General features: G+C 69.4%; 51 protein-coding genes (2 of these 51 running past the window's edge). 36 read left to right on the top strand and 15 right to left on the bottom strand.

Translation table 11 applies throughout. The features are described from left to right. The 24 genes from nrtL to AB0N66_RS30440 form a co-directional block, all read left to right on the top strand. Positions 1 to 582, top strand: partial view of an ArgS-related anticodon-binding protein NrtL gene (gene nrtL / locus AB0N66_RS30555; RefSeq protein WP_365441037.1) — the 3' portion only. 438 nt of this gene lie to the left of the window's left edge; only the last 582 of its 1020 coding nucleotides appear in the window; its start codon lies beyond the left edge, outside the window; it ends in the stop codon at positions 580 to 582. 46 nt (positions 583 to 628) lie between these two features. Continuing rightward, positions 629 to 2020, top strand: coding sequence for a diaminopimelate decarboxylase (lysA, locus tag AB0N66_RS30550; RefSeq protein ID WP_365441035.1), 1392 nt, complete (start codon positions 629 to 631; stop codon positions 2018 to 2020). Between the two features lie 165 nt (positions 2021 to 2185). After that, a complete protein-coding gene (locus AB0N66_RS30545; protein WP_365441033.1) occupies positions 2186 to 3487 on the top strand; it encodes a homoserine dehydrogenase in 1302 nt (433 codons plus the stop codon). Between the two features lie 6 nt (positions 3488 to 3493). Beyond that, positions 3494 to 4552, top strand: a complete 1059-nt coding sequence (gene thrC, locus AB0N66_RS30540) for a threonine synthase (RefSeq protein ID WP_365441031.1) — start codon at positions 3494 to 3496, stop codon at positions 4550 to 4552. 408 nt (positions 4553 to 4960) lie between these two features. Next, positions 4961 to 5890: a homoserine kinase gene (gene thrB, locus AB0N66_RS30535; protein ID WP_365441029.1), complete on the top strand. Its 930-nt coding sequence runs from the start codon at positions 4961 to 4963 to the stop codon at positions 5888 to 5890. 388 nt (positions 5891 to 6278) lie between these two features. Next, entirely contained in the window at positions 6279 to 8330 is a 2052-nt protein-coding gene (gene rho, locus AB0N66_RS30530) for a transcription termination factor Rho (RefSeq protein WP_365441027.1), read from the top strand. Positions 8331 to 8733: 403 nt separating this feature from the next. Continuing rightward, the gene (locus AB0N66_RS30525; RefSeq protein ID WP_365441025.1) at positions 8734 to 9873 is read left to right on the top strand and encodes an LCP family protein; all 1140 of its coding nucleotides are present in this window, start codon (positions 8734 to 8736) and stop codon (positions 9871 to 9873) included. 242 nt (positions 9874 to 10115) lie between these two features. Next, positions 10116 to 10337 (top strand): 50S ribosomal protein L31, encoded by a 222-nt coding sequence (gene rpmE / locus AB0N66_RS30520; protein WP_365441023.1) that lies wholly within the window; start codon positions 10116 to 10118, stop codon positions 10335 to 10337. 135 nt (positions 10338 to 10472) lie between these two features. Continuing rightward, on the top strand, positions 10473 to 11549 hold the full coding sequence (prfA, locus tag AB0N66_RS30515; protein WP_365441021.1) for a peptide chain release factor 1: 1077 nt from the start codon (positions 10473 to 10475) through the stop codon (positions 11547 to 11549). A gap of 58 nt (positions 11550 to 11607) precedes the next feature. Continuing rightward, positions 11608 to 12453 carry a peptide chain release factor N(5)-glutamine methyltransferase gene (prmC, locus tag AB0N66_RS30510; protein ID WP_365441019.1) on the top strand — a complete coding sequence of 282 codons (846 nt, stop codon included), beginning with the start codon at positions 11608 to 11610 and terminating at the stop codon, positions 12451 to 12453. A 53-nt stretch (positions 12454 to 12506) separates the two neighbouring features. Continuing rightward, on the top strand, positions 12507 to 13154 hold the full coding sequence (locus AB0N66_RS30505; protein ID WP_365441017.1) for an L-threonylcarbamoyladenylate synthase: 648 nt from the start codon (positions 12507 to 12509) through the stop codon (positions 13152 to 13154). Next, positions 13151 to 13816 (top strand): protein-tyrosine-phosphatase, encoded by a 666-nt coding sequence (locus AB0N66_RS30500; protein WP_365441015.1) that lies wholly within the window; start codon positions 13151 to 13153, stop codon positions 13814 to 13816. Before AB0N66_RS30505 ends, AB0N66_RS30500 begins: the two co-directional genes overlap by 4 nt. A 110-nt stretch (positions 13817 to 13926) precedes the next feature. Then, positions 13927 to 15165, top strand: a complete 1239-nt coding sequence (gene glyA, locus AB0N66_RS30495) for a serine hydroxymethyltransferase (protein WP_365441013.1) — start codon at positions 13927 to 13929, stop codon at positions 15163 to 15165. 129 nt (positions 15166 to 15294) lie between these two features. Beyond that, positions 15295 to 16659, top strand: coding sequence for an MraY family glycosyltransferase (locus AB0N66_RS30490; protein WP_365441011.1), 1365 nt, complete (start codon positions 15295 to 15297; stop codon positions 16657 to 16659). Between the two features lie 298 nt (positions 16660 to 16957). Then, positions 16958 to 17395, top strand: a complete 438-nt coding sequence (locus AB0N66_RS30485) for a hypothetical protein (protein WP_365441009.1) — start codon at positions 16958 to 16960, stop codon at positions 17393 to 17395. Positions 17396 to 17605: 210 nt separating this feature from the next. Further along, positions 17606 to 18442: a F0F1 ATP synthase subunit A gene (gene atpB / locus AB0N66_RS30480; protein WP_365441158.1), complete on the top strand. Its 837-nt coding sequence runs from the start codon at positions 17606 to 17608 to the stop codon at positions 18440 to 18442. A gap of 77 nt (positions 18443 to 18519) precedes the next feature. Beyond that, positions 18520 to 18756: an ATP synthase subunit C gene (locus AB0N66_RS30475; RefSeq protein WP_033285402.1), complete on the top strand. Its 237-nt coding sequence runs from the start codon at positions 18520 to 18522 to the stop codon at positions 18754 to 18756. A gap of 41 nt (positions 18757 to 18797) precedes the next feature. Next, positions 18798 to 19343, top strand: coding sequence for a F0F1 ATP synthase subunit B (locus AB0N66_RS30470; protein WP_365441007.1), 546 nt, complete (start codon positions 18798 to 18800; stop codon positions 19341 to 19343). Continuing rightward, positions 19340 to 20161 carry a F0F1 ATP synthase subunit delta gene (locus tag AB0N66_RS30465; RefSeq protein WP_365441005.1) on the top strand — a complete coding sequence of 274 codons (822 nt, stop codon included), beginning with the start codon at positions 19340 to 19342 and terminating at the stop codon, positions 20159 to 20161. The genes AB0N66_RS30470 and AB0N66_RS30465 overlap by 4 nt, the downstream gene beginning before the upstream one ends. A gap of 130 nt (positions 20162 to 20291) precedes the next feature. Continuing rightward, the gene (atpA, locus tag AB0N66_RS30460) at positions 20292 to 21890 is read left to right on the top strand and encodes a F0F1 ATP synthase subunit alpha (protein WP_365441003.1); all 1599 of its coding nucleotides are present in this window, start codon (positions 20292 to 20294) and stop codon (positions 21888 to 21890) included. 21 nt (positions 21891 to 21911) lie between these two features. Beyond that, positions 21912 to 22826, top strand: coding sequence for a F0F1 ATP synthase subunit gamma (locus tag AB0N66_RS30455; protein ID WP_365441001.1), 915 nt, complete (start codon positions 21912 to 21914; stop codon positions 22824 to 22826). Beyond that, a complete protein-coding gene (gene atpD, locus AB0N66_RS30450; protein WP_365440999.1) occupies positions 22826 to 24262 on the top strand; it encodes a F0F1 ATP synthase subunit beta in 1437 nt (478 codons plus the stop codon). The genes AB0N66_RS30455 and atpD overlap by 1 nt, the downstream gene beginning before the upstream one ends. 142 nt (positions 24263 to 24404) lie before the next feature. Next, positions 24405 to 24779, top strand: coding sequence for a F0F1 ATP synthase subunit epsilon (locus AB0N66_RS30445; RefSeq protein WP_365440997.1), 375 nt, complete (start codon positions 24405 to 24407; stop codon positions 24777 to 24779). A 138-nt stretch (positions 24780 to 24917) separates the two neighbouring features. Further along, positions 24918 to 25364, top strand: coding sequence for a DUF2550 domain-containing protein (locus tag AB0N66_RS30440; protein ID WP_365440995.1), 447 nt, complete (start codon positions 24918 to 24920; stop codon positions 25362 to 25364). Between the two features lie 17 nt (positions 25365 to 25381). Here the strand turns inward: AB0N66_RS30440 and AB0N66_RS30435 are convergent, their stop codons facing one another. The 3 genes from AB0N66_RS30435 to AB0N66_RS30425 form a co-directional block, all read right to left on the bottom strand. Further along, positions 25382 to 27223 carry a glycoside hydrolase family 18 chitinase gene (locus AB0N66_RS30435; RefSeq protein ID WP_365440993.1) on the bottom strand — a complete coding sequence of 614 codons (1842 nt, stop codon included), beginning with the start codon at positions 27221 to 27223 and terminating at the stop codon, positions 25382 to 25384. A gap of 104 nt (positions 27224 to 27327) precedes the next feature. Next, entirely contained in the window at positions 27328 to 27969 is a 642-nt protein-coding gene (locus AB0N66_RS30430) for a response regulator transcription factor (RefSeq protein WP_365440991.1), read from the bottom strand. Further along, positions 27966 to 29216: a histidine kinase gene (locus AB0N66_RS30425; protein WP_365440989.1), complete on the bottom strand. Its 1251-nt coding sequence runs from the start codon at positions 29214 to 29216 to the stop codon at positions 27966 to 27968. Before AB0N66_RS30425 ends, AB0N66_RS30430 begins: the two co-directional genes overlap by 4 nt. Before the next feature lie 152 nt (positions 29217 to 29368). On the opposite strand from AB0N66_RS30425, the gene AB0N66_RS30420 reads away from it, so the two are divergent. Next, positions 29369 to 30007 (top strand): hypothetical protein, encoded by a 639-nt coding sequence (locus tag AB0N66_RS30420; RefSeq protein WP_365440987.1) that lies wholly within the window; start codon positions 29369 to 29371, stop codon positions 30005 to 30007. Here the strand turns inward: AB0N66_RS30420 and AB0N66_RS30415 are convergent. Beyond that, the gene (locus tag AB0N66_RS30415; protein WP_365440985.1) at positions 29924 to 30496 is read right to left on the bottom strand and encodes a cob(I)yrinic acid a,c-diamide adenosyltransferase; all 573 of its coding nucleotides are present in this window, start codon (positions 30494 to 30496) and stop codon (positions 29924 to 29926) included. The genes AB0N66_RS30420 and AB0N66_RS30415 overlap by 84 nt on opposite strands. A gap of 378 nt (positions 30497 to 30874) precedes the next feature. On the opposite strand from AB0N66_RS30415, the gene AB0N66_RS30410 reads away from it, so the two are divergent. From AB0N66_RS30410 to AB0N66_RS30400, 3 genes are all read left to right on the top strand, one after another. Continuing rightward, the gene (locus AB0N66_RS30410) at positions 30875 to 31723 is read left to right on the top strand and encodes a 3-hydroxyacyl-CoA dehydrogenase family protein (RefSeq protein ID WP_365440983.1); all 849 of its coding nucleotides are present in this window, start codon (positions 30875 to 30877) and stop codon (positions 31721 to 31723) included. A gap of 176 nt (positions 31724 to 31899) precedes the next feature. Next, positions 31900 to 32223, top strand: a complete 324-nt coding sequence (locus AB0N66_RS30405; RefSeq protein WP_020136551.1) for an STAS domain-containing protein — start codon at positions 31900 to 31902, stop codon at positions 32221 to 32223. A gap of 281 nt (positions 32224 to 32504) precedes the next feature. Continuing rightward, entirely contained in the window at positions 32505 to 35024 is a 2520-nt protein-coding gene (locus AB0N66_RS30400) for an ATP-binding protein (protein ID WP_365440980.1), read from the top strand. A gap of 65 nt (positions 35025 to 35089) precedes the next feature. Here the strand turns inward: AB0N66_RS30400 and nucS are convergent, their stop codons facing one another. After that, a complete protein-coding gene (gene nucS / locus AB0N66_RS30395) occupies positions 35090 to 35761 on the bottom strand; it encodes an endonuclease NucS (RefSeq protein ID WP_365440978.1) in 672 nt (223 codons plus the stop codon). Positions 35762 to 36004: 243 nt separating this feature from the next. Here nucS and AB0N66_RS30390 point away from each other — a divergent pair, with 243 nt between their 5' ends. Then, positions 36005 to 36397 carry an SCO5389 family protein gene (locus tag AB0N66_RS30390; protein ID WP_266454190.1) on the top strand — a complete coding sequence of 131 codons (393 nt, stop codon included), beginning with the start codon at positions 36005 to 36007 and terminating at the stop codon, positions 36395 to 36397. A 160-nt stretch (positions 36398 to 36557) separates the two neighbouring features. Here the strand turns inward: AB0N66_RS30390 and AB0N66_RS30385 are convergent, their stop codons facing one another. Further along, complete coding sequence (locus AB0N66_RS30385) at positions 36558 to 37586, bottom strand: LLM class flavin-dependent oxidoreductase (protein WP_365440975.1); 1029 nt, start codon at positions 37584 to 37586, stop codon at positions 36558 to 36560. A gap of 222 nt (positions 37587 to 37808) precedes the next feature. Between AB0N66_RS30385 and AB0N66_RS30380 the strand changes: the two genes are divergently transcribed. Further along, positions 37809 to 38141: an ATP/GTP-binding protein gene (locus AB0N66_RS30380; RefSeq protein WP_365440973.1), complete on the top strand. Its 333-nt coding sequence runs from the start codon at positions 37809 to 37811 to the stop codon at positions 38139 to 38141. A 78-nt stretch (positions 38142 to 38219) separates the two neighbouring features. Here AB0N66_RS30380 and AB0N66_RS30375 read toward each other — a convergent pair whose 3' ends face one another. The 3 genes from AB0N66_RS30375 to AB0N66_RS30365 all read right to left on the bottom strand — a co-directional run bounded on the left by AB0N66_RS30375 (position 38220) and on the right by AB0N66_RS30365 (position 41499). After that, on the bottom strand, positions 38220 to 39059 hold the full coding sequence (locus AB0N66_RS30375) for an ABC transporter permease (RefSeq protein ID WP_365440971.1): 840 nt from the start codon (positions 39057 to 39059) through the stop codon (positions 38220 to 38222). Beyond that, positions 39056 to 40306: an ABC transporter ATP-binding protein gene (locus tag AB0N66_RS30370; RefSeq protein ID WP_365440969.1), complete on the bottom strand. Its 1251-nt coding sequence runs from the start codon at positions 40304 to 40306 to the stop codon at positions 39056 to 39058. Before AB0N66_RS30370 ends, AB0N66_RS30375 begins: the two co-directional genes overlap by 4 nt. Before the next feature lie 302 nt (positions 40307 to 40608). Then, entirely contained in the window at positions 40609 to 41499 is an 891-nt protein-coding gene (locus tag AB0N66_RS30365; RefSeq protein WP_365440967.1) for a hypothetical protein, read from the bottom strand. Positions 41500 to 41794: 295 nt separating this feature from the next. Here AB0N66_RS30365 and AB0N66_RS30360 point away from each other — a divergent pair, with 295 nt between their 5' ends. Then, complete coding sequence (locus AB0N66_RS30360) at positions 41795 to 42709, top strand: hypothetical protein (RefSeq protein ID WP_365440965.1); 915 nt, start codon at positions 41795 to 41797, stop codon at positions 42707 to 42709. Here AB0N66_RS30360 and AB0N66_RS30355 read toward each other — a convergent pair. The 5 genes from AB0N66_RS30355 to mce form a co-directional block, all read right to left on the bottom strand. Continuing rightward, positions 42690 to 43460: an ABC transporter permease gene (locus AB0N66_RS30355; RefSeq protein ID WP_365440963.1), complete on the bottom strand. Its 771-nt coding sequence runs from the start codon at positions 43458 to 43460 to the stop codon at positions 42690 to 42692. The genes AB0N66_RS30360 and AB0N66_RS30355 overlap by 20 nt on opposite strands. 2 nt (positions 43461 to 43462) lie before the next feature. Then, entirely contained in the window at positions 43463 to 44464 is a 1002-nt protein-coding gene (locus AB0N66_RS30350) for an ABC transporter ATP-binding protein (protein ID WP_365440961.1), read from the bottom strand. Between the two features lie 182 nt (positions 44465 to 44646). Then, the gene (locus AB0N66_RS30345) at positions 44647 to 45579 is read right to left on the bottom strand and encodes a cellulose-binding protein (RefSeq protein WP_365440959.1); all 933 of its coding nucleotides are present in this window, start codon (positions 45577 to 45579) and stop codon (positions 44647 to 44649) included. A 183-nt stretch (positions 45580 to 45762) separates the two neighbouring features. Next, entirely contained in the window at positions 45763 to 49578 is a 3816-nt protein-coding gene (gene scy, locus AB0N66_RS30340) for a polarized growth protein Scy (RefSeq protein WP_365440957.1), read from the bottom strand. Between the two features lie 241 nt (positions 49579 to 49819). Further along, complete coding sequence (gene mce, locus AB0N66_RS30335) at positions 49820 to 50260, bottom strand: methylmalonyl-CoA epimerase (RefSeq protein ID WP_365440955.1); 441 nt, start codon at positions 50258 to 50260, stop codon at positions 49820 to 49822. A gap of 145 nt (positions 50261 to 50405) precedes the next feature. Between mce and AB0N66_RS30330 the strand changes: the two genes are divergently transcribed. From AB0N66_RS30330 to AB0N66_RS30320, 3 genes are all read left to right on the top strand, one after another. Continuing rightward, a complete protein-coding gene (locus tag AB0N66_RS30330) occupies positions 50406 to 51608 on the top strand; it encodes an acetyl-CoA C-acetyltransferase (protein ID WP_365440953.1) in 1203 nt (400 codons plus the stop codon). Between the two features lie 40 nt (positions 51609 to 51648). After that, the gene (gene meaB, locus AB0N66_RS30325) at positions 51649 to 52605 is read left to right on the top strand and encodes a methylmalonyl Co-A mutase-associated GTPase MeaB (protein WP_365440951.1); all 957 of its coding nucleotides are present in this window, start codon (positions 51649 to 51651) and stop codon (positions 52603 to 52605) included. A 310-nt stretch (positions 52606 to 52915) separates the two neighbouring features. Next, positions 52916 to 54166, top strand: a complete 1251-nt coding sequence (locus AB0N66_RS30320; RefSeq protein WP_365440949.1) for an MFS transporter — start codon at positions 52916 to 52918, stop codon at positions 54164 to 54166. 20 nt (positions 54167 to 54186) lie between these two features. Here AB0N66_RS30320 and AB0N66_RS30315 read toward each other — a convergent pair whose 3' ends face one another. Then, positions 54187 to 54867, bottom strand: coding sequence for a PepSY domain-containing protein (locus AB0N66_RS30315; protein ID WP_365440947.1), 681 nt, complete (start codon positions 54865 to 54867; stop codon positions 54187 to 54189). A gap of 135 nt (positions 54868 to 55002) precedes the next feature. On the opposite strand from AB0N66_RS30315, the gene AB0N66_RS30310 reads away from it, so the two are divergent. Next, the gene (locus AB0N66_RS30310) at positions 55003 to 55665 is read left to right on the top strand and encodes a response regulator transcription factor (protein ID WP_365440945.1); all 663 of its coding nucleotides are present in this window, start codon (positions 55003 to 55005) and stop codon (positions 55663 to 55665) included. Beyond that, positions 55662 to 56856: the 5' portion of a HAMP domain-containing sensor histidine kinase gene (locus AB0N66_RS30305; RefSeq protein ID WP_365440943.1), read on the top strand. The gene runs 212 nt beyond the window's last position; 1195 of the gene's 1407 nt are visible here — the first part of the coding sequence; the start codon lies at positions 55662 to 55664; its stop codon lies beyond the right edge, outside the window. Before AB0N66_RS30310 ends, AB0N66_RS30305 begins: the two co-directional genes overlap by 4 nt.

Raw genomic sequence — 56856 nt, 5'->3', positions numbered from 1 at the left:
GTCGTCGCCGACACGCTCGTACGGATCATCGCCACCCAGGGCGGCCGCGCCGAGGTGCGGCACGCCGAGCCGGTCGGTCTCCGGCCCGTCCCCGCTCCCGAGGACCCCGCCCCCCTCGGCCCCGACGCCGCCCGCTGGGCCCTGCTCCACCCCGCACTCCACGACCGGCCCCGGATCACCGAGGACCACCTCGTCCAGCGCGAGACCAACCCCCTCTTCCGTATCCGGTACGCCCACGCCCGCACCCGGGCCCTCAGCCGCAACGCCGCGAGCCTGGGCATCGACAGCGCCGCCGGAGACGTATCCGAATCCCCGTCTCAAGCGCCGCAGCTCTTCACCGCCCTCGCCGAGTACCCCCGCGTCCTCAGCGCCGCCGCCACCCACCGCACCCCCGACCGGCTCGCCCGGCACCTCGTCACCGTCGCCGATGCGCTCCTTGACTTTCAGTACGCCGTGCTGCCGCTCGGTGCCGAGAAACCCTCGGCCGCCCACCGTGCCCGGCTCGCGCTCGCCGAAGCCGCCGGGGCGGTGCTGGCCGGCGGCCTGTCCCTGCTCGGCATCAGCGCACCCGACTACCTCTGACACCGCAGACGACACCGCAGATGACACAGCAGAAAGCCCACAGACAATGAGCCGTTCCGCACACCCCGCCGGGCCCCGTCACGCCGATGTTCTGACCGAAGGGCACTACACCCCCCCGCCCGCGGACCTCAACGCCCTCGACCCGAAGGTCTGGGCGCACACCGTCACCCGTAACGGAGACGGAGTCGTCAGCGTCGGCGGGATCGATGTGGCCACGCTCGCCGAGGAGTTCGGCACTCCCGCCTACTTCATCGACGAGGCCGACTTCCGGGCGCGGGCGCGCGCCTGGCGTACCGCCTTCGGGCATGACGCCGACGTCTTCTACGCCGGAAAGGCGTTCCTGTCCCGGGCCGTCGTGCGCTGGCTGGACGAGGAGGGGCTCAATCTGGATGTGTGCTCCGGTGGTGAGCTCGCCACCGCCCTCTCCGCCGGCATGCCCGCCGACCGCATCGCCTTCCACGGCAACAACAAGTCCACCGAAGAGATCACCAAGGCCGTCGAGAACGGTGTCGGACGTATCGTCCTCGACTCCTTCCAGGAGATCGTCCGCGTCGCCCACATCGCGCAGTCCCTCGGTAAGCGGCAGCCGGTGCAGATCCGGGTGACGGTGGGCGTGGAGGCGCACACGCACGAGTTCATCGCCACGGCGCACGAGGACCAGAAGTTCGGGATCCCGCTGGCCGGTGGCCAGGCCGCGGAGGCCGCGCGCCGTGCCCTCCAGCTCGACGGGCTCGAACTCATCGGCATCCACAGCCACATCGGCTCGCAGATCTTCGACACCTCCGGGTTCGAGGTGGCCGCCCACCGCGTCATCGGACTGCTCAAGCAGATCCGCGACGAGCACGGTGTCGAACTGCCCGAGATCGACCTCGGCGGCGGCCTCGGTATCGCGTACACCAGCGAGGACGACCCGCGCGAGCCGCACGAGATCGCCAAGGCACTGACCGAGATCGTCACCCGCGAGTGCGAGGCCGCCAAGCTGCGGACGCCGCGGATCTCCGTGGAGCCCGGGCGCGCCATCGTGGGTCCGACCGCCTTCACTCTCTACGAGGTCGGCACCATCAAGCCGCTCGACGGGCTTCGGACGTACGTCTCCGTGGACGGAGGCATGTCCGACAACATCCGGACGGCGCTGTACGACGCCGAGTACAGCGTCTCTCTCGTCTCGCGCTCGAGTGACGCCGAGCCCATGCTCGTCCGTGTCGTCGGCAAGCACTGTGAGAGCGGCGACATCGTGGTGCGGGACGCGTTCCTGCCCGCCGACCTGGCGCCCGGTGACCTCATCGCCGTCCCCGCCACCGGCGCCTACTGCCGCTCCATGGCCAGCAACTACAACCACGCACTCCGCCCGCCGGTCGTCGCCGTGCACGACGGCGAGGCCCGGGTGATCGTCCGCCGCGAAACGGAGGAGGATTTGCTCCGCCTCGACGTCGGCTGAGAGACGCCGGCCGACAGATGCCAGCTGAGAGACCGGTGGCGGAAGATCTTCGGTCTACCGCCCCGTAAAAATGAAATGGACGTCTCACGATCCGGACATGGGATAGAAAGTCCCGTCCGGTGAGTGAGACTGGTCCAACCGTGACGTAACAGGAAACGAGGTCGGATGATGCGTACGCGTCCGCTGAAGGTGGCGCTGCTGGGCTGTGGGGTAGTCGGCTCAGAGGTGGCGCGCATCATGACGACGCACGCCGACGATCTCGCCGCCAGGATCGGGGCCCCGGTGGAACTGGCAGGCGTCGCCGTACGCCGCCCCGCCAAGGTCCGTGAGGGCATCGACCCCACCCTCATCACCACCGACGCGACCGCGCTCGTCAAGCGTGGCGACATCGACGTCGTCGTCGAGGTCATCGGCGGTATCGAGCCCGCTCGTACGCTCATCACCACGGCCTTCGAGCACGGCGCCTCCGTCGTCTCCGCCAACAAGGCGCTGCTCGCCCAGGACGGTGCCGCGCTGCACGCCGCCGCCCAGGAGCAGGGCAAGGACCTCTATTACGAGGCCGCCGTCGCCGGCGCGATCCCGCTCATCCGGCCGCTGCGCGAGTCCCTCGCCGGCGACAAGATCAACCGCGTGATGGGCATCGTCAACGGCACCACCAACTTCATCCTCGACAAGATGGATTCGACGGGCGCCGGATATCAGGAGGCCCTCGACGAGGCCACCGCGCTCGGCTACGCCGAGGCCGACCCCACCGCCGACGTCGAGGGCTTCGACGCCGCGGCCAAGGCCGCGATCCTCGCCGGAATCTCCTTCCACACGCGCGTGCGCCTGGACGACGTGTACCGCGAGGGCATGACCGAGGTCACCTCCTCCGACTTCGCCTCGGCGAAGGCGATGGGCTGCACCATCAAGCTGCTCGCCATCTGCGAGCGGGCCGCCGACGGCGGGTCCGTCACCGCGCGCGTGCATCCGGCCATGATTCCGCTGAGCCATCCGCTCGCCTCCGTGCGCGGCGCGTACAACGCGGTCTTCGTCGAGTCGGACGCCGCCGGGCAGCTCATGTTCTACGGGCCGGGTGCCGGCGGCGCGCCGACCGCGTCCGCCGTGCTCGGCGACCTTGTCGCCGTCTGTCGCAACAAGCTCAACGGCTCGACCGGGCCCGGCGACTCGGCGTACGCCCAGTTGCCCGTCTCGTCCATGGGCGAGGTCGTGACGCGGTACCACATCAGTCTCGACGTGGCCGACAAACCGGGTGTTCTCGCTCAGGTGGCCACCGTCTTCGCCGAGCACGGTGTCTCCATCGATACCGTGCGCCAGCAGAGCCGACAGGACGGAGGCGGCGAGGCCTCTCTCGTCGTCGTGACCCATCGTGCGTCCGACGCGTCCTTGACCGGGACCGTCGAGGCGCTGCGCAGCCTCGACACCGTGCGGGGTGTCGCCAGCATCATGCGGGTTGAAGGAGAGTAACCAGCAATGACCCACCAGTGGCGCGGAATCATCGAGGAGTACCGGGGACGGCTGCCGGTATCCGACAGCACGCCGGTCGTGACGCTCCGGGAGGGCGGCACGCCGCTCGTGCCCGCGCAGGTGCTCTCCGAGCGCACCGGGTGCGAGGTCCACCTCAAGGTGGAGGGTGCCAACCCGACCGGGTCCTTCAAGGACCGCGGTATGACCATGGCCATCTCGAAGGCCAAGGAGGAAGGCGCGAAGGCGGTCATCTGCGCCTCCACCGGCAATACGTCCGCGAGCGCCGCCGCCTACGCCGTACGCGCCGGAATGGTCTGTGCCGTGCTCGTGCCGCGGGGCAAGATCGCGATCGGCAAGATGGGCCAGGCGCTCGTGCACGGCGCGAAGATCCTCCAGGTCGACGGCAACTTCGACGACTGCCTCACTCTCGCGCGGTCGCTGTCCGAGAACTACCCGGTGGCGCTGGTCAATTCGGTGAACCCGGTGCGCATCGAGGGCCAGAAGACCGGCGCGTTCGAGATCGTGGACATGCTCGGCGACGCGCCCGACATCCACGTCCTGCCGGTGGGCAACGCGGGCAACATCACCGCGTACTGGAAGGGGTACAAGGAGTACGCCGCCGACGGCATCGCCGCGCGGACCCCGCGCATGTGGGGTTTCCAGGCCTCCGGTTCCGCCCCGATCGTGCGCGGCGAGGTCGTCAAGGACCCGTCGACCATCGCCACCGCGATCCGTATCGGCAACCCGGCGTCCTGGCAGTTCGCGCTGGCCGCCCGGGACGAGTCGGGCGGGTTCATCGACGAGGTGACGGACCGTGAGATCCTGCGCGCCTACCGCCTGTTGGCCGCGCAGGAGGGCGTCTTCGTCGAGCCCGCGTCGGCCGCGTCCGTCGCCGGTCTGCTGAAGGCCGCCGAGCAGGGCAAGGTCGACCCGGGCCAGACGATCGTCTGCACGGTCACTGGAAACGGGCTCAAGGATCCGGACTGGGCCGTCGCCGGCGCACCGCAGCCGGTGACCGTCCCGGTGGACGCCGTCATGGCCGCTGAGCAGCTCGGCCTCGCGTAAACGGGCAACACCCGGCGGGACACCCGACAGGGGGTGCACGGGGGGCTTACGACACGCATCGTGCGCCTCCTGTGCGCCCTATGTCGCCACAGAACCTGTCTTCGATAGGCTGTACTGAACCCGCCCGCCGCATATGCCGCGGTGCCGCCCTTGTTGTGGCCTTCGGGTGTTGACGTACGCGTCAGGTTCGTAGCGCAAGCCGTCTCAACATCCGTACCGCCAGCCGCTCCAGATTCTTACCGCCAGTCGTTCCACAGCTGTATCGCCAGTCGCCCCACATCGGTATCGCAAGACGTCCCACGTTCGTATCGCACGTTTTCGAGAATCTCGTACATCACGCAGCACATCTCGTACATCAAGCAGCACAAGGTCTCGTACATCACGCAGCTCAAGGAGAGTCATCGAGCGATGGCCGGTCCAGCCTTCCGCGCCGCCGCCGTCCGGGTGCGCGTCCCCGCCACCAGCGCCAATCTCGGGCCGGGCTTCGATGCCTTCGGCCTGTCACTGGGGCTGTACGACGACGTGGTCGTCCGGGTGGCCGACGCCGGGCTGCACATCGACATCGCGGGTGAGGGCAGCGAGACGCTGCCGCGCGACGAGGGTCATCTCCTCGTACGTTCCCTGCGCACCGCCTTCGATCTGCTGGGCGGACAGCCGCGCGGCCTTGAGATCGTCTGCGCCAACCGCATTCCGCACGGCCGGGGCCTCGGTTCCTCGTCGGCCGCCATCTGCGCCGGCATCGTCGCCGCGCGGGCGGTGACCATAGGCGGGGACTCGAAACTCGACGACACGGCCCTGCTCGAACTCGCCACCGAGATCGAGGGACACCCCGACAACGTCGCGGCCTGTCTGCTCGGCGGATTCACGCTCTCCTGGATGGAGACCGGCGCGGCGCGGGCGATCAGGATGGACCCCGCCGATTCCATCGTTCCGGTGGTTTTCGTACCGGGAAAGCCGGTTCTCACCGAGACCGCGCGCGGTCTGCTTCCGCGCACGGTGCCGCATGTCGACGCCGCGACCAACGCGGGCCGTGCCGCCCTGCTCGTCGAGGCTCTCACCCGGCGTCCCGACCTGCTGCTGCCCGCCACCGAGGACCGGTTGCACCAGGACTACCGCGCCCCTGCCATGCCCGAGAGCATCGCGCTGGTGGAGCGGCTGCGGGGTGACGGCATCCCCGCGGTGATCTCCGGCGCGGGTCCCACGGTGCTGGCCCTCGCTGACGGGGCGTCGGCCGACAAAATCGCTGACCTCGCAGGTCAGGGGTGGGCTGCCAATCGTCTGGACCTCGACGCCACGGGAGCGAGCGTGTTGCCGCTCGCACCCTCCGGTGTCAATTAGAAGCGCGCGGTTACCGGATTTCGAGAGGGGGAATGTTTGTTGGATCCGGTAGTGTTAATCTCAAGTCTGCACCCGACCTCACCATGGCGAGGTGCTTCGCGTCCCCGTCCGGGACACCCATTCTTCCGGGAGCCTCCCAAACTGCTTTGTGCCATGCATTGGGTGCTATGTGCTGAGCAGTGTTGAGCACGCTCCGGAACCGGCGTGACCGAGCCGATGACACCGCAATTCAGTGCCACGGCTCCGGAACCGTCATCACCAGTTATTTCTTCCGCCGCGTTGGCGGACCACCGCCCCGGCACGGTCCGTACCAAAAGGACCAAATCCGGACAGCAAAACCGGTCGCCGTGCCAGACAGGCCGACGTCCGCTCCAGGGAAGGACCCTTCGTGAGCGACACCACCGATCTGATGGGCGCACGTGTCGAGGAGACCGCTGCCGCGCCCGCCACGGACGCCTCTGCCGCGCCTGCCTCCGGTGCAGGCTCCCGGCGGCGCCGCGGTACCGGCCTTGACGGCATGGTGCTTGCCGAGCTTCAGCAGGTCGCGTCAGGCCTCGGTATCAGGGGCACCGCGCGCATGCGCAAGAGCCAGCTGATCGAGGTCATCAAGGAGGCGCAGGCCGGGGGAGGTGGCGCGTCGGCGAAGGCCGATGCCACCGCCGAGACCAAGCCGAAGCGCCGGGCCACCTCGAAGGCCCGTACGGGCGTTGAGTCCGCCGCGGCCGAGGCCAAGGACGAGCAGCCCGTCGCCGAAAAGGCCGTGGCCCAGCAGCAGATCGACATTCCCGGCCAGCCCGCCAGCGATGATGCCCCCGCGGGCGAGCGTCGCCGTCGCCGGGCCGTTGCCGAGGCCGGCAGCCCCGAGACCATCACCGCCGAGGCGAAGAGCGAGCCGAAGACGGAGACCCTGGTCGAGGCCAAGGCCGACGCGGCTGACGGCGACGGCCGGCAGGGCCGTCGTGACCGTCGTGACCGCGACCGTGGTGGCCGTGACCGCGACCGCCGGGGTGCCAAGACCGACGAGCAGCAGAGCCAGGGCGGCCAGGCCCAGGGCGGCGGTCAGCAGCGCCAGGACCGTCAGCAGCAGAGCCAGGGCGGCGGCCGTCAGGACCGCCAGGACCGGCAGCAGCGCGACAACGGGCCGCAGCGCGACAGCGGCCCGCAGCGCGACAACGGCCCGCAGGACGACGACGAGTTCGGCGATGGCCGGCGCGGCCGGCGCGGTCGTTACCGCGACCGTCGTGGCCGTCGTGGCCGCGAGGACTTCGGCCCGAACGAGCCGCAGGTCGCCGACGACGACGTCCTGATCCCCGTCGCGGGCATCCTCGACATCCTCGACAACTACGCGTTCATCCGTACGTCCGGCTACCTGCCGGGTCCCAACGACGTGTACGTCTCCCTCGCCCAGGTCCGCAAGAACGGTCTGCGCAAGGGCGACCACGTCACGGGCGCGGTCCGCCAGCCCAAGGACGGCGAGCGCCGCGAGAAGTTCAACGCGCTGGTCCGCCTCGACTCCGCGAACGGCATGGCCGCCGAATCCGGCCGTGGCCGCCCGGAGTTCAACAAGCTGACGCCCCTTTACCCGCAGGACCGGCTCCGTCTGGAGACCGACCCGGGGGTGCTGACGACCCGCATCATCGACCTCGTCGCGCCGATCGGTAAGGGCCAGCGTGGTCTGATCGTGGCCCCGCCGAAGACCGGCAAGACCATGATCCTGCAGGCGGTCGCCAACGCGATCACCGTCAACAACCCCGAGTGCCACCTGATGGTCGTCCTGGTCGACGAGCGTCCGGAAGAGGTCACCGACATGCAGCGGTCGGTGAAGGGCGAGGTCATCTCCTCGACCTTCGACCGTCCGGCCGAGGACCACACCACGGTCGCCGAGCTCGCCATCGAGCGGGCCAAGCGTCTGGTGGAGCTGGGTCACGACGTCGTCGTACTGCTCGACTCGATCACGCGTCTGGGCCGTGCGTACAACCTCGCCGCCCCCGCCTCCGGCCGCATCCTGTCCGGTGGTGTCGACTCGACCGCGCTGTACCCGCCGAAGCGCTTCTTCGGTGCCGCGCGCAACATCGAGGACGGCGGTTCGCTGACCATCCTGGCCACCGCGCTCGTCGACACCGGCTCGCGCATGGACGAGGTGATCTTCGAGGAGTTCAAGGGCACCGGCAACATGGAGCTCAAGCTCGACCGGAAGCTCGCCGACAAGCGCATCTTCCCGGCGGTCGACGTCGACCCGTCGGGTACGCGTAAGGAAGAGATCCTCCTCAACCCGGAGGAGCTCGCCATCGTCTGGAAGCTGCGCCGGGTGCTGCACGCGCTCGACTCGCAGCAGGCCATCGAGCTCCTGCTGGACAAGATGAAGCAGACGAAGTCCAACGCCGAGTTCCTGATGCAGATCGCGAAGACGACGCCGGGCAACGGCAACGGCAACGACTGATCCGGACCCCGCGGAACCCGAGGGCCGCCCCCGTCACGCAGGTGACGGGGGCGGCCCTTTTTTGTCTGGCCCTCTTTCTCTGGCCTCCTTTGTCCGGCCCCTTTTGTCTGGCCCGGGCCGGTGACCAGCGAGATCTTTGCCACAAGTGCCGAGATCGGTGCCGATTTCGAACAACACGGCATCTTCGGCTGAAATCGCAGGTGAGCGGGGGTTTCCGCGGATTCACCGGTGACTCTCTGTACGCGTCGACCCACAGGATGGGCACAGTGCGTTGTGCAACCCTTGCCCGAGTTTCCCCGTCTGACCCTACGGAGTGACCATGGAGCGGTACACGTCGTCACGCCGGACCGGGCCTGAGCCTGAAAGCAGGGGGTAACCGACCCGAACAAGGACTGAGGAGCACATGCCTGCCGAGAGCACGCCGGAACCCGGCATACCCGGGGAGTCCGGCACCAGCGCCCCGCGCCACCGCGCGAAGGGCCGCCGCCGCAAGGCCCGCAGCAAGCGCCGCAAGGGCCTGCTGATCATGGCCTGGGTAGCGGCGGGCATCGTCGTGCTGGGCGGCACCGGCGCCGGATACCTGTACTTCAAGCTCAACGGCAACATCAAGAGCGTCGACATCAACCAGGTCCTCGGCACCGACCGGCCGGAGAAGGTCGACAACGGCTCCGAGAACATCCTGGTCCTGGGCTCCGACACCCGCTCCGGCACGAACGAGAAGCTGGGCGGCGGCACCGACGACGGCAGCGCCCGCTCGGACACGGCGATGGTCGTGCACGTGTACGAGGGCCACAAGTCGGCGAGCGTGGTCTCCATACCCCGCGACACCCTCGTCGAGCGCCCCTCCTGCACCGACGCCGGCGGCGTCACGCACGACGCGGCCTCCGACGTCATGTTCAACTCCGCGTACTCCACCGGCGGCGCCGCCTGTGCGGTGAAGACCGTCGAGTCAATGAGCGGGATCCGCATGGACCACTACATCGAGGTCGACTTCAGCGGCTTCCAGAAGCTCATCGACGACCTGGGCGGCGTGAAGATCACCACTACCCAGGACATCAACGACCCCGACAGCCACCTGAACCTGAAGGCCGGCACCCACACCCTCGACGGTGAGCAGGCGCTCGGCCTGGTCCGCACCCGGCACGGCGTCGGCGACGGCTCCGACCTCGGCCGGATCCAGCTCCAGCAGGCGTTCATCAAGGCCCTGATGAACCAGGTAAAGGGCATCGGCCTGCTGACCAGCCCGACCAAGCTGCTCGAACTCGCCGACACCGCCACCAGCGCCATCACCACCGACTCCGACCTGAAGTCCGTCAACGACCTGGTGTCCTTCGCGGGCGGCCTCAAGGGCATCAGCTCCTCGAAGATGACCATGGTGACGATGCCGGTCCAGTACGACAGCGCGAACGCCAACCGCGTGCTCATCGACGAGGCCAAGGACAAGCTGGTCTGGGACGCCCTGAAGAACGACCAGGTGATCCCGAAGTCGGCCACCGAGGGCACCGCCACGGGCACCGCGAAGGACGTCGTCAGCGCGGGCTGAGCGGCACCGGAAACCGCGGGCGGAGCGGCCGGAAACCACAGGTCGAGCGGCACCGGAAACCGCAGGTCGAGCGCCACCGGAAACCGCAAGCCGAGCGGCGCGGGAAACCGCCGGGAATAGATCACGTCGCCCCCCGGTTTTGGGGGATGCGGCCGGTCCTGGCAGACTGGTACGTCGGCTCCGGTTCACGCACCCGCAATCCGCGGCGGCGACCCGGCGCCCTCCCGAAACTAGGAGACACCTTGAAGCGCGACATCCACCCCGAGTACGTCGAGACGCAGGTCAGCTGCACCTGTGGCGCGTCGTTCACCACCCGTAGCACGATCTCCAGCGGCACCGTCCGTGCCGAGGTCTGCTCCGAGTGCCACCCGTTCTACACGGGCAAGCAGAAGATCCTCGACACCGGTGGCCGCGTGGCCCGCTTCGAGGCCCGCTTCGGCAAGGCTGCCGCTGCCACGAAGTAGCGACCTCACAGCGCCGGTCCTCGACGCCCCCTGCACGGGGGCGCCGGGACCGGCGCTTTGCGGTGCAGCCCCCATTCGTTTCACCTACGTCCCCGAGCCCGTGATGGAGCCGGGGGCAGCCCATTGGAGCCGGAGATGTTCGAGGCGGTCGAGGAACTGATCGGCGAGCACGCCGATCTGGAGACGAAGCTCGCTGACCCGTCGGTGCACGCCGACCAGGCCAACGCGCGCAAGCTCAACAAGCGCTACGCGGAGCTGACCCCGATCGTCGCGACGTACCGCTCCTGGAAGCAGACCGGGGACGACATCGAGACGGCGAAGGAGTTCGTGGCCGACGACCCGGACTTCGCCGCCGAGGTCAAGGAGCTGGAGAAGCAGCGCGAAGAGCTGACGGAGAAGCTCCGGCTGCTGCTGGTCCCGCGCGACCCTAACGACGACAAGGACGTCATCCTCGAGGTCAAGGCGGGCGCGGGCGGCGACGAGTCGGCCCTCTTCGCAGGCGACCTGCTGCGCATGTACCTGCGCTACGCCGAGCGCGTCGGCTGGAAGACCGAGATCATCGACGCCACCGAGTCCGAGCTCGGCGGCTACAAGGACGTCCAGGTCGCCGTGAAGACCAAGGGCGGCAACGGCGCGACCGAGCCCGGCCAGGGTGTCTGGGCGCGGCTGAAGTACGAGGGCGGGGTGCACCGCGTACAGCGCGTGCCGTCGACCGAGTCGCAGGGCCGCATCCACACCTCCGCCGCCGGTGTGCTCGTCACGCCCGAGGCCGAGGAGGTCGACGTCGAGATCCACGCCAACGACCTGCGTATCGACGTCTACCGCTCCTCGGGGCCCGGCGGTCAGTCCGTCAACACCACCGACTCCGCGGTGCGCATCACGCACATTCCCACCGGAGTCGTCGCTTCCTGTCAGAACGAGAAGAGCCAGCTGCAGAACAAGGAGCAGGCGATGCGTATTCTGCGCTCCAGGCTCCTCGCCGCGGCGCAGGAGGAAGCGGAACGGGAGGCCGCGGACGCCCGCCGCAGCCAGGTCCGCACCGTCGACCGCTCCGAGAAGATCCGTACGTACAACTTCCCGGAGAATCGCATCTCGGACCACCGGGTCGGCTTCAAGGCGTACAACTTGGATCAGGTCCTCGACGGTGACCTGGACGCGATGATCCAGGCCTGCGTCGACGCGGACTCGGCCGCGAAGCTCGCCGCCGCGTAGAACAGCCGTGTAAGGCCCCACCGACGTTCACGACAACAGCTCAGCCCGGAGGACCAGCGTGAACCTGCTGCTCGCGGAAGTGGCCCAGGCCACCCAGCGGCTGGCCGACGCCGGCGTGCCCTCGCCGCGTAACGACGCGGAGGAGCTCGCCTCCTTCGTGCACGGCGTGAAGCGGGGCGAGCTGCACACCGTCAAGGACACCGACTTCGACGCCCGGTACTGGGAGGTGATCGCGCGCCGCGAGGCCCGTGAGCCGCTCCAGCACATCACCGGACGCGCCTACTTCCGGTATCTGGAACTCCAGGTCGGGCCAGGGGTGTTCGTGCCGCGCCCGGAGACCGAGTCCGTCGTCGGCTGGGCCATAGACGCCGTACGCGCCATGGACGTCGTGGAGCCCCTGATCGTCGACCTGTGCACGGGCTCCGGCGCCATCGCGCTCGCCCTCGCGCAGGAGGTCCCGCGCTCCCGTGTGCACGCCGTTGAGCTGTCCGAGGACGCCCTCCAGTGGACGCGCAAGAACGTCGCGGGGTCCAGGGTCGACCTCCGCCAGGGAGACGCCCTGGAGGCCTTCCCCGACCTCGACGGCCATGTCGACCTGGTCGTCTCCAACCCGCCGTACATCCCGCTCACGGAATGGGAGTACGTCCAGCCGGAGGCCCGGGACTACGATCCCGAACTCGCCCTGTTCTCGGGGGAGGACGGCCTCGACCTGATCCGTGGCATCGAGCGCACCGCTCACCGTCTGCTGCGCCCCGGTGGCGTCGTCGTCGTCGAGCACGCCGACACCCAGGGCGGGCAGGTGCCGTGGATCTTCACCGAGGAGCGGGGCTGGGCCGACGCGGCCGACCACCCGGACCTCAACAAGCGGCCGCGGTTCGCGACCGCCCGCAAGGCGATGCCGTGAGCACGCGCATCGAGTTCCCCAGGCAGCAGTACGTGTACGAGGAGGCCCGCTAAATGGCACGGCGATACGACACCAATGACGCGACCGACCGCACCACCGGTCTGCGTGAAGCCGCGTCCGCCGTCCGCCGTGGCGAGCTGGTCGTCCTCCCGACGGACACGGTGTACGGCATCGGCGCCGACGCGTTCTCCTCGGAGGCCGTCGCCGATCTCCTCGACGCCAAGGGCCGGGGCCGCAACATGCCCACCCCTGTCCTCATCGGCTCCCCGAACACCCTGCACGGCCTGGTCACGGACTTCTCCGAGATGGCCTGGGAGCTGGTCGACGCGTTCTGGCCGGGTGCGCTCACCCTCGTCGCCAAGCACCAGCCGTCCCTCCAGTGGGACCTGGGGGACACCCGTGGCACCGTCGCCGTGCGCATGCCGCTGCACCCCGTCGCCATCGAACTGCTCACCGAGGTCGGCCCGATGGCCGTCTCCTCCGCCAACCTGACGGGCCATCCCTCGCCGGAGGACTGTGACGCCGCGCAGGAGATGCTCGGCGACTCCATCTCCGTCTACCTGGACGGCGGCCCGACCCCCGGCATCGTCCCCTCCTCGATCGTCGACGTGACCGGCAAGGTGCCCGTGCTGCTGCGCGAGGGGGCACTGTCGGCCGAGGAGCTCCGGAAGGTCGTCCCCGACCTCGAGGTGGCGAATTGACAGCCCCTGACGCGGGGCGTGGCATAGGCACGGGGATCACGGGGGCCAACGGTTCTCCCAGGGGGTCCTTCCGCATCCTCCACGTCAGCACCGGCAATGTGTGCCGCTCGCCGATCACCGAGCGGCTGACCCGCCATGCCCTCGCGGACCGGCTCGGCGACCCCCTGTGGGGCGGCCTGATCGTGGAGAGCGCGGGCACCTGGGGGCACGAGGGCGCGCCCATGGAGACCAACGCCGCCACGGTCCTCACCGACTACGGCGCGGACCCCTCCGGCTTCGTCGGCCGCGAACTCCTCGACGACCACGTCATCCGCGCCGACCTGGTCCTCACCGCCACCCGCGACCACCGCGCCCAGGTCATCTCCATGGGCCACTCGGCGGGCCTGCGCACCTTCACCTTGAAGGAGTTCACCCGGCTGGTACGGGCCATAGATCCGGCGACGCTCCCACCCTTGGAGGAGGGAGTGATCGAGCGCGCACGCGCCCTGGTACGGGCGGCTGCCGCGCTACGCGGGTGGCTTCTGGCCCCCACCGCGGAGGCGGACGAGGTCTTCGACCCCTACGGCGCCCCGCTGCCGTTCTTCCGGTCGATCGGGGACGAGATCAACGAGGCGCTGGATCCGGTGGTGACGGCGCTTACGGGGGTACGTGCCCGTACGTAGGTCCGCGGTGGGGGCCCTTTGCACCCGGCGGACGGTAACACCGGGCGACCCACCGTTCCCGGTTCTACATTGGACTTAGCGCACCCCCACGCCGAGGTCCGGAGTCCACCATGCCGGTCATACAAACGCTGGAAGCGGATGTTCTGCGTCGGCAGGACCCGGAGCTCGCCGAGATTCTGATCGGGGAGCTGGAGCGGCAGTCGACGACCTTGCAGTTGATCGCGGCCGAGAACTTCACGTCGCCGGCCGTGCTGGCCGCGCTCGGGTCGCCGCTGGCGAACAAGTACGCCGAGGGATATCCGGGCGCCCGCCACCACGGTGGCTGCGAGATCGTGGACGTCGCCGAGCGCGTCGCGGTGGACCGGGCGAAGGCGCTCTTCGGCGCCGAGCACGCCAACGTGCAGTCCCACTCGGGGAGTTCGGCGGTCCTCGCCGCGTACGCCGCCCTGCTGCGCCCCGGTGACACCGTCCTCGCGATGGGGCTGCCGTTCGGCGGTCACCTCACGCACGGGTCGCCCGCGAACTTCTCGGGAAGGTGGTTCGACTTCGTCGGGTACGGGGTCGATGCGGAGACCGGGCTCATCGACTACGAGCAGGTGCGCGCGCTGGCCCGTACGCACCGCCCGAAGGCCATCGTCTGCGGGTCCATCTCCTATCCCCGGCACATCGACTACGCGCTGTTCAGGGAGATCGCCGACGAAGTGGGCGCCCACCTCATCGCCGACGCCGCCCACCCCATCGGGCTCGTCGCCGGGGGAGCGGCGCCCAATCCGGTGCCGTACGCCGATGTGGTCTGTGCCACCACCCACAAGGTGCTCCGCGGCCCGCGCGGCGGCATGATCCTGTGCGGCGGCGAGCTGGCCGAGCGCGTCGACCGGGCCGTCTTCCCGTTCACGCAGGGCGGCGCCCAGATGCACACGATCGCCGCCAAGGCCGTCGCGTTCGGCGAGGCGGCGACCCCGGCCTTCACGGCGTACGCCCATCAGGTGGTCGCCAACGCCCGGGTGCTCGCCGCGGCGCTGGACGCGGAAGGGCTGACGATCACCACCGGCGGCACCGACACCCACCTGCTCACCGCCGACACCGCGCCCCTCGGCGTCGACGGGCGCACCGCCCGCGGACGTCTCGCCGCCGCCGGGATGGTCCTCGACACCTGCGCGCTGCCGCATGGGGACGTGCGTGGGCTGCGGCTGGGTACGGCGGCGCTGACCACGCAGGGGATGGGCGAGGCGGAGATGGCCCGGGTCGCCGTACTCTTCGCGGGTGTGCTGCGGGACGTGGCGGACGCGAAGACGGTTCGTGAAGAAGTACGGGAGCTGACCAGCGGATTTCCGCCGTATCCCGGCTGATCCGGGGTAGACGGAACCTGGTGCACAGCCACTCGTGCAACCATCGACGCTACCCGGCAGTCCCCATCCGTATGCATGCATCGCTAAGGTGTGGGGCTCAGATGGCCAGCGAGACCTGTGGGGAAGCCCGTGCGTGAATATCTGCTGACGCTCTGCGTCACGGCCGCGGTGACGTATCTGCTTACAGGGCCGGTACGGAAGTTCGCGATCGTGGCCGGAGTGGTGCCAAAGGTGCGGGCTCGTGACGTGCATAGGGAACCCACCCCGCGGCTCGGCGGTGTCGCGATGTTCTTCGGCATGTGCGCGGGCCTCCTGGTTGCGGACCACCTCACCAACCTCAGCGTGGTCTTCGACAGCTCCAGCGAACCACGGGCGCTGCTGAGCGGGGCCGCTCTGATCTGGCTGCTGGGCGTGCTCGACGACAAGTTCGGTGTGGACGCGCTCATCAAGCTTGGCGGGCAGATGATCGCGGCCGGAGTCATGGTGATGCAGGGCTTGACCATCCTCTGGCTGCCCGTGCCCGGTGTGGGGTCAGTGTCGATCACGCCGTGGCAGGGCAACCTCCTCACCGTGGCGCTCATCGTGATCACCATCAACGCGGTCAACTTCGTCGATGGGCTCGACGGGCTGGCCGCAGGCATGGTGTGCATCGCGGCGGGTGCGTTCTTCCTGTACGCGTACCGGCTGTGGTACGGCTACGGCATCGAGGCCGCCGCTCCCGGGACGCTGTTCTCAGCCCTACTCATCGGCATGTGCCTGGGGTTCCTACCGCACAACATGCACCCCGCCCGCATCTTCATGGGGGACACGGGATCCATGCTCATCGGGCTCGTCCTCGCCGCTGGGACGGTGTCCATCACCGGCCAGGTGGACCCGGACCGCCTGGCATTCAGCGCGGGTTCCGAGCGCAGCGCGGTCCACGCGATGGTGCCGGTCTACATGCCGATCATCCTGCCGTTGACCATCATTGCGATCCCGCTGGCCGACCTGGTGCTGGCGATCGTGCGCCGGACGTGGAACGGCCAGTCCCCTTTCGCCGCCGACCGCGGACACCTACACCACCGTCTGCTGGAGGTCGGCCACTCACACAGCCGTGCCGTCCTGATCATGTACTTCTGGTCGGCGGTGATCGCCTTCGGCGCCCTCGCCTTCTCGGTCAACGCGGCGTCCATGTGGATCGTGCTCGGGATCATGGGCCTCAGCGCGGTCGGTCTCGTGCTGCTCCTGCTGCCGCGCTTCACTCCGCGCACCCCGCGCTGGGCCGAGAGCTTCGTGCCGCCGCGCTATCGCCGTAGCAAGGTCATCGCCGCCTCGTACGAGGCGGAGGAGGCCGGGTCGGCCGTCGCGTACGAGGCGGGGGTTCTCGCCGAGGAGGACGGGGCTCAGGAGCACCGCAGTCCGGTTGCTGTCGGAGTCTCAGGAGTCAACGGGGCGACGGCAATTGGCGCTCGTTCGCGCTTCCTGGATCGGGGTAAGGCCGAGTCGTCGCGCTGACGCCAAGGTAAGAGTCTCGCAAGAGGTTTGCGCCCCTACGCGTCGGCAAACTGCCCCAATACCAGACAAGTTGGCTCGCTGAATGCACAGACGCGCACCTTCACTCTCATGTGTGACAGCGAGCACACCAACCAGGTAAAGACCTCATCAAATAGTTTGTGATACGGTTCACGAGAACCCGGGACGGAGCCGAAGGACCTGAGAGAGACGGTCCCTTGGCGTGAGGTTCTCTCTCAGCCCGGGATTACGCTCGTCCATGACGACACCCTGCCCCCCTTAAGCAAGCGGAGTTGCCGCCATGCCGTCCAATGACGCCCGGATTCTCCTTCAGGCCGCTGTGCCCACAGCTGCCGTCGGCGCGATTGCCGCCGTCGTCAGTGGTGTGGTCGCCGGTGGCAAGGGAGCAATTGGGGCAGTCGTCGCGACGCTGGTCGTGATCCTCTTCATGGGTATCGGGCTCTACGTTCTGCAGCGCACTGCCAAATCGCTTCCGCACTTGTTCCAGGCGATGGGTCTGATGCTCTATACGGCACAGATTCTTCTGCTGTTCATCTTTGTCGCCGCGTTCAAGAACACGACGTTGTTCAACCCCAAAGCCTTCGCGATCACGCTTGTCGCCACCACGCTCGCGTGGATCGGCGCACAGGCGCGTGCTTACATGAAGGCCAAGATCCTCTATGTCGAACCCGAGTCTTCGAAGGGCGACAAGCCCGAAAAGACGGGGCACTCGTCGTGAGGGGTAGGGCCGGGATAAGCGCGCGTAGGAAGCCCTGCTATCGTCCGGTGCCAACTGCGGCATCGCGGGCGCGGGCATCTGAGCTGACGCCTGCTCAAACGCGAGGCTTGATGCCCCACAGCCGCCCCCACATCCGTAACACCAGTCCAGTGCCGAACCGCGGCTGCGCGCCGCGCCGACACAACGAGGTTGCCGTACCTATGCGTCACGCTGAAGGAGCCCGCGGTGAGTGCTGACCCGACGCAGGTGCTCGCCTTTGAGACCGACTGTCACATCTTCGATGGCTGTGGCTTCCCCGCTCCCGGCCTGCACTCGTTCCTGTTCGAGCCCCTCGTGGGCGATGCGGACAGCAACGTCTATTTCAACAAGACGATGCTGTTGGCGCTGCTCGGCTCGGTGATCGTCGTCGGCTTCTTCTGGGCCGCCTTCCGTAAGCCGCAGGTCGTTCCGGGCAAGCTGCAGATGGTCGCCGAGTCGGGCTACGACTTCATCCGCCGCGGTGTCGTCTACGAAACGATCGGCAAGAAGGAAGGCGAGAAGTACGTACCGCTGGTCGTCTCGCTGTTCTTCTTCATCTGGATGATGAACCTCTGGTCGATCGTCCCGATCGCCCAGTTCCCGGTCACCTCGATCATCGCGTACCCCGCGGTCCTCGCGGCGATCGTCTACGTCCTGTGGGTCTCGCTGACCTTCAAGCGGCACGGATTCGTCGGTGCCTTTAAGAACTTCTCCGGCTACGACAAGTCACTCGGCGCGATCCTGCCGTTGATCGTCGTCCTCGAGTTGCTTTCGAACCTGATCGTCCGGCCGTTCACGCACGCGGTGCGACTCTTCGCGAACATGTTCGCGGGCCACACCCTGCTGCTGCTCTTCACGCTGGCCAGCTGGTACCTGCTCAACGGCATTGGGTTTGCCTACGCCGGTGTCTCTTTCATCATGGTCATCGTGATGACGGCCTTCGAGCTCTTCATCCAGGCCCTGCAGGCGTACGTCTTCGTGCTCTTGACCTGCACTTTCATCCAGGGCGCGCTCGCCGAGCACCACTGAGCAACCCCCCCCTGTAAAACCCCCTAAGCGTCCGGTGGCCAACCTCCGCCGGTCCGTACAGAGAAGGAAGAATCAGCATGGCTGCCACTGAGACCCTCGCCGCTGTCTCCGGCTCCCTCGGCTCCATCGGCTACGGCCTCGCCGCTATCGGTCCTGGCGTCGGCGTCGGCATCATCTTCGGTAACGGCACCCAGGCCCTTGCCCGTCAGCCCGAAGCTGCCGGCCTGATCCGCGCCAACCAGATCCTCGGCTTCGCCTTCTGTGAGGCGCTCGCCCTCATCGGTCTGGTCATGCCGTTCGTCTACGGCCAGTGATCTGCGGATCCACGACAGCCCACTAGACGAAAGGCACTGATATGAGCCAGCTGCTCATTGTCGCGGCTGAGGAGATGGAAAATCCCCTCGTTCCGCCGATCCCCGAGCTCGTCATCGGCCTGATCGCCTTCGTCATCGTCTTCGGCTTCCTCGCCAAGAAGCTTCTCCCGAACATCAACAAGGTTCTGGAGCAGCGTCGCGAGGCCATCGAGGGCGGTATCGAGAAGGCCGAGGCCGCTCAGACCGAGGCCCAGAGCGTGCTTGAGCAGTACAAGGCTCAGCTCGCCGAAGCCCGGCACGAGGCCGCGCGACTGCGCCAGGAGGCGCAGGAGCAGGGCGCCACGCTCATCGCCGAGATGCGCGCGGAAGGCCAGCGGCAGCGTGAGGAAATCATCGCCGCCGGTCACACGCAGATCGAGGCGGACCGCAAGGCCGCGGCTCAGGCGCTGCGTCAGGACGTCGGCCAGCTGGCCACCGACCTGGCCGGCAAGCTCGTCGGCGAGTCCCTCGAGGACCACGCCCGGCAGAGCCGCACCATCGACCGCTTCCTCGATGAGCTTGAGGAGAAGGCCGAGGCTGCTCGATGACAGCGCACGGAGCGAGCCGCGAGGCAACCGCTGCCGCACGTGAGCGTCTCGACGCGCTGACGGACAACACGTCCGTGGACGCGGCGCAGCTCGGCGACGAGCTGGCCGCGGTCACCGCGCTGCTGCACCGCGAGGTGTCGCTGCGCCGGGTTCTGACCGACCCGGCGCAGCCCGGAGAGGCGAAGGCCGAACTGGCCGGGCGCCTGTTCGGCAGCCAGGTCAGCGGGTCGACCGCCGATCTGGTGGCCGGTCTGGTGCGCTCGCGCTGGTCGCAGTCACGCGACCTCGTGGACGCCCTCGAAGAGCTGGCCGACCTCGCCGACCTCACGGCGGCGCAGCAGGCAGGCAAGCTCGACAACGTCGAGGACGAGCTGTTCCGGTTCGGCCGGATCGTCTCTTCGAACACCGAACTGCGCGCCGCGCTGACCGACCGCACCGCGACGACCGCGGCCAAGAGCGAGCTGCTGCACAGCCTGCTCGGCGGCCGGGCGGACGCGACCACCGAGCGTCTGGTGACGCGCCTTGTGACCGCACCTCGTGGACGTAGCCTGGAAGCGGGACTCGAGTCCCTCTCCAAGCTCGCCGCCGAGCGTCGTGACCGCTGGGTCGCCGTCGTCACCTCCGCGGTTCCGCTGAGCGACGGACAGAAGCAGCGCCTCGGCGCCGCTCTGGCCAAGCTCTACGGCCGTCAGATGCACCTCAACCTCGACGTGGACCCCGAGGTCCTCGGCGGGATCCAGGTGCAGGTCGGCGACGAGATCATCAACGGCTCCATCGCGGACCGTCTCGCGGACGCCAGCCGCCGCATGGCCGGCTAGCCCCAACTTCATACGCAGTACGTACCTACGGCCCTCGTTGGGCCGTGCAGAGGATTCACCTCTTTACAGGGGGGAGTCCCCATCCCCCCAAGTGAAACTTCGGGCCCAACAAGGAGAGCAGGGAACCCAGATGGCGGAGCTCACGATCCGGCCGGAGGAGATCCGGGACGCGCTGGAGAACTTCGTCCAGTCGTACAAGCCGGACGCGGCCTCGCGCGAGGAGGTCGGTACGGTCACCGTCGCCGGCGACGGTATTGCCAAGATCGAGGGCCTTCCCTCGGCGATGGCGAACGAACTGCTGAAGTTCGAGGACGGAACCCTCGGTCTCGCGCTGAACCTGGAAGAGCGCGAGATCGGTGCGGTCGTCCTCGGCGAGTTCAGCGGTATCGAGGAGGGCCAGCCGGTGCAGCGCACCGGTGAGGTGCTGTCCGTCGCCGTGGGCGAGGGCTACCTCGGCCGCGTCGTCGACCCGCTCGGCAACCCGATCGACGGCCTCGGCGAGATCGAGACCAGCGGACGCCGCGCCCTTGAGCTGCAGGCTCCGGGTGTCATGATCCGCAAGTCGGTGCACGAGCCGATGGAGACGGGCTACAAGGCCGTCGACGCGATGACCCCGATCGGCCGTGGCCAGCGTCAGCTGATCATCGGTGACCGCCAGACCGGCAAGACCGCGCTGGCCGTCGACACGATCATCAACCAGCGCGACAACTGGCGCTCGGGCGACACCAAGAAGCAGGTCCGCTGCATCTACGTCGCCATCGGTCAGAAGGGTTCGACCATCGCCTCCGTGCGTGGCGCCCTCGAAGAGGCCGGCGCGCTGGAGTACACGACCATCGTCGCCGCCCCGGCGTCCGACCCGGCCGGCTTCAAGTACCTTGCGCCGTACACCGGTTCGGCCATCGGCCAGCAGTGGATGTACGAGGGCAAGCACGTCCTCATCATCTTCGACGACCTCTCGAAGCAGGCCGACGCCTACCGCGCCGTGTCCCTGCTGCTCCGCCGTCCGCCGGGGCGCGAGGCCTACCCCGGTGACGTCTTCTACCTGCACTCCCGTCTGCTGGAGCGCTGCGCGAAGCTCTCCGACGAGCTGGGCGCCGGTTCGATGACGGGTCTGCCGATCGTCGAGACCAAGGCGAACGACGTGTCGGCGTTCATCCCGACCAACGTCATCTCCATCACCGACGGCCAGTGCTTCCTGGAGTCCGACCTGTTCAACGCCGGCCAGCGTCCGGCCCTGAACGTCGGTATCTCGGTCTCCCGCGTCGGTGGCTCCGCCCAGCACAAGGCGATGCGCCAGGTGTCCGGCCGACTGCGTCTCGACCTCGCCCAGTACCGTGAGCTCGAGGCGTTCGCCGCCTTCGGTTCCGACCTGGACGCCGCGTCGAAGTCGCAGCTGGAGCGCGGTCAGCGACTGGTCGAGCTGCTCAAGCAGCCGCAGTACCAGCCGATGCCGACCGAGGACCAGGTCGTCTCCGTGTGGGCCGGTACCACCGGCAAGATGGACGACGTACCGGTCTCCGACGTCCGCCGCTTCGAGACGGAGCTCCTGGAGCACCTGCACCGCAAGGAGCAGGGCCTCATGACCTCCATCAAGGAGGGCGCGAAGATGTCGGACGACACCATCAGCGCCATCGCGGACGCCATCGCGGACTTCAAGAAGCAGTTCGAGACCTCGGACGGCAAGCTTCTCGGCGACGACGCCCCGGCGGCCGTCAACGTGTCCAAGTGACGTAAGGAAGGGACCTGACTCATGGGAGCCCAGCTCCGGGTCTACAAGCGTCGCATCCGATCCGTCACCGCGACCAAGAAGATCACCAAGGCGATGGAGATGATCGCCGCCTCGCGCGTCGTCAAGGCGCAGCGCAAGGTGGCGGCCTCCGCGCCGTACGCGACCGAGCTCATCCGCGCGGTCACGGCGGTCGGCACCGGCTCGAACACCAAGCACCCGCTGACCACGGAGGCGGAGACGGCGACTCGTTCCGCGGTGCTGCTCCTCACGAGCGACCGCGGACTGGCCGGCGCCTTCAACTCCAACGCCATCAAGGCCGCCGAGAAGCTGACGGCGCGCCTCGAGGCGGAGGGCAAGGAGGTCGACACGTACATCGTCGGCCGCCGCGGTCTGGCCCACTACAACTTCCGCGAGCGCAAGGTCGCGGAGTCGTGGTCGGGCTTCACCGACGAGCCCACCTACGCGGACGCGAAGAAGGTCGCGGGTCCGTTGATCGAGGCCATCGAGAAGGAGACGGCTGAGGGCGGCGTGGACGAGATCCACATCGTCTACACCGAGTTCGTCTCGATGATGACGCAGAACGCGGTGGACGGCCGTCTGCTGCCGCTGCGCCTCGAAGAGGTCGCGGAGGAGGCGCCCAAGGGCGAGATCCTTCCGCTGTACGAGTTCGAGCCGTCGGCCGAGGACGTCCTTGACGCCCTGCTGCCGCGGTACGTCGAGAGCCGTATCTACAACGCGCTGCTCCAGTCGGCTGCCTCCAAGCACGCCGCCACGCGCCGCGCGATGAAGTCGGCGACCGACAACGCGGGAGACCTGATCACCATGCTCTCCCGTCTTGCCAACGCGGCCCGCCAGGCCGAAATCACCCAGGAAATCAGCGAGATCGTCGGTGGCTCCGCAGCCCTGGCCGACGCGACCGCGGGGAGTGACAAGTAATGACGACGACAGTTGAGACGGCCGTTGCCACGGGCCGCGTCGCCCGGGTAATCGGCCCGGTCGTCGACGTGGAATTCCCCGTCGACGCGATGCCGGAGATCTACAACGCCCTTCACGTCGAGGTGGCCGACCCGGCCAACGCCGGCGAGAAGAAGATCCTGACCCTGGAGGTCGCCCAGCACCTGGGTGACGGCCTGGTCCGCACCATCTCCATGCAGCCCACCGACGGTCTGGTCCGCCAGGCCGCGGTCACCGACACGGGCTCGGCGATCTCCGTCCCGGTCGGCGACTTCACCAAGGGCAAGGTGTTCAACACCCTCGGCGAGGTGCTGAACTCCGACGAGAAGTACACGGGCGAGCGCTGGACCATCCACCGCAAGGCCCCGCGCTTCGACGAGCTCGAGTCGAAGACCGAGATGTTCGAGACCGGCGTCAAGGTCATCGACCTTCTCACCCCGTACGTCAAGGGTGGAAAGATCGGTCTGTTCGGCGGTGCCGGTGTCGGCAAGACGGTGCTCATCCAGGAGATGATCTACCGCGTCGCCAACAACCACGACGGTGTCTCCGTGTTCGCCGGTGTCGGCGAGCGCACTCGTGAGGGCAACGACCTCATCGCGGAGATGTCGGAGTCGGGCGTCATCGACAAGACGGCGCTTGTCTTCGGTCAGATGGACGAGCCCCCGGGCACCCGTCTCCGGGTGGCCCTTGCCGGTCTGACCATGGCGGAGTACTTCCGCGATGTGCAGAAGCAGGACGTGCTGTTCTTCATCGACAACATCTTCCGCTTCACGCAGGCCGGTTCCGAGGTCTCGACCCTGCTCGGCCGGATGCCCTCCGCGGTGGGCTACCAGCCGAACCTGGCCGACGAGATGGGTCTCCTCCAGGAGCGCATCACCTCGACGCGTGGTCACTCGATCACCTCGATGCAGGCGATCTACGTCCCCGCGGACGACCTGACCGACCCGGCCCCGGCCACCACCTTCGCCCACCTCGACGCGACGACGGTTCTCTCCCGTCCGATCTCCGAGAAGGGCATCTACCCGGCCGTGGACCCGCTGGACTCCACGTCCCGCATCCTGGACCCCCGCTACATCGCGGCGGACCACTACGCGGCCGCGATGCGCGTCAAGTCGGTCCTGCAGAAGTACAAGGACCTTCAGGACATCATCGCGATCCTCGGTATCGACGAGCTGGGCGAGGAGGACAAGCTCACCGTCCACCGCGCCCGTCGCGTGGAGCGCTTCCTGTCCCAGAACACCCACGTCGCCAAGCAGTTCACCGGCGTCGACGGTTCGGACGTACCGCTGGAGGAGTCGATCACGGCCTTCAACGCGATCATCGACGGCGAGTACGACCACTTCCCGGAGCAGGCGTTCTTCCTCTGCGGTGGCATTGAGGACCTCAAGAAGAACGCCAAGGAGCTCGGCGTCTCCTGAACGGTCTCTTAACCGAGTACTGCTTCTTGGTGAGGGGGCGGGGTCGCACCTCGCGGGGTGCGTCCCGTCCCCTCACGTACGCCTACTAGACTTTGACCCAACACCCGGCGGCAAAGCCGGGTGGTGACCCGAGGAGCCCACCTTGGCTGCTGAGCTGCATGTCGAGCTCGTCGCCGCGGACCGCAGTGTCTGGTCCGGCGAGGCCACCCTGGTCGTCGCGCGTACCACGTCCGGCGACATCGGCGTCATGCCCGGTCACCAGCCGCTGCTCGGTGTGCTGGAGTCGGGCCCGGTGACCATCCGTACGAGTGATGGTGGAACGGTCGTCGCCGCGGTGCACGGCGGTTTCATCTCGTTCGCGGACAACAAGCTGTCGCTGCTGGCCGAGATCGCCGAGCTGTCGGACGAGATCGACGTCCAGCGCGCGGAGCGGGAGCTGGAGCGTGCGAAGGCGGACGGCGATGCCTCTGCCGAGCGCCGCGCGGACGTCCGTCTGCGAGCGGTGTCGACGAGCTGAAACCAGCGCGCGACAAGAAGTGACTCAGCCGCGGCCAGGACCGGAGCTTGCTCCGGACCGGGTCGCGGCTGAGGCGATGCGGGTGCTTTTTTCCGTTTCATTACCTGCTTTACCTAGGAGACGAGGAGGTCGGTGTCGATGGTCCTCGCTCTGACTGTGTGCGGGTTGGTAGTGGCGTTCGTAGTGATCGGCCTGTTCGTCTTCGGCCTGCGCCGCCGGCTGATCCAGCGCTCCGGCGGAACCTTCGACTGCAGCCTGCGCTGGGACGTACACGAGAAACCCGACACCAACGGCAAGGGCTGGGGCTACGGAGTCGCCCGCTACAACAGCGACCGCATCGAGTGGTACCGCGTCTTCTCCTACGCCCCCCGGCCGCGCCGCGTCCTGGAACGCTCGGCGATCGAGGTGGCCGGACGGCGCGCCCCGGAGGGCGAGGAGGAGATGGCGTTGCTCTCCGACGCGTTCATCCTCACCTGTCTGCACAGGGGTACGCGTCTCGAACTGGCGATGAGCGAAGACGCGCTGACCGGGTTTCTCGCGTGGCTGGAAGCAGCCCCGCCCGGTCAGCGCGTCAATGTTGCTTAACTATCTGGCTGACTTGCTCAGCCGAGGCCGTTCTTGATGGCGGTCACGAGTTCACCGTTCGAGGTGTCCCCGCTGAACTCCCAGAAGAACGCGCCGCCCAGGCCCTGGGCGTTGGCCCAGGCCATCTTCGTGCCGATGGTCGCCGGGGTGTCGTAGCTCCACCAGTTGTTGCCGCAGAACGCGTACGCCGTGCCGGCGATCGTGCCGGTGGACGGGCAGGACGTCTTGAGGACCTTGTAGTCCTCGATGCCTGCCTCATACGTGCCGGGTGCCGCGCCGGTCGCCGTGCCGCCTGGGGCGGCTTGAGTGACGCCGGTCCAGCCGCGGCCGTAGAAACCGATGCCGAGCAACAGCTTGTTGGACGGCACGCCCTTCGACTTGAGCTTGGCTATCGCGTCGGCCGAGTTGAAGCCGGCCGTCGGGATGCCGGTGTACGAGGTCAGCGGGGAGTGCGGGGCGGTCGGGCCGGTCGGGTTGAAGGCGCCGAAGTAGTCGTACGTCATCACGTTGTACCAGTTGAGGTACTGGGCGGCGCCGCCGTAGTCGGCCGCGTCGATCTTGCCGCCGGAGGAGCCGTCGGCGGTGATGGCCGCGGTCACCAGGTAGTTGCTGCCGAACTCCGTGCGCAGCGCCGAGGTCAGCGTCTTGAAGGAGCTGAAGCCGGAGGTGTCACAGGTCAGGCCGCAGGCGTTGGGGTACTCCCAGTCGATGTCGATGCCGTCGAAGACATCGGCCCAACGCGGGTCCTCGACCAGGGCCTTGCAGGACTGGGCGAAGGCGGTGGGGTTGGCAGCGGCCTGGGCGAAGCCGCCCGAGTAGGTCCAGCCGCCGAACGACCAGAGTACCTTGATGTTCGGGTACTTGGCCTTCAGCTGGCGCAGCTGGTTGAAGTTGCCGCGCAGCGCCTGGTCCCAGGTGTCGGCCACACCGCTGACGGAGTCGGCGGCGGTGAACGCCTTGTCGGTGGCGGCGTAGGAGTCGCTCATCACGCACTGCCCGTTCGTGACGTTCCCGAACGAGTAGTTGATGTGCGTGATCTTCGACGCGGAGCCGGACGTGTCCAGGTTCTTGACCTGGTAGTTGCGACCGTAGATGCCCCACTCGGTGAAGTAGCCGAGGTTGACCTTGCCGCCGGCCGGCGGGGTCGTGGTGCCGCCGGTGGTGGTCACGGAGACCGCGCCGCTCGCCGGACCGGTCTGGTCGGCGGTGTCACGGGCCTTGACCGTGTACGAGTAGCTGGTGCCGGCGGTCAGGCCGGTGTTCGAGTACGAGGTGCCCGTCACCGTCGCGACTGTGGCGCCGTCACGCAGGACGTCGTAGTTCTTGATGCCCTTGTCGTCGGTGGCCGCGGACCAGGACAGGTTCACCGAGGTGTTGGTGATGGCGGACGCGGTCGGGGTGCCGGGCGCGGAAGGCAGCGCGTCGCCCGGGACCGGCGGCGTGGTGCCGCCGTCACAGGTGCCGCCGTTGACGAGGCAGTTGGAGGGGGCGCCGGTGCCGGCTCCGTTGAAGCCGAAGGAGACGGAGGCGCCGGCCGCGAGGGTGCCGTTGTAGGACTTGTTCTTCGCGGTCCAGTGGGTGCCGGAGGACGTGACGTCCGCTTCCCAGGCCGAGGTCACGGACGTACCGGAGGGGAAGTCCCACGCGACCGTCCACGAACTGATGCTCGTGGTCCCGGTGTTCTTGACGGTCCACTTGCCTTCGAAGCCGGTGCCCCAGTCCTGGGTCTTGGCGTACGTGGCGGTGGCGCTGGTGGCTGCCTGGGCGGGGCTCGCGAGGCCGACCATGGCGGCGAACGGCAGCAACAGGGTGGTGAGTCCTGCCACGGCTCTCTGTCTGGCTCGGTGTCTGAAGCGCATCCGCGGTCCTCCGGGGGATTTGATGAGGTGCGCAGGACAATAGAAAGGTCTGGACCATAGGTCAATAGGTCCAGACCACTGGAGCGGCTGCTCGTCGTTACTTGTTACACACCCAACTCCTGAGCCAGCACCGCGGCTTGGACCCTGCTGCGTAGCTCCAGCTTCGCCAGGAGGCGGCTGACGTGCGTCTTCACGGTGGCTTCCGCCATGTCGAGACGGGTCGCGATCTCCGCGTTGGACAGCCCCTCGCCGAGGCAGGAGAGCACCTCACGTTCCCGCCGGGTGAGAGCGTCGAGGATCACCGGGTCGGTCCCCGGACCCCGAACGGGCTTCGCGGCGAACTCGGCGATCAGCCGGCGGGTGACCGTGGGTGAGATGAGTCCCTCGCCTCGCGCGACCGTGCGGACCGCTTCAAGGAGGGCGCGCGCCTCGGTGTTCTTCAGCAGGAACCCGGAGGCGCCCGCGCGCAGCGCCCCGAAGACGTACTCGTCGAGGTCGAAGGTGGTGAGGACGAGTACGTCGGCCAGCTGCTCGTCGACGACCCGGCGGGTGGCCGAGACGCCGTCGAGCCGGGGCATCTGGACGTCCATCAGGACGAGATCCGGCCGGAGTCGACGCGCGAGCGCCACCGCCTGCTCGCCGTCCGCGGCCTCGCCGACCACCTCGATGTCGGGCGCGCTGCGCAGGATGAGGACGAGTCCGGCCCGTACGGCGGACTGGTCCTCGGCGACGAGCACGCGGATCATTCGCTTCCTCCGTGGCTGCTCTGGGTGCTCTGGCCTGGCTGGTCTCTCAGGTCTCTATGGTCTCTCTGAGTTCTTTGGTTGATCGGCAGGGTGGCCCGTACCGTCCAGGCCTTGGTCCGGCCCGAGTTCTCGGGGCCCGCCTCGAACGTGCCGTCAAGGAGGGCGACCCGCTCTTCCATCCCGACAAGACCGGCCCCCGAGCCGGGAGCGCGCGGCCCGTCCCGGTCACCGTACGGGCTGGTCACCCGGACGGTGAGGGAGCCGTCGAGCTGGGCCACGGTGACGGTGACGCGGCCGGGGGAGGCGTGCTTGAGAGCGTTGGTCAGGGACTCCTGGACGATGCGGTAGGCGGCGAGTTCGACCGGGGCCGGGAGCCGGGCCTCGTGGGTGGCGTCGAGAGTGACGTCGAGCCCGTTGGTGCGGGCGCCCTCCGTCAGCGCTTCGAGACCGTCGAGGGTGGGAGCGGCGGCGGGCTCCTTGTCGCCGCTGTCGTCACGCAGGATGCCGATGAGGCGCCGCATCTCGGCGAGGCCCTCGACGCTGTTCTCGCGGATCACGGCGAGGGCGTCCTTCGAGGTCCTGGGGTCGTCCAGGGAGAGCGCGGCCGTGGAGTGGATGGCGATCGCGGAGAGGTGATTGGCGACCATGTCGTGCAACTCCCGTGCCATCCGGGCGCGTTCGGCCGTGACCGCTTGGGCGCGGTCGATCTCGGCGAGCAGGGCGGTCTGTTCGGCGCGCAGGCGCTCGGCGGCGGCCGTGTCGCGGTGGTTGCGGACGATCCAGCCGGTGGCCGCGGGCGTCAGCGCCACCAGGCCCACGCCCACCCCGATCAGCAGCGCCTCCGGCACGCGCCAGACCGCGACGGGTACGACCGTGCCGGCCACCGTGATCAGCCCGGTGAGCCAGAGGATGCGTCGGGCGCCGACCGCCCGACCGTAGAGCACCGCCGCGTATATGAGGTCCGTGAACATCAGGACGGTGGCCAGGCTGCCGCGCGTGAAGAGGTCGGCGGCCACCGCGACCGTGCCGATCAGCAGGGCCGTACGCGGCATGGTCCGGCGCAGCAGCTCGCAGCCTGCCATCACGACGAGTGGCAGGAGCAGCACGCGGCTGTCGGGCCACAGGACGATCGGCTCGTCCGCCGGCCGCACGCCGAGGCCGACGGCGTACAGGAGAAGCCCGCCGAGCAGGCCGCCGAGCGCGATCCGCACGTCGTCTCGATGGGGGCGGGGGAGTCGTACGGCCATGACTCCATCCAACACGGCGTACGTGCTCGGCGCCTGATCCCGGGGGACGGTCCGCCGCTACATCGAAAGATGCAGTGCGACTTCGTCACTGGCGACGACGATCCGGGCCGGCGCCGCCGGGAGCCTGGAAAGGTGACCGAGAGGAGCGAACCGTGATCGTCGCACTGATCATCGCCTGTGAAGTCGGCTTCTGGGTGCTGCTGGCCGCGGGCCTGGCCGTCCGGTATCTGCTGAAGATGCGCCGCACCAGCGTGGCCCTGCTGCTGTGCGAGCCGATTCTGGAGGTCGTGCTGTTCGTCGTGACGGCGATCGATCTGAAAGGGGGCGCGGAACCGAGCTGGGAGCACGGGCTCGCCGCGCTGTACATCGGCTTCACCGTGGCGTACGGCCACTACACGATCCGCCGGCTCGACGGCCACGCCGCCCACCGCCTCGGTGGCGCCCCGCGTCCGCCGAAGCCGCCCCGCTACGGCGTGGCCCGCGCCCGGCACGAGGGCGGCCTCTGGCTCCGTACGGTACTGATGGCCGCCGTGGCCTGCGCCCTTCTCCAGGCCGCGATCTGGTACGTCGGCGACGGCAACACCGAGTCCCTGCGGTCCTTCCAGTGGGTGGCCCTGCGGGCGGCGGGTATCCATGGCCTGGTGGCCCTGACGTACACGATCTGGCCGAAGAAGGGACCCGGTGCCGATGCGGCCGGCGACCCCGTGTCAGCGCTCCCCGCCCGGGACCCAGAGCACGTCCCCGACCTCCTTGTTCGCCGTCCTGGCAAGGATGAAGAGCAGGTCCGATAGCCGGTTGAGGTAGGTCGCGGTGAGCGGGTTCATGACCTCTGCGTGGACCTCAAGGGCCGCCCACGTCGACCGCTCGGCCCGGCGCACGACCGTGCACGCCTGGTGCAGCAGAGCAGCGCCGGGTGTGCCGCCGGGCAGGATGAAGGAGCGGAGCTTCTCCAACTGCTCGTTGAAGCGGTCGCAGTCCGCCTCCAGCTTGTCGACGTAGAACTGCTCGACCCGCAACGGCGGGAACTCGGGCTCTTCGACCACGGGCGTGGCCAGGTCCGCGCCCACGTCGAACAGGTCGTTCTGTACGCGGGTGAGGACCGTGACGACCTCCGCGTCGAGCCCGCCGAGCGCGATCGCCGTCCCCACCACCGCGTTCGCCTCGTTGGTGTCCGCGTACGCGGAGATCCGCAGGTCGGTCTTGGCGACCCGGCTCATGTCGCCGAGGGCGGTGGTGCCTTGGTCGCCGGTCCTGGTGTAGATGCGCGTCAGATTGACCATGGGGCAAATTTACCTGCGCACGCTCCGCGTTCGATCCCGCGCATTTGTTCCAGCCTCGTTCCCGTGTTCTGACGGTATGGAACACCGGGCTCGAACTGGTCCGCGGGCATGCGGGTCACTGGGCGTGGAGACCTCGGCGTCAGCCGGTCCGCGAAGCGCCAACCAGCGTGAATCCGTGAGGAATTGACGCTCCGACCACGGAGGCCGGAATTCCCTCGGTTGCGGCCGCGGGGAGGATCGCCAAGGCCGTCTGCCGGGACGTGACCACCGTCTCACGCCGTGAGACGTGACACGCATTACTAAGCCGTCACGCGGACCCTCACGAGCGCTAAGGTCCGCCGGAGAGGCAACTTGAACAGCGTGTTAAGGGGAGTCGGAGTGGCACGGAAGCTCGCCGTCATCGGAGCCGGACTCATGGGGTCCGGTATCGCCCAGGTCTCCGCGCAGGCGGGCTGGGACGTCGTCCTGCGCGATGTCACCGATGAGGCGCTGAAGCGTGGCATCGACGGCATCAGGACCTCGTACGACAAGTTCGTGAGCAAGGGCAAGCTGGAAAGCGCGGACGCGGACGCGGCGTTGGCACGCATCACGGCCACCACCGATCTGGACGCCGCGGCCGACGCCGACATCGTCATCGAGGCCGTCTTCGAGAAGCTGGAGGTCAAGCACGAGATCTTCCGGACGCTCGACAGGATCGTCCGCGACGACGCAGTGCTCGCCTCCAACACCTCCGCGATCCCGATCACGAAGATCGCGGCGGCGACCGAACACCCGGAGCGGGTCGTCGGCGTGCATTTCTTCTCGCCGGTGCCGATGATGCAGCTCGTCGAGCTGGTCCGCGGCTACAAGACGAGCGACGAAACCCTCGCCACCGCGAGGGAGTTCGCCGAGTCCGTCGGCAAGACCTGCATCGTCGTCAACCGTGACGTGGCCGGCTTCGTGACGACCCGTCTCATCTCGGCACTCGTCGTCGAGGCGACGAAGCTGTACGAGTCGGGCGTGGCCAGCGCCGAGGACATCGACCTCGCCTGCAGGCTGGGCTTCGGCCACGCCATGGGACCGCTGGCCACCGCCGACCTCACGGGCGTCGACATCCTGCTGCACGCCACCGGCAACATCTACACCGAGACCCAGGACGAGAAGTTCGCGCCGCCCGAGCTGATGCGCCGGATGGTTGACGCCGGTGACATCGGGCGCAAGAGCGGGCAGGGCTTCTACAAGCACTGAAGATCAAGTACCACCCGTCTGCAACCAGCACGGAAACCGCACGCGCCTCTGGGGCATCACCCCTTGAGGTGAATTCGGTATCGGTTCGCTTACAAGCAGCAACCACACTGCCCTTCGGGCAGTCAGACGGGGCAAAGACAGACGCGGAGTACGAGACGCACTCTCGGGGAGCGCATATGTACATCAGGGGCGACCACGCCGAGCTGGTCGTCGGGGGCCGCCTCGACGTACGCAGCGCGGCGGACGCCCGCACGGTCCTGCACTCGGCCGTCGACGACGGAGCCGGCGACCTGGTGCTCGACCTGTCCGAGCTGGACTCCTGGGACGCCACCGGACTCGGTGTCATCATGGGAGCCCACCGACGCGCCGGGCGGTGCGGCCGACGGCTCGTGCTGCGCGACGTACCACCGCAGATGCAGCGTCTGCTGGTGGCCACCCGGCTGCACCGGATCCTGGCGATCGAGGGCGGAATCGGCGTGGAGTCGCTGCCCCGGGTGTGATGTGCGGGTCGGTGTGTGAACCGTGTGCTGCCCGGGTCGGTGTACGAACCGGGTCACGCGCACAATCCTCACGAAGCTGTGACGTCTCGGACCGCGCGGTACCCCGGCTGTTCGTAGATACTGTGCGAAGGTTTAGGGTTCGCCTGCCTGCTGACTGAAACCCTGGAGCGGGCACCGGACCAGAAGCGACAGCGCAGTGTGCAGCAAGGCCGGGAGGGGCCTGAGTGCGCCGGAAATCCGGCGACACCACCCGCACACGACGCTTTTGGGGGGCTTGGAACATGGACCCGAACAACCGCGGACCCGAAGAGTACGGCCATGACGACGACGGCCAGGCGCCTCGTTCGCGTCCGCCGCGCGAACCGCTCACGACCGACTTCGGACAGCACACACCGGCGCTCGCCCGCACGGTTCAGCTCGTCTCGGGCGACTTCCTGCTCACGGTCAACCCCGTCGACGGCAGCGAGATAGAAGCCTGCCCGCCGGGGGAGCGGCCACAGCGGCCGGTGAAGTACGCCGCTGCGGACCGCGCCGAACTGAGCCGCGCGACCCAGCCGCCCGTCCCGCCGGGCCCGGCCCAGCCACGGCTGCCGCTCCTGGAGCGCCAGGAGGAGCGCGAGCGGCTCGTACGCCTCCTCGCGCGCGGGCGCTCGGTACGGCTCACCGGAGCTGCGGGCTCGGGCCGCAGCAGCCTGCTCGACGCCGTCGCCGACGACTGCACGGACCTCGCACCGGACGGTGTCGTACGCCTCTCCGGGTACCGGCGCACGGCGAGTGATCTGCTCCACGACCTCTTCGCCGCCGTCTACGAAGCGCCCCTGTACCGGCCGGATCGGGACGAACTGCTCCGGCTCGTCAACGAGATCGGCGCGGTCGTCGTCCTCGACGACGTGGAGTTCGGCGGCGCGGCGCTCGACGAGCTGCTCGACGCCACCCCCGAGTGCGCCTTCGTGATCGCCGCGACGCCCGACGTGCCCGCGCCGACCGCCGACTCCCTCCTGGAAGAGGTGTTCCTCGGCGGATTCGACCGCAGTGGCAGCCTCGAACTCCTGGAGCGGGCCGTCGGACGCGTCCTGACGGAGGAGGAGTCGAACTGGGCGGGCGACCTCTGGTTCGAGTCCGAAGGACTGCCGCTGCGTTTCATGCAGGCCGGGGCGCTGCTGCGGCAGCGTGACCAGCTCAGCGCCAGTGCGGGCGCCGTCGACGAGTTCGGCGTCTTCCAGGACGTGCCGGTCGACGCCCCCTTCGACGTGCCTCTCGAAGCCGCCGACCACCACCAGATACCGCTGCCCTCGCTCGCCGAGGGTGCCGCGCCCGCCTCGCTGCTCGCGTCCCGGCTCAGCGAGTCGGCGCGCGCCACCCTGCGGTTCGCGATCGCGCTGGGCGGCGAGGTGCCGCACCAGGCGCATCTGCCCGCGCTCGTGGGCGACACCCACGCGGATGCCGCGCTCGCCGAACTGGCGGGCTGCGTGCTGGTCTCCCCGGTCGGCACCCGCTACCGGCTCGCGGCCGGTGTGCAGGCCCAGCTGGAGGCCGCCGGATACGCGGACGGCGCCGAGGAGAGCGCGCTCGCGGCGGCCCGGCACTACACCTGGTGGGCCGGGCACCCCTCGGTGACCCCGGAGCGGGTCTGCGCCGAGGCCGACGCCCTGCTCGCCGCGCTCGCCGTCCTGGTCCCGCTCACCACCGCCCCGCTCGACGAGCAGGACGAGAGCGCCGCAGTACAGCTGGCCCGTACGGCCGCGCCCGCGTTCGCCGGGGGCCTGCACTGGAGCGCCTGGGAGCGCGCGCTGCGCTCCGGCGCCGAGGCCTCCCGGCTCTCCGGCGAGGTGTCCGAACAGGCCTACTTCCACCATGAGTTGGGCGTCCTCGCGCTCTGCGGCGGGCAGCTGGACCGGGCCCGCGCCGAGCTGGAGGCCTCCATCGGGCTGCGCGGCGCCCTGGCCGACAAGCGCGGCACGGTCGCGGGCCGTCGCGCCCTCGCCCTGGTCACCGACCGCTCCGGACCCGTCCTGTTGTCCGGCGCCGGCACGGCGGCCGGTGAAGAGGTGTCCGAATCGCGGTACGAGGAGTCGGCGTCGCCTCCGGGGGGCGTACCGGCCGCTTTCCTCGCCGAACAGTCCGGCGAACCCTCTACGTTGGTCACCCACCGCCCCGGGTCGCGCCCCGGCGCGCATCGCGCCGGCATCGCGAGCCGGCTGGTGAGCGGCACCCGGCGCAACCTGGTGGCCGCGGGTGCGGGCGCCCTGCTCGTCGCCGTACTCGGCACCGTGGTGACGCTGGGCGCGACCTCGGACGGCAACACCGGAGCCCCGGCCGAGGAGGTCGGCGTCAACCCGTCGGCCAGTCAGGGCGCCGATGACGACAGCCTGGGCGCGGACAAGGCGAAGAAGGACGACGGTGACTCCGGTACGGGAGCCGTGAGTACGCCGACGGATCCGGGTCCGGACGGAACGTACGGGACTTCGGACGATCCGACGCCGCCGGACACGGGGCGGCCGTCGGACGGCCCGAGCGGGACGCAGGGGACCAGTAGTCCGTCTGCGTCGCCGTCCAAGTCGCCCACGAAGTCGCCGACGGGCAAGCCGCCGACGAGTGAGCCCCCGACGAGCGAGCCGCCGACCAGTGAGCCGCCGACGAGCGAGCCGCCGGTCTCGGTCACCCCGTCGCCAACCCCGTCGACGGAGCCCCCCACTTCGAGCTCCGCCAGCGGCCCCACCTCCAGCGCCCCGGAGACCGTCATCAGCAGCGCTCCCGCGAGCAGCAGTGAGGCCGGATCGCCCAGTGCCCCGGTGATCTGAGGCAGGGAGCAAGCAGGGAGGGCCGGGTCCGAAGACGGACCCGGCCCTCCCTGCTTGCCCTGCGGTCAGAACAGGCGCAGTTTGTCGTCCTCGATGCCGCGCAGCGCGTTGTAGTCCAGGACCGTGCAGCCGATGCCGCGGTCGGTGGCCAGGACGCGGGCCTGCGGCTTGATCTCCTGGGCGGCGAAAATGCCGCGGACCGGTGCGAGGTGCGGGTCGCGGTTCAACAGCTCCAGATAGCGCGTCAGTTGCTCCACACCGTCGATCTCGCCGCGCCGCTTGATCTCGATGGCGACGGTCCGGCCCTCGGCGTCCCGGCAGAGGATGTCGACGGGGCCGATGGCCGTCATGTACTCACGGCGGATGAGCGAGTAACCCTCGCCGAGGGTCTCGATGCGGTCCGCGAGGAGCTCCTGAAGGTGCGCTTCCACGCCGTCCTTGATCAGACCGGGGTCTACGCCGAGTTCGTGCGAGGAATCGTGGAGGATCTCCTCCATCGTGATGATGAGCTTCTCGCCCGCTTTGTTGATGACGGTCCAGACGCCCTCCTCGTCCCCGGAACCCTCCTTCAGAGTGCAGGGCGGCGACATCCAGTTGAGGGGCTTGTAGGCCCTGTCGTCCGCGTGGATCGAGACGCTGCCGTCCGCCTTCACGAGGATGAGGCGAGGGGCTGACGGGAGATGGGCGGTGAGCCGGCCCGCGTAGTCGACGGAGCAGCGGGCAATGACGAGACGCATGGTCGGCAACGCTACTCGACGGGCAGTGGTCCACGCGATTCGCCCTGGAAGACGCCTGTTCGGTCGTGGCTGATTGTGGGCCTAGTGGGAGTTCGCTATGTGCGCATTCTCCTGGTGCCGTCACCGTCCGTTGCTTACCGTATAAACAGGAGGTCGCGGCGCGTGTACTCAGCGTGTTCCACATCGCGAACTCCCTTCCCTGTCCGGCAACCCCCGAGGTATGGGGGTGCGAGAGGAGAACTCATGTCGCTCGACGTCTCACCGGCCCTACTTGAACAGGCCGAGCGAGGCGAGGTCGATGAAGCTGAATTCGTCGACTGCGTCCGGACCTCCCTGCCCTACGCATGGGAGATGATCAGCTCCCTGGTGGCCCAGCTGAAGGTGGACGGCGGGAACTTCGCCGACAACCAGACGCCCCCGCCGGACGAGCAGGCGCGTGGCCAGCTGCTGCGTGCGCTCGCGAGTGACGCGATACGCGGCGCGCTGCAGCGGCACTTCGGAGTGCGGCTTGCCTTCCAGAACTGCCACCGGGTGGCGGTGTTCCCGCTGGACACCTCAGTGGACGACACGCTGGCACGTTTCACCTCGGTCCGCAGCCAACTGCTGAACCAGTCCCCGGAGTTCCGGGACTGCTGACGCGGTAGCCGCATTGCTTGCCGCTCCGTACGCGGGAGGTGTTTCTGTACGGGGCGGCAAGCTTCCGCGAATCCGGCCCGTCGACCGGCCTGTACCCGGCCGGTTGGCACCCGGGTGCCGGGTGCCGGGAGCTGGGAGCCGGGTGCCGGCCTCCGGGCGGTCACCGGAGCTGGGGGAGTACCTCGGCGCCCAGTCGTCGTACGTTCTCCTCGGTGGCCGCCAGATCCCCCGAGCCCTCCACGAGCAGGGCGAAGCGTGAGATGCCGGTGCGTTCCGAGGTCGCTGCCAGCCGGTCGGCGCACAGCTGGGGGGTCCCCACCGGGTGCAGCCCGCAGAGCAGTTCGGTGTACGCCAGGGGGTCCCGCATCGCGCGGGCGCGGCCATCGACCGTCACATGGGCGTCGAGCCCCTGCTTCAGCCAGCCCGGCATCGACTTGAGGAGCGTCTCGGTGGCGTCCGTGCGGCGGTCCGCGATCTGGCAGACCCCGGCCGACACATGCGCCGCCGCGGAGATCTCGTCGGCGGACCGCCCGGCCACGCGTGCGTACTGCCGCCACAGGGCCACCATTTCGGCCTTCTCCTCGTCGCCGACATGCATCCCGAGGAGCATCGGCAGCCCGCGCTCGGCCGCGAGCTGCACGCTCGCCGGTGAGGTGCAGGCGACGACCACCTCGGGGCCCGGAGCACAGCTCAGCGCCTCCGACGGCCTGGGCACGACGGCGACTTCACGGAAGTCGAACCGCTCTCCGGTGCCGGCGACGGACGGTTCGCGCAGCCAGCGCATCAGCAGTTCGAGCGATTCCGGGAAGCCCTCCTCGTATGCCCCGAGGCCCGAGCCGAAGACCTCCAGGTCGACCCAGGGGCCGCCGCGGCCCACGCCCAGCGAGAATCGTCCGCCGGACGTCACATGCAGCAGTGCCGCCTGCTCGCCGAGGGCGACGGGGTGCACGGTGGGCAGTACGCTCACCGCGGTGCCGACCCGGATCCGCTGTGTACGGCCGAGCAGCAGGGCCGCGAGAGTGATCGCCGACGGGCATGTGCCGTACGGCACGAAGTGGTGCTCGGCCAGCCAGACCGAGTCGAGTCCGGCCTCCTCGGCGACCTCGGCCGAGCGCACCGCACGGTGCAGGGCCTCCCCCTGGCCCTGCCCCGGGAACTGGGCGGCCAGTACAAAACTTCCAACGCGCATCGTACTTTCCTGCTTCCTTGGCTCCGACGCGGAGCTCCCCCACCGGCATAACCACCCGACACGTGCCGAGGACACGGCCTCTCGGAGGGATTTGCGGATTGTCTGCAAAATCGGCCGTTGGGGGGGGCGATCTGTGGGGATTGGAGGAGTACGCGTACCCCTGTGTGCGCCGCGTAGGCTGGACTTGGCCCCTGCTCCCTGTATAGCTCCGTGAGGTGTCCTGTGTCCCCGCGTCGCAACCGTCCGAAGGACGCCGGCTCGTCCGGCCCGAGCCCGTCCCCGGACGACGGCGGCCGCTACGGCGGCTTCCAGTCCAGGGAGAGCTGGCAGGGCGAGGAATGGAGCGTGCGCCATGTCGCGGGCGCGAGTGCCGAGGGAAAGACCTATCGCTGCCCGGGCTGCGACCAGATGATCCCCTCCGGCATCCCGCACGTGGTGGCCTGGCCGGAGCACTCGGGCGTCGACGACCGCCGCCACTGGCACAAGTCCTGCTGGAACGCGAAGGACCGCCGTACCTCAAGGGTGCAGCGGTCCCGTAACGCGCCCAGGTTCTAGGCGACTTCAGGCATTCCGGCGCTGAAAGAGATCCCGGAGCCGAAGGACATCCCGGTGCCCTCAGGCATTCAGGCGCCCTCAGACGTCCCGGCGCTCAAGGAGCACGAACGCGCCGGCGATCGCCGCCGCCGTCACCACGGCGAGCAGGCCGAGCTGCGAGCCGCCCGTGCCGTTCTCGTTGTCCAGGTGGAAGATCTTGGCGAGGGAGTTGGGAGCGTTGTACTCCAGCATCTTGTCGCCGATGGTCCGCAGGCTCTCGGACATGTACAGGAAGGCGGGCATGATCGCGGGCACCAGTACGAGGCCGAGCATCGCGGTGATCGCGCCCGCCGAGTGACGGAGCATCGAGCCGACCGCGAGGGCGAGGGTGCCGAGCAGTGAGACGTACAGCGCGCCCATCACCACCGAGCCGCCCCAGGAGACCTCCGACGAGCCGCCGTGCATCCCCGAGGTGAAGAGGCCGACCAGGCCGATCGCGAAGGCCGACACGACGAACGCCACCGCGAAGAAGATGATCAGCTTCGCGGCGAGCACCCGGTGGCGCTGCGGCGAGGCGGTGAACGTCGTACGGATCATGCCAGTGCCGTACTCGGACGAGACCACCAGGACGCCCAGGGTGATCAGGCAGATCTGCCCGAGGATCAGACCGAAGAAGGCCGGGATCGTGTACGGGACGTCGCCGAAGTCCTCGTCGGTGGTCTGGACGGCGACCAGGAAGCCGATGCCGACGACCAGGAGCAGGAAGACCCCGAGCGTCCACATCGTGGAGCGCACCGACTTGATCTTCGTCCACTCGGAGGCGAGCGCGTGCCCCAGGTGAGTGGGCGTGACCGGGATCGGCGAGGTGTACGAACTGCCTTGCGGCGCCTGCCAGTTGGGTGCGGCCTGCTGCTGCATCGGGGGCTGGGGCGTACTCATCGGGCGTCCTCGGTCTTGGTCAGGTCGGGGGCGGCCGTCGGCGCTGCGGGAGCCTGGGGCGCGGCCTGGGCGTATGGGTTGGCGGCCGGGGCGGCGGGAGCTGCCGGGGCGACCGGAGCGCCGTACGGGCCTGGCTGAGCCGCGCCGGGAGCACCCGGGCCGCCGTAGGGACCTGTGTGCGGCTGGCCCTGCGGCATCGCGAACGGCTGTCCGCCCTGCTGGGGCGGCGGCGGCGCGTACCAGCCCGGCTGGCCCTGACCGGGCACCGGCATCTGCGGCGGCGGCAGCGCGCCCGGCGGCAGCTGCTGCTGGAGTCCGGTCTTCTGGTCGATGGTCGAGCGGTAGTCGACGGCGCCCTGCGTCATCCGCATGTACGCCTCCTCCAGCGAGGCCTGGTGCGGTGACAGCTCCCACAGTCGTACGTCGGCGGAGTGCGCGAGGTCGCTGATCTGCGGCAGCCGCAGGCCCATCACGCGCAGCGCGCCGTCCTGCTCGGGCAGCACCTGTCCGCCCGCCTCGGTCAGTGCGGACGTCAGCTTCTCGCGCTGCTGCGGCTCGGTGTCCGGGGTGCGGACCCGGGCGAAGTCGGCCGAGTTGTGCGAGATGAAGTCCTTGATGTTGCTGTCCGCGAGCAGCTGCCCGCGCCCGATCACGATCAGGTGGTCGGCGGTCAGCGCCATCTCGCTCATCAGGTGCGAGGAGACGAAGACCGTACGGCCTTCCGCCGCGAGGGACTTCATCAGGTTGCGGACCCAGAGGATGCCCTCGGGGTCGAGGCCGTTGACCGGCTCGTCGAAGAGCAGCACCTGCGGGTCGCCGAGCAGCGCGGCCGCGATACCGAGCCGCTGGCCCATGCCGAGCGAGAAGCCCTTGGAGCGCTTTCTGGCCACGTCCTGGAGGCCCACCACGCCCAGTACCTCGTCCACGCGGCGGGCCGGGATGCCGGACAGCTGGGCGAGGCAGAGGAGGTGGTTGCGGGCGTGCCGGCCGCCGTGCACGGCCTTGGCGTCGAGGAGCGCGCCGACCTGGCGGGGCGCGTTCGGCAGCTTGCGGTAGGGGAAGCCGCCGATCGTCACCTGCCCGGAGCTGGGGTTGTCGAGGCCGAGGATCATCCGCATCGTCGTCGACTTGCCCGAGCCGTTGGGCCCGAGGAAGCCGGTGACGGCACCTGGCCTCACCTGGAAGGAAAGGTTGTACACGGCTGTCTTGGCGCCATAGCGCTTCGTCAGGCCGACTGCCTCGATCATGCTCCGCACCCATCGAAAGGTTCTGGACGTCTCGGACGTCGGGGCACACGCCCCCGTAAGGGTTAGGAGGATATCGGTGCGCTGACGGTTCCCATCAAAAGAAAGTAAAACAGTGCAGGTCAAGCCGCTTCCTTGGCAGGTACGCGTCTGGCCTGGTCAGAGGCGGAAACGGAATCCCCAAGCGCCGAAACGGAATGATCGGGCCGGATGCGGAAGGGCCGGACGCGGTAGGGCCGGACGCGGTAGGGCCGGGTCCGCTGCGGTCCGCTGCAGAAGGAAGCCCGAGGCCCGTTACGGAACGATCAGGCCCGGTACGGAAGCGAGTCGTGCAGCGGCGGCAGGTCGTCGTACAGCCGCAGCTCGGCCGATTCGTCGACGTACGGCAGGAAGTCGGTCTGCGGCAGCACCCAGCCCTCCTCGCCGAAGAGCAGCGTGCCCCGCTCGCGCAGCGCACGGTCGGCTCCGGCGCGGCGCACCCAGGTCGCCGGGTCGGGCCCGAGCAGCTCGCGCAGCCGGGCGGAGTCGGCGAGCAGCGCGGCGAGCAGCGCGGACTGGTCGCCGCCGCCGGGGCGCGGGTCACCGGTCGCCGGGTCGGCGAGCACGCCGTGCGCGCTGAAGTAGATGTACGCCGCGCCGAGCCGCTCACCGGACGGCATGGTCATCTCGAAGGCGTCGCCAGGGAGTATCGCCCGCCGGTAGTCCGGGAACTCGGTGTCGTCGACCGCCTTGAGCTGCGTCGAGTCCAGCCAGGTGACGACGAGTGTGGTCGACGCGTCCCGGTCGACGTACGGCGTCCCCGCCACGTATCCCGCGGGGCTGATGTGCCCGGAGCAGCCGACGCCGATGCCGCGCACGCCGACCGGCACCATCGGCACGGTCGCCGGAATGCCCAGCCGGGTGAGCTTGTGGGCGACCTGGCCGGGGGAGGCGTTCGAGCCGACGGCGATGACCGGGTGGCGGCGTCCGGTGCCGACCTGGCCGAGGCCGGCGAGGGCCTCGTCCAGGCGCTGTGACTCCTCGCGCTCCTCCACGTACCACTCGCCGAGCCGCAGCGGCCGTACGCCGAGATGGAGCAGCTCGCCCCCGGTCAGCAGGGACGGCTCGGTGGTGGGGCGGCCCGGATAGGTGAGCGGCTGCTTGGCGGGCACGTCGTCCAGCCCCAGCGCCTGGAGGCTTCGGTCCTTCGTCGTCACGGTGACGCCCTTCGGGGGTGGTCGCGCGATATTGGGCACAGCGTTCCACGCGAGGTCTACCCGGGACGGACCCAGGTCTCGCCCACCTGAGTGGGGTTGGCCGGAACGGGCACCGGGAATCATGCCGTCCCATTGTACGAGTGGGGATGATGTCTGTTACGGGGGACGTGAGTTGAGCTTACTGAGGAGTGGTCCGGGCCGTTGGGGGCGGCCGAGGCGGGATCGGGCGCATCCCCGCTTCCGTACGTCTGTTCGCTGGTGGATCGCCGGACGCTCCGTCCACGCCCTGCTCCTGATGACGCTCGGCGCGCTGGCCGGGCTCTCCGTCGCCGTCGCGGCGCTGTGGACGGTGACGGAGCACTCGCCGCGGTCGATGGCGGAGCGCTTCTCGGACAAGGAGCGGCTCTTCGACCTCAGCCTCACGGTACTCCGCGCCTGCGTCGGGACCGACAACCTCGAACCGGAGGCGGACAGCACCGCGCACCAACTGCTCGCCACACTCGCCTCGGTCACCGGAGCGATGGTGCCCGCGGTGCTCCTCGGAATCGTGCTCATCAAGCTGTTCGCGCTGCGCCCTTTCGTCTGGCGGCAGCGGGCCAGTGTCTCGCACGCCTGGACCGCGGACTTCCCCGGCTACTCGCGGGACCACGCGGACAGCGAGGACGCGATCATCGCCGTCCGCTTCTACAACCGCTTCGACAACCTCTCGGTCGTGGACCTGCGGGCCCGCGTCCATCTGCGCTATCTGGAGCGGTCGCCGCACGACGGCAGCCTGGTCATCTACAAGCAGTGGCTGAAGGTGCTGGACGCGAACGGGAAGCCCGCCGACGAGCGGTCCTGGCTCGCGGTCGAGCGCGGGGCGCCCTTCACCGTGTGGATACCGGTGGAGGCGCCGGTGGCCGAGCTGCCGTTCCGGCACATCCAGGGCAAGGACCTGTCCGGTTCGTACGGCGTGAAGCTGCTCGTGCGGCTGACGGCGCGGACCGTGGGCCTGGGCACCGAGGTCGCCGACGAGCGCTGGTTCGACCTGGCGGGCGGCGACTTCGAACTCGGCCGCTTCGTGCCGCTCCAGCCGGACCTGGACAAGGACGTGTGGCGCTGGGAGGGGTGGACGGACTTCGACGAGGTGCTGGAGCCCCGGCCGGACGGCGGGGATCCGATGAATCCCTCCCGCCCGGACAGCGGAGCCCCTACGCGTCCCGCCTCTTGAGCAGGACATAGCCCCCGATCACGGCCACCGCCACCCACGCCACCATGATCGCGAGGCCGCCCCAGGGGCCGTACGGAGTGTCGTCGTCGATCGGGGTCACGACCTGCATGATCTTGCTGCCGGCCTGGTCGGGGAGGTACTGGCCGATCTTCTTGGTGGCGGAGACGTTGCCGAGGATGTTGGAGATCAGGAAGAAGAACGGCATCAGGATGCCGAGGGAGAGCATCGGGCTGCGCAGCATCGTCGCGACGCCCATCGAGAAGACGGCGATGAGCGTCATGTAGAGGCCGCCGCCGATGACCGCGCGCAGCACGCCGGGGTCGCCGATCGATGCCTTGTGCGAGCCGAGCATCGCCTGGCCCAGGAAGAAGGCGACGAAGCTGGTGATGATGCCGACGACGAAGGAGAGGACCGTCGCCACCGCGATCTTGCCGAAGAGGAACGTGCCGCGCCGCGGGACGGCCGCGAGCGAGGTGCGGATCATGCCGGTGCTGTACTCGTTCGAGACGACGAGCACCCCGAACACGATCATCGCGAGCTGACCGAGACTCATGCCCGCGAAGCTGATGAAAGTCGGGTCGAAGGACAGCTTGTCGTTCTCGCTCAGATTGTCGAAGTCGTTCTTGGACAGCAGCGAGATCAGAATGCCGAGGGCGATCGTGACGACCGCGGCGAGACCGAGCGTCCAGATGGTGGACGCGACAGAGCGGATCTTGGTCCACTCGGACTGGAGGACCTGCGTCGCCGCCATGGTCAGCCCCTCTTCCAGTCGTCGCCCCATTGCTGCGGCGGTGGTGGCAGGGTCCCCGGGTGCGGCGTGCCGATGAGTCCGGCGTCCGGGTGCGGGGTGTCCGAGTGCGCGTGGTACTCCACCGACTCCGCGGTCAGCTGCATGAACGCCTCTTCCAGGGATGCCTGTTGAGGGCTGAGTTCGTGCAGCACGATCTGGTGCTGCGCGGCCAGCTCCCCGATGTGCTCCGGCTTCGAGCCGTCCACTTCCAGCGTGCCGTTGCCCGTCTCGACGACGGTGACCCCGGCGCCGTGCAGCAGGTCGAGGAAGCGCTCGCGCTGGGGAGTGCGGATACGGACGTACGACCGTGAGTTCTGCTGGATGAAGTCAGCCATGGAGGTGTCGGCGAGCAGCCTGCCCTGGCCGATGACGACGAGGTGGTCTGCGGTCAGCGCCATCTCGCTCATCAGGTGACTCGACACGAAGACCGTGCGGCCCTGCGCCGCCAGGGACTTCATCAGGTTGCGGATCCAGTGGATGCCCTCGGGGTCGAGCCCGTTGACCGGCTCGTCGAACATCAGGATCCGTGGGTCGCCGAGCAGCGCGCCCGCGATGCCGAGCCGCTGGCCCATGCCGAGCGAGAACCCCTTGGCCTTCTTCTTCGCGACCGCGGTCAGCCCGACCGTGTCGAGGACCTCGTGGACCCGCGCCTTGGAGATGCCGTTGCTCTGCGCGAGGCAGAGAAGGTGGTTGAAGGCGCTGCGTCCGCCGTGCATGGCCTTGGCGTCGAGGAGGGCGCCGATGTACTTCAGCGGTTCCTTGAGGCCGTCGTAGTGCTGCCCGTCGATCCGCACGTCACCGGCGGTGGGCCGGTCGAGCCCGAGCATCATCCGCATGGTCGTGGACTTGCCGGCACCGTTCGGCCCCAGAAACCCCGTCACGATGCCGGGTCTGACCGCGAAGGTCAGGTTGTTGACCGCCACTTTCTCGCCGTACCGCTTGGTCAGCCCCTCGAGCTCGATCATGCGGCCACGCTAAGACGGCGGTTGCGGCAGTGCCACTTGGGCGCCGGTGTTTTTGCCGCTTGTTCACCGATCCCCGGCCACCGCGTCGTCGAGCCGTCGCGTGTACGACGAAGGCCCGCACTCCCGAGAAGAGAGTGCGGGCCTTCGTCGATACCAGGACGTACCAGGAGTGCTGCCAGGAACTACCGGGACTGCTGAGCCGGGACCCCACGCGAGATCGGCTCGTCCTCGGCCGGCGTGGCGGCGGCCACCGCGGCGCCCGTGAGCGTCGCGAGCATCTCGCGGACGTTCGTGAGCTGGGCGTTGATCGAGTCGCGGCGGTTCGTCAGAGCCGCCAGCTCGCGCTCGGATTCCGAGCGGATGCGGTCGGCCTTGGCGTTCGCGTCGGCCACGATGTCCTCGGACTGACGCTGAGCCGTCTCCACCGTCTGGCGGGCGCGGCGCTCGGCGTCCGTACGCAGCTTCTCGGCCTCGAGGCGGAGCTGCTCCGCACGGTGCTCGATCTCCGCGAGACGCTTCTCGGCCTTGGCCTGACGGGAAGCCAGGTCACGCTCGGACTGCTCACGCCGCTTGGCGAGGTTCGTCTCGAAGTCGGCCGCGGCCTGCGCGGCCTTCGCGCGGGTCTCCTCGAAGAGAGCCTCCGCCTCCTCGCGCTTGGACTGTGCGTCCTTCGCCGCCTCCTGGCGCAGCTGAGAGGAGTCGCCCTTGGCCTTCTCGAGGATCCGGACGCCCTCGTCCTCCGCCTTGGCCTTGCGGTCCGCAGCGAACGATTCTGCGTCGTTGCGGACCTGCTGGGCCGCCGACTCGGCGAGCTCGCGGTGCTGCTCGGAAGCGCGCCGGGCCTCCTCTCGCAGGTCCTTCGCCTCCTCCTCGGCGAGGCGGAGGATCTTCTCGACGCGCGCGCCGAGACCCGCGTACGACGGCTCTGCGTCGCTCACTTGGGACTGGGCGTTCTGCGTCTCGAGGTGGAGTTCCTCGATGCGCTTTTCCAGAGCAGTGATACGAGCCAGAGCGCTGTCACGGTCGGAGACGAGCTTCGAGATGCGTTCGTCCACCTGAGCGCGGTCGTACCCACGCCGCACAAGCTCGAAGCCGTAGGGGGAAGTGTCGCTCATGGGGTTCCTGTCGAATGAGACCGGTGAGGTGATAGGGGGAATCCTAGGGGTCAAAGCGGTGTGTCATCGAGCGGATACGTGTTTGATCTGGAGAATGACACTCCTTTTGGGTGGCTACCTGTCGGAGCACTTGCCAGAGCCTGTGTCAAAGGTCCCTACAAAGCATGCAATCGACGCTTATGGCTAGCCCTCTGACGCCTTGCCACTCGAACGAGTCGCACCCGCGGCAGCGCCGGCCTTGACTGCACCGTCCTTGTTGACCGAGGGGGCCTCAAAGGATTCCAACGCCTCCAGCACGTCCTGGACACGGGAGATCTCCGCATTGATGTCCTCACGCCGCCGCACCAGCACTTCGAGCTCGCGCTTGCCCTCCTCGACCATGCGCCGCGCCTCCTGCTCGGCATCGGCCTTGATCTTCTGAGCCTCGGCGACGAGCGAGTTCTTCTTCTGCTCGGCCTCCTTGAGGAGCCCCTCCGCCTTGCGTACGGCGGCGATCCGCACCTTGCTCGCCTCGGAATTGGCCTCCGACACCAGGTCCTTGGCCTTCGCCTCGGCCTTCGCGAGGGACTCCTCGGCGGCCTTGATGAGTGCGTCGCACCGGTCGCCCGCCACCCGCATCGTCTCGGCCGACTCGCGGCGGGCCCGCGCGTGCAGCGACTCGATCTCGGTGGTGATCCGGTCGCGCAGCTCCTCCGCGCGCTCCCTTATCGCGGTCGCGTCCCGGCGCGCGCCGACCAGCAGCTCGTCGGCGTCCGTACGGGCCCGCTCCACCCGGGAGTTGCCCTCGACCGTCGCCTCGGAGAGCAGCCGCTCTGCTTCGTTGCGGGCCGCGCCGACCATGCTGTCGGCCTGCTCCTCGGCTTCCGCCGTGGTCTTCTGCGCGGTCTGCTGGGACTCCGAGAGCAGCTTGTCGGCCTCGGACGCCGTCTCCGAGATGAGCGTGTCGACCTGCTCGGCCGCCTCGGAGCGCCGCTTGTTGGCCTCCTTGCGCGCCTCGTCCGTCGTCCGCTCCGCCTCTTCGCGCGCGGCAGACATGATCCGCTCCGCCTCGGTGCGGATCCGCTCGGAGTGCTGCTGCGCGGAGCCGACCGTCGCCGCGGCCTCGGCGCGCAGCCGCTCCGCGTCCCCGGTCGCGTCCGAGATGAGGTGCTCGGCCTTGGCCACCGATTCCGTGCGTACCCGCTCGGCCTCGGCGTTCGTCTCCACCGTGAGCCGCTCCGCCTCGGACCGCGCCTCGTTGATGAGGGTGTCCGCCTGCGTGGCGGCGTCCGAACGGATCCGGTTCGCGTCCTCGCGGGCCTCGCCCCGTGTACGTGAAGCGTCCTGCTCGGCGTTGGCGATGGCGTCGGACGCCTCGGTGCGGACGCGCTGGGCGTGCTCGGCGGCCTCCGAACGCAGCCGCTCGGATTCGGCGATCGCCTCCGAAACCGTGTGCTCCGCCAGCGACTTGGCGGCCTCCGACGACTCGGACGCCTCCCGCCGGATACGACCCGCGTCCTCGCTGGCCCGCTCCCGCTCCGCGTAGGCGTCGGCGCGAACCCGGTCGGCCTCCGCCTGCGCCTCGGTCCGCATCCGGTCCGCCACATGCTCGGCGGCGGACCTGAGACCGGTGATCTCCTCCTGAGCCTGCTCGTGCAGCCCGGCCACCGAGTCGCGCACCTGCTGCGCGGTCTGCTCGGCGTTCGAGACCATCTCGGTCGCGCGCCGGTCGGCCTCCTCGACCAGCCGTACGGCCTCGGCCTGGGCCTCCTCGACGCGGTTGCGCGCGGAAGCGAGGAGTTCCTCGCTCTGCTCGCGGGCCCGCTCCCGCTCCTGGTCGGCCTCCTGGCGCGCCGAACCGAGAAGCTCCTCGGCCTCGCGGCGGCGCCGGACGGCCTCCTCCTGCGCGGCGGACAGCGCCTCGGCGGCCTCGACCGCCAGCCGCTCGGCCGCGGCCTGTGCCTCCGCCCGTACCCGGTCCGCGCTGTCCTGCGCCTCCGACTTCAGCCGCTCGGCCTCCGCCGCGGCGTCCGAACGCAGTCGTACGGCGATGTTCTCGCCCTCGGCCCGGGACGTGGACGCGTCCGCCGCGGCCTCGTCACGCAGCCGCTCCGCCTCCGCCTCGGCCTGTGCCTGGAGCGTCCGGATCCGCTCGGCGGACTCCGAACGCAGCCGGTCCGTCTCCTCGGCGGCCTCACGGCGCAGCCGCTCGGCCTCCGCACGGGCCTCGCCCAGCGCCTGCTCCGCCGAGGTGACCCGCTGCTCGGCCTCGGTGTGCAGCCGGGCCAGCCCCTCGGCAGCCTCCTCGCGACGGGCCGCTATGGCCCGCTCGGTCTCCTCGCGCAGCGCCTCCGCGGCCCGCTCGGCGTCCGCCTTGATGGCCTCGGACTGCTCCTCGGCCTCGGTGCGGTGCCGCTCGGCCTCCGTGCGGGTGCGCTCCAGGGTGTCCTCGGCCTGCCGGCGCAAGGTCGTGGCGCGCTCGATGGCCTCGGTGCGGACCCGCTGGCTGTCGGTCGTGGCGACCGACCGCTGCTCGTCGGCGTCCGCCTTGGCCTTGGCGAGCAGATCCTCGGCGGTCTTGGCCGCCTCCTCGATCTGCTGGACGGCCTCGCGCCTGGCCTCGCTGCGGATCCGCTCGCCCTCGGCGTTGGCGTCGCCGCGCAGCTGCTCGGCCTCGCCGCGCAGCCGGCGCGCCTCCTCCTGGAGCTCGACCGTCTTGGCGCGGTACTCCTTGGTGTCGTCCTTCGCCGTGCCCTTGAGCTGCTCGGCGATGTCGTGCGCCTCGGCACGCAGCCGGTCCGCCTCGGCCTCGGCCTTGCTGCGGATCCGCTCGGCCTCCTCGGTGGCGGCCTTGGTGGTCGACTTGGCTTCCTCGGACGCCCTGTTCAGGACGTCCTCGGCGGTACGGGCCGCCTTGGCGAGCTGGGACGCGGTCTCCTCGGCGGTGAGGCTGCGCGCGTTCTCCTCGGCCTCGGCGACGATCTTCTCGGCCTTGGCCTTGGCCTCCGCGACGACCTGCTCGGCGTCGGCCTTGGTGGTCTCGGCCTCCTGATTGGCCTCGTTGACCAGCCGGGCGACCTGTTCCTTCGCCGTACGTGTGCGCTGTTCGTTCGTCGACTCGGCGGTGGCCAGGGCCTTGGCCGCGGTCTCCTTGGCCTCGGCGACGGTCTTGTCCGCCTCGGCCCGCGCCTCGCGCAGTGCCGCCTCGGCCTCGGCGGCGCGCTGCTCGGCGGTCCGGCTCAGTTCGGTGGCCTGGCGGCGGGCGGAGTCCGACTCGGTCGCCGTGGAGCTGCGCAGCTGCTCGGCGTGGTCGGTGGCCTCCTGGGCCTGCGTGGACGCCGCGTTCAGCAGCCGCTCGGAGTCCGTGCGGGCCCGGCGCAGCAGCGCTTCGGCCTCCGCGCGGGCCGACTCGGCGTCGGCGTTCAGCCGCTGGCGGGCCTCGGCGGCGACCCGCTCGGCCTCCGCGCGGGCGGCGGCCAGCGACTGGTCGGCCTCGGCGCGCGACTCCTCCAGGAGCCGACGGGCCTGCTGCTCGGTGCGGGCGCGCAACTGCTCCGCCCACGCCACGTTCTCGTTGACGTGCGACTCGACGGTCTGCCGGCGCTCGCCCAGCTCCTGGTCCAGCTGCTGGCGGCGGGTGACGGCCTCCTGGTGCAGCTCCGCCTGGAGGCGGGCGGCCTGCTCGGCGTGCTCCTGGAGGATGCGCTGCGTCTGCGCGCGGGCCTGGCTCATCTCGCGCTCGGCGTCGGCACGCAGCTGGTCGGCCTGGATCTGCGCATTACGAAGGAGCTGCTCGGCCTGGTAGCCGAGGTCACCGCCGTCGTAGGCAGGCCGGGTCGCCAGACTGCGGCGCGCCTCGTGCAGCTTGGCGCGCAGCACCTCGACTTGATAGCCGAGGTCCTCGGCGTGCTGGACGGCCTTCTCCCGCTCGGTCTTCAGCCGCTCCATCTCGGCCTCGAACCGAGAGAGGTGGTCGACGTCAGCCGCCGGCTCTCGCTCCTGGCGTTCGTAGCCCCGCACTGCGCGGTCCCATCCGTCCCCTGGTCGCAAGTCTCTCCAAACGAGCTCCGTCCATCCGCCGAACGGTGCCCCCGGGGAATGGTGTCAGATCACCGGCGGAGCATGGGCCGCTGCCCCGACGCTCGTCCCGCCTGTCCCCCGAAAACCTGGACCCCGGCCCTCGAATCCTCATGAGAAGGACCCGGACCGCCCCGCTGAGGCGGCGGCCGTCCCCAACCCTACCGGCCCATATGTACGAGGGTCAGTGCTCAGGTGACTCAACAGCCGCCGAAGTCACCAGTTCTGTCAGGACGCCATGGCAATCCTTTGGATGCAGGAACGTGATCCGGGAGCCCATCGACCCGGTCCGGGGCTCGTCGTACAGCACTCGTACGCCCTTGTCCTTGATGTCGGCGGCGTCGGCGTCCACGTCCGCGGTGCCGAAAGCGATGTGATGGACGCCCTCGCCGTTCTTCGCCAGCCACTTCGCGACGGTGGAGTCCTCGCGGGTGGGTTCGAGCAGTTGGAGGTAGGAGGCACCGCCGTCGGAGGTCCCGTTGATCCTGATCATGGCCTCCCGTACGCCCTGCTCCTCGTTGACCTCGGAGTGGAAGACCTCGAAGCCGTACGTGGCCCGGTAGAACTCGACGGTCTTGTCGAGGTCGAAACAGGCGATCCCGATGTGGTCGATTCGCGTCAGCATGGAGTCAGTGCAGCGCTCCTGAGGTGGTTACGCAACGTGCGCGCGATCACACTCCATGCCGGATGACGGGTGGCCTACCGCTCAGTACATTCAAGTAAACCCTCGTTCACTCCTCAGCTGTGCAGCTGAAAGGGGATCGCACCTCATGTCAGGAACGAACAGCAGTACCTCGGTGATCGTCGCGGGCGCTCGTACGCCCATGGGACGGTTGCTGGGTTCGCTGAAGTCCTTCTCCGGGGCAGACCTCGGTGGCTTCGCGATCAAGGCCGCCCTCGACCGTGCGGGTATCGGTGGTGACCAGGTGCAGTACGTGATCATGGGCCAGGTGCTCCAGGCCGGGGCAGGGCAGATCCCGGCACGCCAGGCCGCGGTCAAGGCGGGCATCCCGATGAGCGTCCCGGCGCTCACCATCAACAAGGTGTGTCTCTCGGGCCTCGACGCCATCGCGCTCGCCGACCAGCTCATCCGTGCAGGTGAGTTCGAGATCGTGGTCGCGGGCGGTCAGGAATCCATGACGAACGCGCCCCACCTCCTCCCGAAGTCCCGCGAGGGCTACAAGTACGGCGCCATCGAGATGCTCGACGCCATGGCGTACGACGGCCTCACCGACGCCTTCGAGAACATCCCCATGGGCGAGTCGACGGAGAAGCACAACACCCGGCTCGGCATCGCCCGACCCGAGCAGGACGAGGTGGCGGCCCTCTCGCACCAGCGCGCGGCCGCCGCCCAGAAGGACGGCATCTTCGCGGCGGAGATCACGCCGGTTGAGATTCCGCAGCGCAAGGGCGAGCCCGTCGTCTTCAGCGAGGACGAGGGCATCCGCGCCGAGACCACGGTGGAGTCGCTGGGCAAACTGCGCCCGGCCTTCACCAGGGACGGCACGATCACGGCCGGCACGTCGTCCCAGATCTCGGACGGCGCCGCCGCCGTCGTGGTCATGAGCAAGGCGAAGGCGCTGGAGCTGGGCCTTGAGTGGATCGCCGAGATCGGCGCCCACGGGAACGTCGCGGGGCCGGACAACTCGCTCCAGTCGCAGCCGTCCAACGCCATCCAGCACGCCCTGAAGAAGGAGGGCCTGGACGTCTCGGACCTCGACCTGATCGAGATCAACGAGGCCTTCGCGGCCGTCGCGGTCCAGTCAATGAAGGACCTCGGGGTGTCCACCGACAAGGTGAACGTCAACGGCGGAGCCATTGCCCTGGGTCACCCGATCGGGATGTCCGGCGCGCGGCTCGTGCTGCACCTCGCCCTCGAACTGAAGCGGCGGGGCGGCGGTGTGGGCGCCGCCGCGCTGTGCGGTGGCGGCGGGCAGGGTGACGCGCTGATCGTGCGGGTACCCAAGAGCTGAGTACTTCTGTTCGTACGTCTCTACTCGGAACGGAGCTGTGATGCAGGACGTCGCCTCGCTGGTGGCCCAGGCCAGAGAAGGCCGGCCGCGGGCCGTGGCCAGGCTGATCTCCCTGGTCGAGGGGGCGTCCGAGCAGCTCCGCGAGGTGATGGCGGCGCTGGCACCGCTCGCCGGGAACGCCTACGTCGTCGGCCTCACGGGGTCGCCGGGCGTGGGCAAGTCGACGGCCACGTCGGCGCTCGTGACCGCGTACCGCAAGCAGGGCAGGCGGGTCGGCGTCCTCGCCGTCGACCCGTCCTCGCCGTTCTCCGGCGGCGCGCTGCTCGGCGACCGCGTGCGGATGTCCGAGCACGCCTCCGACCCCGGGGTGTACATCCGCTCCATGGCGACCCGGGGCCACCTCGGCGGACTCGCCTGGTCGGCCCCCCAGGCGATCCGTGTCCTGGACGCGGCCGGCTGCGACGTGATCCTGGTCGAGACGGTCGGCGTCGGCCAGTCCGAGGTCGAGATCGCGTCCCAGGCCGACACCTCGGTCGTCCTCCTCGCCCCCGGCATGGGCGACGGCATCCAGGCGGCCAAGGCCGGGATCCTGGAGATCGGCGATGTGTACGTCGTCAACAAGGCCGACCGGGACGGGGCCGACGCCACGGCTCGCGAGCTGAACCACATGCTCGGCCTCGGTGAGGCCCGCGGGCCCGGTGACTGGCGCCCGCCGATCGTCAAGACCGTCGCCGCGCGGGGCGAGGGGATCGACGAGGTCGTCGAAGCGCTGGAGAAGCACCGGGCGTGGATGGAGGAGCACGGGGTGCTCATTGAGCGGCGCCGTGCGCGGGCGTCGAAGGAGGTCGAGACGATCGCGGTCACCGCTCTGCGCCAACGCATCGGCGACCTCCACGGAGACCGCCGCCTCAGCGCGCTCGCGGAGCGGATCGTCGCGGGGGAGTTGGATCCCTACCGGGCGGCAGATTCGCTGGTGGAGGGGTTGAGAGAGGGCTGAGGCCTGGGGTTTTTCGCCCCCTCCGCCCCTTCCCGTCCCGTTTCTGGGGGCTGCCGCCCCCAGGCCCCCGCTGTCGGCCTGAACGGCCTCGTCCTCAATCGCCGGACGGGCTGAAGGGGTGTTAGCCCCTCCGGCGCTTGAGGAGCGGGGGTTTGGGGGCGGAGGGGGCGAAAAAAGCCTCCTCAACCCCCCGCACCCGCTGTTAAGTTAGGCCGCATGTTCCTCCTCATGGCATAGGGCCCGCCCAAGCCGCGCGACCGTCGCGGCACACAGGTGCCCCCAACCGCCCTCTCGCCGAGGAACACTCCACATGCCCGCGTCACTTCCGCGGCGGCCCTCGTACGCCGCCGTCCTCCGCATCCCCCACACCCGCCGCACCTTCACCACCGCCCTCGTCGGCAGACTGTCGTACGGCATGGTCTCCGTCGCCATGATGCTGACAGTGACCCGGGCGACCGGGTCGTACGCCGTGGCCGGCACGGTCCTGGCGCTGTTCGGTGCCATGAGCGTGTTCCTGTCGCCCGCGAGGGCGGCCCTGATCGACCGGTACGGCCCTCGCCGTGCTCTTCTCCCCATGGCCTCGCTCTACGCGACGCTGCTCGGAGCCTTCGCGGCGGCCGCCTGGCGCCCGGAAGCACCGCCGGTGGTACTCGGCGCGCTGGCCGTGGCTGCGGGCGCCTGCACGCCCCCGCTCGGCCCCACGATGCGCGCCGTCTGGGGCGAAGTCGTCGAGGACCGGCTGCTGCTGCAGCGGGCGTACAGCCTGGACGGGGTAGCGGAGGAGATCCTCTTCGTCTCCGGGCCACTGCTGGTGGGCGGGGTGGTGCAGTTCGCGCCCCCGGCTGCCGCCGTCGCGCTCAGCGCCGTGCTGGTGTGGACGGGAACCCTCGGGTTCGTCCTGTCGCCGGCGGTGGCGGGCGTACGGCCCGCTGCCGTGAAGGCCGAGCGGTCCCGAGCCCGGTTGCGCGTCGGCCGTGCCCTCGCACAGCCCGTCGTCGTCGCCGCGGGTGTAGGGCTGGCGCTCGGCGCACTCGACCTGCTGGTCATGGCCTTCGCCGAGCAACGGCATCACGGGGACGACGTGGTGGCCTGGGTGCTCGCCGCCCTGTCGGCGGGCAGCGCACTGGGCGGCCTGCTGAACGGTGCCGTCAACTGGAGTACGTCCGCACGGACCCGGCTGCCGCTGATGGCCGGCGGCGTGGGGCTCGCGTTGCTCGCCGCCGGACTGGCGCCGGGCCTCGGCACCCTGACCGTCGCCGTGGTCTGCGCCGGCTTCTTCGTGGCCCCGGCGCTTACCACGTCCTACCTGATCGCGGACGAGGCAGCGCCACCCGGTTTCCGCACCCAGGCCGGCGCCTGGGTCAACACCGCCGTGAACGCCGGGAGTTCGGCCGGCGCCGCGGGGGTGGGCCTGCTGGTCGGTCACCTGTCCCTCGGCCTGTGCTTCGCGGTCTCGGGCTCGGTGGCGCTCGCCGCGGCCCTGGTCTCCGCGAGCGGCGTACGTCGCCCGCCCGCCTCGCCGGGAACCCCCGCTCAGGCGGAGGTACCCGACCGGGTCTGACCGCCCGCGACGCGGTGGTCTCAGTCGTCGTCCGACGAGCGGTCCGGGGTGACCTGGGCCGTCCGGAGGTCGACCAGCCAGTCGTGTCCGGTGCCGCTCTGCGTCCGGGTCTCCGCCTCCCAGGCGGGGGTGCCGGCGTCCTCGTCCAGGTCGATCGAGGTGACCGTGCCCTGCGCCGCGGCGGCCTTCGCGGCCTCGGCGGCGGAGGTGGAGCTGCCCTTCAGGGCGGCCCGGACCCGGGCGGCGTCGTCAGCGTCGTCGTCGTCCTCGCGCTCCGTGTGCGAGGAGAGGACCTTGCCCGTGCCGGGGTCGACGTGGACGCTGTGCCACTTGCCCGCGCTGTCGAGGATGTCGATGTCCCAGGTCACGACGTCGGCCTTGGCGGACCCACCGTCCTCGTCGGCCTCGTCTTCCAGGTCCGCGGAGACCGCGGTACCCGGTGTGTGGCGCAGTGCCGCGGTGAGCGCGTCGGCCGCCGTCACCTTCGCGGCCTTCACCTCGGTGACGTCGTCGTCCTGGCTGTTGTCGTCCTGACCGTCCTCGTCATGGAGTACGTCGTCGTCCCGGACCTCGGACGCCGCCCGCACGTCCGACTGCGGCGTCGATGTCCCGTCGTCTCCCGTGACCGCGAGAGCCGTCGCCGTGCCGCCCCCGACCAGGGCCGCGGCCACGACGGTGGCGATGACGATGTTGCGCTTCATGAGAGTTCCTCCCGAGTTGATCCCGTGCGCCGTGGTGCGGCGCCGTTCGCCGGGGACCAATCTGCGCGACGGACACTGAAGGCAGGCTGAAGCCACCTGAAGCCTTCTTCAGCTTCGGTTTGCGACGCTGGGCGCATGCTCCTGTTGATCGTGGAGGACGAAAAGCGGCTCGCCCTGTCGCTCGCCAAGGGTCTGACGGCCGAGGGCTACGCCGTGGACGTCGTCCACGACGGGCTCGAAGGGCTGTACCGGGCCGGTGAAGGGACGTACGACCTCGTCATCCTCGACATCATGCTGCCCGGCATGAACGGCTACCACGTGTGCTCCGCCCTCCGCGCCGCCGGCCACGACGTACCGATCCTGATGCTCACCGCGAAGGACGGCGAGTACGACGAGGCCGAGGGGCTCGACACCGGCGCCGACGACTACCTGACCAAGCCGTTCTCGTACGTGGTGCTGGTGGCGCGGGTGAAGGCGCTGCTGCGGCGGCGCGGGCAGGCCGGGGCCTCGCCCGTGCGGGTCGTCGGTGACCTGAAGGTCGACACCGCAGCGCGGCGCGTCTTCCGTGGTGAGGACGAAGTCACCCTCACCGCAAAGGAGTTCGCGGTCCTCGAACAGCTCGTCGTGCGCGCCGGGGAGGTCGTCTCCAAGGCCGACATCCTTGAGCACGTCTGGGACTTCGCGTACGACGGGGATCCGAACATCGTCGAGGTGTACGTCAGCACGCTGCGCCGGAAGCTGGGCGCCGACCTCATCCGGACGGTACGCGGCGCCGGTTACCGCCTGGAGGCACGATGAGACGCCTCTTCGGCTCGGTGCGGTCGCGGGCCACGCTGGGCGCGACCCTTGTCGTCGCCATCGCTCTGATCGCCGCCGGCACCGCCGTGACGCTGTCCCTGCGGTCCAACCTGAGCGGGCAGGCCAGTACTCAGGCCGAGCGGTCCGCGCGGTCCGTCGCCGCCGATCTCGCGGGCGGGCAGGCCTACGACCAGTTGTCGCTGGACGACGACGACCGTCCCGTCCAAGTCGTCGACGAGGCTGGGACGTTGGTCGCCGCGAGCGAGGATCTGGAGCGGATCAGCGGGACGGGCGTCGGCGCCGTACGACCGCAGCCCCCCGCGGCCGGTGTCGGTGACGATGACGACGAGGAGGGGGACGACGAGTCCCTCGAACCCGGTGAGATCGGCGAGGAGACGACCTTCAGCGAGGGCTCCGCCACCATCGACGGCGACACGGAGGACTACCGGTTCGCCGCGGTGACCGTGGAGGTGCAGAACAAGGGCACGCTCACGGTGTACGCCGGTGCGCCACTGGCCGCCGAACAGAGCGCCGTACGCACCGCGTTGACCGTCATGCTGATCGGGTTCCCGCTGCTTCTCGCCGTGGTGGCCGCAGTGACCTGGCGCGTGACGCGGCGGGCGCTGCGGCCCGTCGAGGGCATCCGGAGCGAGATGGCCGCCATCACGGCCTCCGAGGATCTCGCGCGGCGCGTCCCCGTGCCGGACACACACGACGAGGTCGCCGGTCTGGCCCGCACGACGAACGAGACGCTGGCCGCCCTGGAGACATCCGTCGAGCGCCAGCGGCGGTTCGTCGCCGACGCCTCCCACGAACTGCGCAGCCCCATCGCCTCCCTCCGCACCCAGCTCGAAGTGGGCGCCGCACACCCGGAGTTGCTCGACCTGGCGGGGGCCGTCGAGGACACCGTACGGCTGCAGCATCTCGCCGCCGATCTGCTGCTGCTCGCACGGCTGGACGCGGGCGAGAGGCCCGCGGGCACGCGCTTCGACCTCGGGGCGGTCGTACGGGAAGAGGCGGCCGGCCGAGCAGGGGTGACCGCCGACGCTCCGGCCGTCGAAGTGACCGGTTCCCGGGGGCAGTTGGCGAGAGTGCTCGCCAACCTGCTGGACAACGCCCAGCGGCATGCACGGGAGCGGGTCTCGGTGAGTGTGCGGACGGACGGTGTGTGGGCCGTGGTGGAAGTCGCCG

Origin of the sequence: Streptomyces sp. NPDC093544, assembly GCF_040683495.1 — a bacterium.
GTDB lineage: Bacteria > Actinomycetota > Actinomycetes > Streptomycetales > Streptomycetaceae > Streptomyces.
Note: the sequence above shows the minus strand (reverse complement) of the source record. Positions and strands in the feature narration are given on the sequence as shown.

What these genes read in the sequence shown, in the direction of transcription:
- lysA (WP_365441035.1), top strand. Translation starts at nt 629, where the DNA reads ATGAGCCGTTCCGCACACCCCGCCGGGCCCCGTCACGCCGATGTTCTG.
- AB0N66_RS30545 (WP_365441033.1), top strand. Translation starts at nt 2,186, where the DNA reads ATGATGCGTACGCGTCCGCTGAAGGTGGCGCTGCTGGGCTGTGGGGTA.
- thrC (WP_365441031.1), top strand. Translation starts at nt 3,494, where the DNA reads ATGACCCACCAGTGGCGCGGAATCATCGAGGAGTACCGGGGACGGCTG.
- thrB (WP_365441029.1), top strand. Translation starts at nt 4,961, where the DNA reads ATGGCCGGTCCAGCCTTCCGCGCCGCCGCCGTCCGGGTGCGCGTCCCC.
- AB0N66_RS30525 (WP_365441025.1), top strand. Translation starts at nt 8,734, where the DNA reads ATGCCTGCCGAGAGCACGCCGGAACCCGGCATACCCGGGGAGTCCGGC.
- prfA (WP_365441021.1), top strand. Translation starts at nt 10,473, where the DNA reads ATGTTCGAGGCGGTCGAGGAACTGATCGGCGAGCACGCCGATCTGGAG.
- AB0N66_RS30505 (WP_365441017.1), top strand. Translation starts at nt 12,507, where the DNA reads ATGGCACGGCGATACGACACCAATGACGCGACCGACCGCACCACCGGT.
- glyA (WP_365441013.1), top strand. Translation starts at nt 13,927, where the DNA reads ATGCCGGTCATACAAACGCTGGAAGCGGATGTTCTGCGTCGGCAGGAC.
- AB0N66_RS30485 (WP_365441009.1), top strand. Translation starts at nt 16,958, where the DNA reads ATGCCGTCCAATGACGCCCGGATTCTCCTTCAGGCCGCTGTGCCCACA.
- AB0N66_RS30475 (WP_033285402.1), top strand. Translation starts at nt 18,520, where the DNA reads ATGGCTGCCACTGAGACCCTCGCCGCTGTCTCCGGCTCCCTCGGCTCC.
- AB0N66_RS30470 (WP_365441007.1), top strand. Translation starts at nt 18,798, where the DNA reads ATGAGCCAGCTGCTCATTGTCGCGGCTGAGGAGATGGAAAATCCCCTC.
- AB0N66_RS30465 (WP_365441005.1), top strand. Translation starts at nt 19,340, where the DNA reads ATGACAGCGCACGGAGCGAGCCGCGAGGCAACCGCTGCCGCACGTGAG.
- atpA (WP_365441003.1), top strand. Translation starts at nt 20,292, where the DNA reads ATGGCGGAGCTCACGATCCGGCCGGAGGAGATCCGGGACGCGCTGGAG.
- AB0N66_RS30455 (WP_365441001.1), top strand. Translation starts at nt 21,912, where the DNA reads ATGGGAGCCCAGCTCCGGGTCTACAAGCGTCGCATCCGATCCGTCACC.
- atpD (WP_365440999.1), top strand. Translation starts at nt 22,826, where the DNA reads ATGACGACGACAGTTGAGACGGCCGTTGCCACGGGCCGCGTCGCCCGG.
- AB0N66_RS30440 (WP_365440995.1), top strand. Translation starts at nt 24,918, where the DNA reads ATGGTCCTCGCTCTGACTGTGTGCGGGTTGGTAGTGGCGTTCGTAGTG.
- AB0N66_RS30435 (WP_365440993.1), bottom strand. Translation starts at nt 27,223, where the DNA reads ATGCGCTTCAGACACCGAGCCAGACAGAGAGCCGTGGCAGGACTCACC.
- AB0N66_RS30430 (WP_365440991.1), bottom strand. Translation starts at nt 27,969, where the DNA reads ATGATCCGCGTGCTCGTCGCCGAGGACCAGTCCGCCGTACGGGCCGGA.
- AB0N66_RS30425 (WP_365440989.1), bottom strand. Translation starts at nt 29,216, where the DNA reads ATGGCCGTACGACTCCCCCGCCCCCATCGAGACGACGTGCGGATCGCG.
- AB0N66_RS30415 (WP_365440985.1), bottom strand. Translation starts at nt 30,496, where the DNA reads ATGGTCAATCTGACGCGCATCTACACCAGGACCGGCGACCAAGGCACC.
- AB0N66_RS30405 (WP_020136551.1), top strand. Translation starts at nt 31,900, where the DNA reads ATGTACATCAGGGGCGACCACGCCGAGCTGGTCGTCGGGGGCCGCCTC.
- AB0N66_RS30400 (WP_365440980.1), top strand. Translation starts at nt 32,505, where the DNA reads ATGGACCCGAACAACCGCGGACCCGAAGAGTACGGCCATGACGACGAC.
- nucS (WP_365440978.1), bottom strand. Translation starts at nt 35,761, where the DNA reads ATGCGTCTCGTCATTGCCCGCTGCTCCGTCGACTACGCGGGCCGGCTC.
- AB0N66_RS30390 (WP_266454190.1), top strand. Translation starts at nt 36,005, where the DNA reads ATGTCGCTCGACGTCTCACCGGCCCTACTTGAACAGGCCGAGCGAGGC.
- AB0N66_RS30385 (WP_365440975.1), bottom strand. Translation starts at nt 37,586, where the DNA reads ATGCGCGTTGGAAGTTTTGTACTGGCCGCCCAGTTCCCGGGGCAGGGC.
- AB0N66_RS30375 (WP_365440971.1), bottom strand. Translation starts at nt 39,059, where the DNA reads ATGAGTACGCCCCAGCCCCCGATGCAGCAGCAGGCCGCACCCAACTGG.
- AB0N66_RS30370 (WP_365440969.1), bottom strand. Translation starts at nt 40,306, where the DNA reads ATGATCGAGGCAGTCGGCCTGACGAAGCGCTATGGCGCCAAGACAGCC.
- AB0N66_RS30360 (WP_365440965.1), top strand. Translation starts at nt 41,795, where the DNA reads ATGACGCTCGGCGCGCTGGCCGGGCTCTCCGTCGCCGTCGCGGCGCTG.
- AB0N66_RS30355 (WP_365440963.1), bottom strand. Translation starts at nt 43,460, where the DNA reads ATGGCGGCGACGCAGGTCCTCCAGTCCGAGTGGACCAAGATCCGCTCT.
- AB0N66_RS30350 (WP_365440961.1), bottom strand. Translation starts at nt 44,464, where the DNA reads ATGATCGAGCTCGAGGGGCTGACCAAGCGGTACGGCGAGAAAGTGGCG.
- AB0N66_RS30345 (WP_365440959.1), bottom strand. Translation starts at nt 45,579, where the DNA reads ATGAGCGACACTTCCCCCTACGGCTTCGAGCTTGTGCGGCGTGGGTAC.
- mce (WP_365440955.1), bottom strand. Translation starts at nt 50,260, where the DNA reads ATGCTGACGCGAATCGACCACATCGGGATCGCCTGTTTCGACCTCGAC.
- AB0N66_RS30330 (WP_365440953.1), top strand. Translation starts at nt 50,406, where the DNA reads ATGTCAGGAACGAACAGCAGTACCTCGGTGATCGTCGCGGGCGCTCGT.
- meaB (WP_365440951.1), top strand. Translation starts at nt 51,649, where the DNA reads ATGCAGGACGTCGCCTCGCTGGTGGCCCAGGCCAGAGAAGGCCGGCCG.
- AB0N66_RS30320 (WP_365440949.1), top strand. Translation starts at nt 52,916, where the DNA reads ATGCCCGCGTCACTTCCGCGGCGGCCCTCGTACGCCGCCGTCCTCCGC.
- AB0N66_RS30315 (WP_365440947.1), bottom strand. Translation starts at nt 54,867, where the DNA reads ATGAAGCGCAACATCGTCATCGCCACCGTCGTGGCCGCGGCCCTGGTC.
- AB0N66_RS30310 (WP_365440945.1), top strand. Translation starts at nt 55,003, where the DNA reads ATGCTCCTGTTGATCGTGGAGGACGAAAAGCGGCTCGCCCTGTCGCTC.